68 protein-coding genes and 2 tRNA genes (2 of these 70 running past the window's edge) are annotated in these 57282 nt (G+C 42.1%); 11 read left to right on the top strand and 59 right to left on the bottom strand.

What is annotated here, in order from left to right; genetic code table 11:
* Window positions 1–760, top strand: partial view of an ammonium transporter gene (locus tag NE671_RS01750; RefSeq protein WP_173740662.1) — the end only. 965 nt of this gene lie to the left of the window's left edge; 760 of the gene's 1725 nt are visible here — the last part of the coding sequence; its start codon lies beyond the left edge, outside the window; the stop codon is at window positions 758–760.
* 110 nt (window positions 761–870) lie between these two features.
* On the opposite strand, the gene NE671_RS01745 is transcribed toward NE671_RS01750, so the two are convergent.
* The 9 genes from NE671_RS01745 to NE671_RS01705 all read right to left on the bottom strand — a co-directional run bounded on the left by NE671_RS01745 (window position 871) and on the right by NE671_RS01705 (window position 11255).
* A complete protein-coding gene (locus NE671_RS01745; RefSeq protein ID WP_022426741.1) occupies window positions 871–1521 on the bottom strand; it encodes a trimeric intracellular cation channel family protein in 651 nt (216 codons plus the stop codon).
* Between the two features lie 216 nt (window positions 1522–1737).
* Window positions 1738–2250, bottom strand: coding sequence for a transcription repressor NadR (locus NE671_RS01740; protein ID WP_021651124.1), 513 nt, complete (start codon window positions 2248–2250; stop codon window positions 1738–1740).
* Between the two features lie 188 nt (window positions 2251–2438).
* Entirely contained in the window at window positions 2439–3293 is an 855-nt protein-coding gene (gene nadC / locus NE671_RS01735) for a carboxylating nicotinate-nucleotide diphosphorylase (protein ID WP_110102045.1), read from the bottom strand.
* Between the two features lie 101 nt (window positions 3294–3394).
* A complete protein-coding gene (locus NE671_RS01730) occupies window positions 3395–4654 on the bottom strand; it encodes an FAD-binding protein (RefSeq protein ID WP_173740663.1) in 1260 nt (419 codons plus the stop codon).
* A gap of 73 nt (window positions 4655–4727) precedes the next feature.
* The gene (nadA, locus tag NE671_RS01725; protein WP_021651119.1) at window positions 4728–5633 is read right to left on the bottom strand and encodes a quinolinate synthase NadA; all 906 of its coding nucleotides are present in this window, start codon (window positions 5631–5633) and stop codon (window positions 4728–4730) included.
* A 510-nt stretch (window positions 5634–6143) separates the two neighbouring features.
* Window positions 6144–7064: a sugar phosphate isomerase/epimerase family protein gene (locus NE671_RS01720; RefSeq protein ID WP_173740664.1), complete on the bottom strand. Its 921-nt coding sequence runs from the start codon at window positions 7062–7064 to the stop codon at window positions 6144–6146.
* Entirely contained in the window at window positions 7061–9169 is a 2109-nt protein-coding gene (locus NE671_RS01715; protein WP_114001428.1) for a cytidylate kinase family protein, read from the bottom strand. The genes NE671_RS01720 and NE671_RS01715 overlap by 4 nt, the downstream gene beginning before the upstream one ends.
* Before the next feature lie 45 nt (window positions 9170–9214).
* Window positions 9215–10048 carry a sugar phosphate isomerase/epimerase family protein gene (locus NE671_RS01710; RefSeq protein WP_021651116.1) on the bottom strand — a complete coding sequence of 278 codons (834 nt, stop codon included), beginning with the start codon at window positions 10046–10048 and terminating at the stop codon, window positions 9215–9217.
* Window positions 10049–10250: 202 nt separating this feature from the next.
* A complete protein-coding gene (locus NE671_RS01705) occupies window positions 10251–11255 on the bottom strand; it encodes a Gfo/Idh/MocA family protein (protein ID WP_173740665.1) in 1005 nt (334 codons plus the stop codon).
* A 519-nt stretch (window positions 11256–11774) separates the two neighbouring features.
* Here NE671_RS01705 and NE671_RS01700 point away from each other — a divergent pair.
* Window positions 11775–13058: an O-acetylhomoserine aminocarboxypropyltransferase/cysteine synthase family protein gene (locus NE671_RS01700; RefSeq protein WP_118752456.1), complete on the top strand. Its 1284-nt coding sequence runs from the start codon at window positions 11775–11777 to the stop codon at window positions 13056–13058.
* Window positions 13059–13247: 189 nt separating this feature from the next.
* Here the strand turns inward: NE671_RS01700 and NE671_RS01695 are convergent, their stop codons facing one another.
* The 42 genes from NE671_RS01695 to NE671_RS01485 form a co-directional block, all read right to left on the bottom strand.
* Entirely contained in the window at window positions 13248–13541 is a 294-nt protein-coding gene (locus NE671_RS01695; RefSeq protein ID WP_059086307.1) for a phage holin family protein, read from the bottom strand.
* A 333-nt stretch (window positions 13542–13874) separates the two neighbouring features.
* Window positions 13875–15296 (bottom strand): N-acetylmuramoyl-L-alanine amidase, encoded by a 1422-nt coding sequence (locus NE671_RS16155; protein WP_161206380.1) that lies wholly within the window; start codon window positions 15294–15296, stop codon window positions 13875–13877.
* 35 nt (window positions 15297–15331) lie between these two features.
* Window positions 15332–15805: a phage holin family protein gene (locus tag NE671_RS01680; RefSeq protein ID WP_129975731.1), complete on the bottom strand. Its 474-nt coding sequence runs from the start codon at window positions 15803–15805 to the stop codon at window positions 15332–15334.
* A gap of 154 nt (window positions 15806–15959) precedes the next feature.
* Window positions 15960–16193, bottom strand: a complete 234-nt coding sequence (locus NE671_RS01675) for a hypothetical protein (RefSeq protein ID WP_129975729.1) — start codon at window positions 16191–16193, stop codon at window positions 15960–15962.
* 41 nt (window positions 16194–16234) lie between these two features.
* On the bottom strand, window positions 16235–16630 hold the full coding sequence (locus NE671_RS01670) for a hypothetical protein (protein ID WP_129975727.1): 396 nt from the start codon (window positions 16628–16630) through the stop codon (window positions 16235–16237).
* Between the two features lie 95 nt (window positions 16631–16725).
* A complete protein-coding gene (locus NE671_RS01665) occupies window positions 16726–18849 on the bottom strand; it encodes a hypothetical protein (RefSeq protein ID WP_173740666.1) in 2124 nt (707 codons plus the stop codon).
* Entirely contained in the window at window positions 18846–19379 is a 534-nt protein-coding gene (locus NE671_RS01660) for a putative phage tail protein (protein ID WP_129975723.1), read from the bottom strand. Before NE671_RS01660 ends, NE671_RS01665 begins: the two co-directional genes overlap by 4 nt.
* Window positions 19364–20434, bottom strand: coding sequence for a baseplate J/gp47 family protein (locus NE671_RS01655; RefSeq protein WP_129975721.1), 1071 nt, complete (start codon window positions 20432–20434; stop codon window positions 19364–19366). Before NE671_RS01655 ends, NE671_RS01660 begins: the two co-directional genes overlap by 16 nt.
* Window positions 20427–20831 carry a DUF2634 domain-containing protein gene (locus tag NE671_RS01650; RefSeq protein WP_129975719.1) on the bottom strand — a complete coding sequence of 135 codons (405 nt, stop codon included), beginning with the start codon at window positions 20829–20831 and terminating at the stop codon, window positions 20427–20429. Before NE671_RS01650 ends, NE671_RS01655 begins: the two co-directional genes overlap by 8 nt.
* Window positions 20828–21094, bottom strand: a complete 267-nt coding sequence (locus tag NE671_RS01645; RefSeq protein WP_129975717.1) for a hypothetical protein — start codon at window positions 21092–21094, stop codon at window positions 20828–20830. Before NE671_RS01645 ends, NE671_RS01650 begins: the two co-directional genes overlap by 4 nt.
* Window positions 21091–22989, bottom strand: a complete 1899-nt coding sequence (locus tag NE671_RS01640) for a CHAP domain-containing protein (RefSeq protein ID WP_129975715.1) — start codon at window positions 22987–22989, stop codon at window positions 21091–21093. Before NE671_RS01640 ends, NE671_RS01645 begins: the two co-directional genes overlap by 4 nt.
* Window positions 22986–23693 (bottom strand): LysM peptidoglycan-binding domain-containing protein, encoded by a 708-nt coding sequence (locus tag NE671_RS01635; protein WP_129975713.1) that lies wholly within the window; start codon window positions 23691–23693, stop codon window positions 22986–22988. Before NE671_RS01635 ends, NE671_RS01640 begins: the two co-directional genes overlap by 4 nt.
* A 9-nt stretch (window positions 23694–23702) precedes the next feature.
* Window positions 23703–25733: a phage tail tape measure protein gene (locus tag NE671_RS01630; RefSeq protein ID WP_129975711.1), complete on the bottom strand. Its 2031-nt coding sequence runs from the start codon at window positions 25731–25733 to the stop codon at window positions 23703–23705.
* Between the two features lie 297 nt (window positions 25734–26030).
* Window positions 26031–26429, bottom strand: coding sequence for a phage tail assembly chaperone (locus NE671_RS01625; RefSeq protein ID WP_118514836.1), 399 nt, complete (start codon window positions 26427–26429; stop codon window positions 26031–26033).
* Between the two features lie 15 nt (window positions 26430–26444).
* A complete protein-coding gene (locus NE671_RS01620) occupies window positions 26445–26846 on the bottom strand; it encodes a phage tail tube protein (protein ID WP_129975709.1) in 402 nt (133 codons plus the stop codon).
* A gap of 42 nt (window positions 26847–26888) precedes the next feature.
* A complete protein-coding gene (locus NE671_RS01615; protein ID WP_129975707.1) occupies window positions 26889–27962 on the bottom strand; it encodes a phage tail sheath subtilisin-like domain-containing protein in 1074 nt (357 codons plus the stop codon).
* The gene (locus tag NE671_RS01610; protein ID WP_129975705.1) at window positions 27962–28396 is read right to left on the bottom strand and encodes a phage tail terminator family protein; all 435 of its coding nucleotides are present in this window, start codon (window positions 28394–28396) and stop codon (window positions 27962–27964) included. The genes NE671_RS01615 and NE671_RS01610 overlap by 1 nt, the downstream gene beginning before the upstream one ends.
* Window positions 28386–28877 carry an HK97 gp10 family phage protein gene (locus NE671_RS01605; RefSeq protein WP_161206379.1) on the bottom strand — a complete coding sequence of 164 codons (492 nt, stop codon included), beginning with the start codon at window positions 28875–28877 and terminating at the stop codon, window positions 28386–28388. The genes NE671_RS01610 and NE671_RS01605 overlap by 11 nt, the downstream gene beginning before the upstream one ends.
* Window positions 28861–29205: a phage head closure protein gene (locus NE671_RS01600; protein WP_129975701.1), complete on the bottom strand. Its 345-nt coding sequence runs from the start codon at window positions 29203–29205 to the stop codon at window positions 28861–28863. The genes NE671_RS01605 and NE671_RS01600 overlap by 17 nt, the downstream gene beginning before the upstream one ends.
* Before the next feature lie 9 nt (window positions 29206–29214).
* On the bottom strand, window positions 29215–29511 hold the full coding sequence (locus tag NE671_RS01595; RefSeq protein WP_129975699.1) for a head-tail connector protein: 297 nt from the start codon (window positions 29509–29511) through the stop codon (window positions 29215–29217).
* Between the two features lie 29 nt (window positions 29512–29540).
* Window positions 29541–30758 (bottom strand): phage major capsid protein, encoded by a 1218-nt coding sequence (locus NE671_RS01590; protein WP_129975697.1) that lies wholly within the window; start codon window positions 30756–30758, stop codon window positions 29541–29543.
* Window positions 30755–31330, bottom strand: a complete 576-nt coding sequence (locus NE671_RS01585; RefSeq protein ID WP_256163595.1) for an HK97 family phage prohead protease — start codon at window positions 31328–31330, stop codon at window positions 30755–30757. Before NE671_RS01585 ends, NE671_RS01590 begins: the two co-directional genes overlap by 4 nt.
* Window positions 31331–31332: 2 nt before the next feature.
* A complete protein-coding gene (locus tag NE671_RS01580) occupies window positions 31333–32514 on the bottom strand; it encodes a phage portal protein (protein WP_129975695.1) in 1182 nt (393 codons plus the stop codon).
* A gap of 50 nt (window positions 32515–32564) precedes the next feature.
* Window positions 32565–34256, bottom strand: coding sequence for a terminase TerL endonuclease subunit (locus NE671_RS01575; protein WP_129975693.1), 1692 nt, complete (start codon window positions 34254–34256; stop codon window positions 32565–32567).
* Window positions 34253–34801, bottom strand: coding sequence for a hypothetical protein (locus tag NE671_RS01570; RefSeq protein ID WP_129975691.1), 549 nt, complete (start codon window positions 34799–34801; stop codon window positions 34253–34255). The genes NE671_RS01575 and NE671_RS01570 overlap by 4 nt, the downstream gene beginning before the upstream one ends.
* Before the next feature lie 116 nt (window positions 34802–34917).
* Window positions 34918–35301, bottom strand: coding sequence for an HNH endonuclease (locus tag NE671_RS01565; protein ID WP_129975689.1), 384 nt, complete (start codon window positions 35299–35301; stop codon window positions 34918–34920).
* A gap of 18 nt (window positions 35302–35319) precedes the next feature.
* Window positions 35320–35390 (bottom strand) — tRNA-Arg (locus NE671_RS01560).
* An 8-nt stretch (window positions 35391–35398) separates the two neighbouring features.
* Window positions 35399–35472 (bottom strand) — tRNA-Ile (locus NE671_RS01555).
* Between the two features lie 247 nt (window positions 35473–35719).
* Window positions 35720–35848, bottom strand: coding sequence for a hypothetical protein (locus NE671_RS01550; protein WP_255363765.1), 129 nt, complete (start codon window positions 35846–35848; stop codon window positions 35720–35722).
* Between the two features lie 169 nt (window positions 35849–36017).
* Window positions 36018–36569, bottom strand: a complete 552-nt coding sequence (locus NE671_RS01545) for an ImmA/IrrE family metallo-endopeptidase (protein ID WP_129975687.1) — start codon at window positions 36567–36569, stop codon at window positions 36018–36020.
* Between the two features lie 15 nt (window positions 36570–36584).
* A complete protein-coding gene (locus tag NE671_RS01540; protein ID WP_243113506.1) occupies window positions 36585–36896 on the bottom strand; it encodes a helix-turn-helix domain-containing protein in 312 nt (103 codons plus the stop codon).
* Window positions 36897–37190: 294 nt separating this feature from the next.
* A complete protein-coding gene (locus tag NE671_RS01535; protein ID WP_330641768.1) occupies window positions 37191–37535 on the bottom strand; it encodes a type II toxin-antitoxin system HicB family antitoxin in 345 nt (114 codons plus the stop codon).
* Between the two features lie 11 nt (window positions 37536–37546).
* Entirely contained in the window at window positions 37547–37969 is a 423-nt protein-coding gene (locus NE671_RS01530) for a hypothetical protein (RefSeq protein ID WP_129976021.1), read from the bottom strand.
* Window positions 37970–38276: 307 nt separating this feature from the next.
* Window positions 38277–38477 (bottom strand): hypothetical protein, encoded by a 201-nt coding sequence (locus NE671_RS01525; protein WP_129976019.1) that lies wholly within the window; start codon window positions 38475–38477, stop codon window positions 38277–38279.
* A 129-nt stretch (window positions 38478–38606) separates the two neighbouring features.
* Window positions 38607–38882, bottom strand: a complete 276-nt coding sequence (locus NE671_RS01520; protein ID WP_129976017.1) for a hypothetical protein — start codon at window positions 38880–38882, stop codon at window positions 38607–38609.
* Window positions 38879–39154 carry a hypothetical protein gene (locus tag NE671_RS01515; protein ID WP_129976015.1) on the bottom strand — a complete coding sequence of 92 codons (276 nt, stop codon included), beginning with the start codon at window positions 39152–39154 and terminating at the stop codon, window positions 38879–38881. Before NE671_RS01515 ends, NE671_RS01520 begins: the two co-directional genes overlap by 4 nt.
* A gap of 446 nt (window positions 39155–39600) precedes the next feature.
* On the bottom strand, window positions 39601–41010 hold the full coding sequence (locus NE671_RS01510; RefSeq protein WP_129976013.1) for a hypothetical protein: 1410 nt from the start codon (window positions 41008–41010) through the stop codon (window positions 39601–39603).
* Window positions 41011–41019: 9 nt separating this feature from the next.
* Entirely contained in the window at window positions 41020–41340 is a 321-nt protein-coding gene (locus NE671_RS01505) for a hypothetical protein (RefSeq protein ID WP_129976011.1), read from the bottom strand.
* Window positions 41334–41738 (bottom strand): hypothetical protein, encoded by a 405-nt coding sequence (locus NE671_RS01500; protein WP_129976009.1) that lies wholly within the window; start codon window positions 41736–41738, stop codon window positions 41334–41336. The genes NE671_RS01505 and NE671_RS01500 overlap by 7 nt, the downstream gene beginning before the upstream one ends.
* Window positions 41739–41851: 113 nt before the next feature.
* A complete protein-coding gene (locus NE671_RS01495; protein ID WP_129976007.1) occupies window positions 41852–42736 on the bottom strand; it encodes a DUF4373 domain-containing protein in 885 nt (294 codons plus the stop codon).
* 154 nt (window positions 42737–42890) lie between these two features.
* The gene (locus tag NE671_RS01490; RefSeq protein ID WP_161206395.1) at window positions 42891–43049 is read right to left on the bottom strand and encodes a hypothetical protein; all 159 of its coding nucleotides are present in this window, start codon (window positions 43047–43049) and stop codon (window positions 42891–42893) included.
* On the bottom strand, window positions 43046–43264 hold the full coding sequence (locus NE671_RS01485) for a hypothetical protein (RefSeq protein WP_118514880.1): 219 nt from the start codon (window positions 43262–43264) through the stop codon (window positions 43046–43048). Before NE671_RS01485 ends, NE671_RS01490 begins: the two co-directional genes overlap by 4 nt.
* 133 nt (window positions 43265–43397) lie before the next feature.
* On the opposite strand from NE671_RS01485, the gene NE671_RS01480 reads away from it, so the two are divergent.
* From NE671_RS01480 to NE671_RS01470, 3 genes are all read left to right on the top strand, one after another.
* Window positions 43398–43568 (top strand): hypothetical protein, encoded by a 171-nt coding sequence (locus NE671_RS01480; RefSeq protein ID WP_161206394.1) that lies wholly within the window; start codon window positions 43398–43400, stop codon window positions 43566–43568.
* A 251-nt stretch (window positions 43569–43819) separates the two neighbouring features.
* A complete protein-coding gene (locus NE671_RS01475) occupies window positions 43820–44356 on the top strand; it encodes a hypothetical protein (RefSeq protein WP_129976005.1) in 537 nt (178 codons plus the stop codon).
* Between the two features lie 302 nt (window positions 44357–44658).
* Complete coding sequence (locus NE671_RS01470; protein WP_256163579.1) at window positions 44659–45492, top strand: hypothetical protein; 834 nt, start codon at window positions 44659–44661, stop codon at window positions 45490–45492.
* 131 nt (window positions 45493–45623) lie between these two features.
* Here the strand turns inward: NE671_RS01470 and NE671_RS01465 are convergent, their stop codons facing one another.
* The gene (locus NE671_RS01465) at window positions 45624–45830 is read right to left on the bottom strand and encodes an XRE family transcriptional regulator (protein ID WP_129976001.1); all 207 of its coding nucleotides are present in this window, start codon (window positions 45828–45830) and stop codon (window positions 45624–45626) included.
* A 165-nt stretch (window positions 45831–45995) separates the two neighbouring features.
* Between NE671_RS01465 and NE671_RS01460 the strand changes: the two genes are divergently transcribed.
* From NE671_RS01460 to NE671_RS01440, 5 genes are all read left to right on the top strand, one after another.
* Window positions 45996–46304, top strand: coding sequence for a helix-turn-helix domain-containing protein (locus NE671_RS01460; protein WP_129975999.1), 309 nt, complete (start codon window positions 45996–45998; stop codon window positions 46302–46304).
* 394 nt (window positions 46305–46698) lie between these two features.
* Window positions 46699–47175, top strand: coding sequence for a hypothetical protein (locus tag NE671_RS01455; protein ID WP_129975997.1), 477 nt, complete (start codon window positions 46699–46701; stop codon window positions 47173–47175).
* Between the two features lie 70 nt (window positions 47176–47245).
* Window positions 47246–47716: a hypothetical protein gene (locus NE671_RS01450; protein ID WP_129975995.1), complete on the top strand. Its 471-nt coding sequence runs from the start codon at window positions 47246–47248 to the stop codon at window positions 47714–47716.
* Window positions 47717–47733: 17 nt separating this feature from the next.
* Window positions 47734–48723: an exonuclease domain-containing protein gene (locus NE671_RS01445; RefSeq protein ID WP_129975993.1), complete on the top strand. Its 990-nt coding sequence runs from the start codon at window positions 47734–47736 to the stop codon at window positions 48721–48723.
* A gap of 165 nt (window positions 48724–48888) precedes the next feature.
* Window positions 48889–49971, top strand: coding sequence for a tyrosine-type recombinase/integrase (locus tag NE671_RS01440; protein ID WP_129975991.1), 1083 nt, complete (start codon window positions 48889–48891; stop codon window positions 49969–49971).
* A 160-nt stretch (window positions 49972–50131) separates the two neighbouring features.
* Here NE671_RS01440 and NE671_RS01435 read toward each other — a convergent pair whose 3' ends face one another.
* Together NE671_RS01435 and NE671_RS01430 are read right to left on the bottom strand one after the other, a co-directional pair.
* Entirely contained in the window at window positions 50132–51142 is a 1011-nt protein-coding gene (locus NE671_RS01435; protein WP_015525727.1) for a GGGtGRT protein, read from the bottom strand.
* 40 nt (window positions 51143–51182) lie between these two features.
* Entirely contained in the window at window positions 51183–51875 is a 693-nt protein-coding gene (locus tag NE671_RS01430) for an iron-sulfur cluster assembly scaffold protein (RefSeq protein ID WP_015525726.1), read from the bottom strand.
* Window positions 51876–52121: 246 nt separating this feature from the next.
* Between NE671_RS01430 and NE671_RS01425 the strand changes: the two genes are divergently transcribed.
* Window positions 52122–52859 carry a TraX family protein gene (locus NE671_RS01425; protein WP_129975989.1) on the top strand — a complete coding sequence of 246 codons (738 nt, stop codon included), beginning with the start codon at window positions 52122–52124 and terminating at the stop codon, window positions 52857–52859.
* Between the two features lie 124 nt (window positions 52860–52983).
* Here NE671_RS01425 and NE671_RS01420 read toward each other — a convergent pair whose 3' ends face one another.
* The 5 genes from NE671_RS01420 to asd form a co-directional block, all read right to left on the bottom strand.
* Complete coding sequence (locus NE671_RS01420) at window positions 52984–53652, bottom strand: transferase (protein WP_021651109.1); 669 nt, start codon at window positions 53650–53652, stop codon at window positions 52984–52986.
* Window positions 53649–55700, bottom strand: coding sequence for a DNA topoisomerase (locus tag NE671_RS01415; protein WP_129975987.1), 2052 nt, complete (start codon window positions 55698–55700; stop codon window positions 53649–53651). The genes NE671_RS01420 and NE671_RS01415 overlap by 4 nt, the downstream gene beginning before the upstream one ends.
* Before the next feature lies 1 nt (window position 55701).
* The gene (locus NE671_RS01410) at window positions 55702–56457 is read right to left on the bottom strand and encodes a formate/nitrite transporter family protein (protein ID WP_256163578.1); all 756 of its coding nucleotides are present in this window, start codon (window positions 56455–56457) and stop codon (window positions 55702–55704) included.
* Window positions 56458–56638: 181 nt separating this feature from the next.
* Window positions 56639–56875, bottom strand: a complete 237-nt coding sequence (locus NE671_RS01405; RefSeq protein WP_118752461.1) for a DUF3343 domain-containing protein — start codon at window positions 56873–56875, stop codon at window positions 56639–56641.
* A gap of 99 nt (window positions 56876–56974) precedes the next feature.
* A protein-coding gene (gene asd, locus NE671_RS01400; RefSeq protein ID WP_015525720.1) for an aspartate-semialdehyde dehydrogenase crosses the window boundary here: on the bottom strand, window positions 56975–57282 show its final stretch. 778 nt of this gene lie beyond the right edge of the window; the window shows 308 of its 1086 coding nt (coding positions 779–1086); its start codon lies beyond the right edge, outside the window — the gene reads right to left on this strand; it ends in the stop codon at window positions 56975–56977.

The raw sequence follows: 57282 nt of genomic DNA, 5'->3' as shown, positions 1-57282 counted from the left end.
CGTTCACGGTCTTAACGGTGCTTTCGGAACTCTTGCTGTCGGTCTTTTCTCCGACGGTGCAGGTACCGAGTGGAAAGGTCTTCTTACAGGCGGTGGTTTCCATGGCTTCGGTATTCAGTTTATTGGTATGGCTATCACCATCGCATGGGTTACTGTTACTATGACAATTATCTTCCAGGTGATCAAACACACCATCGGACTTCGTGTTTCCGCTGAGGAAGAGATCGCAGGTCTGGATATGAAAGAGCATGGCCTCGCAAGTGCATACGATGGATTCTTTGTACAGGATACCATGACAAAGGCTCCGACTCCAATGGGAACTTCCGTAAAAGCCCCTGTTGTAAAACATGCTCCTTCTGCTCCTGCTGAATCTGTTCCTGAAATTCCTGCAGACGGCGTACACAAACTGACAAAGGTTGTTATCATCACACGTCAGAACAAGCTGGATGAGTTTATGCAGGCTATGAACGAGATCGGCGTAACCGGTATCACTATCACAAACGTTATGGGCTGTGGTGTTCAGAAGGGTGCTCCAACCTACTATCGTGGTGTTGAGGTTGACATGAACCTCCGTCCGAAGGTTAAGATCGAAATCGTTGTAAGTCTTGTACCGGTTCAGAAGGTTATTGATACTGCAAAAGAAGTTCTTCATACCGGTCAGATCGGTGATGGTAAGGTCTTCGTTTACGATATCGAAAATGTTGTCAAGATCCGTACCGGCGAGGAAGGCTTCCTGGCTCTGCAGGATACAGACGCATGATTCTCTTATGAGAGGAACAGATAAAATCTTCTACGCAATATAAACCAAATAAAAGCCAAAAAGCTCCGGAACATTATTCCTTAAATGTTCCGGAGCTTTTCATATCTTTTTTATTCTCTTCTCAGTCTCGGCAGATTCCACCGGTAATGTGCCGCCAGGTACCGGATCAGGATCACTACTACCGTTCCGATCACCATGGCCGGCACTCCGCCCCACAGCCTGTATATCCAAACACAGGCAATGGCCCCTACAATAGACGCACAGGCATAAATATGGCGCACAAAAATATATGGCGGTACTCCTGCCATCATATCACGGATCAGGCCGCCTCCAACTCCTGTGACAGTCCCAAGAAATACAAGAAAAAATGTTCTTTCCATATACCCCTGGGAAATCCCCTTATCAACCCCCATGACAGTAAACACACCAAGGCCAACCGTATCCATCACCAGCATCACCTTATCATAGACCAGCCGGTTCCCGCCTTCCAAAAGCTCCTGCTTCCAGTACATTACTGCAAATACAATACAGGACGTCACGGTTGCCACAATGGTATACAGCGGATCCTGAAACATTCCCGGCGGCACGATTCCCAGGATAATATCCCTGGTAGCTCCTCCGCCCACTGCAGTCACCACTCCAAGAACGCAGACCCCGAAAATATCCATTCCTCTCTGCGCCCCCACCATAGCTCCGGAAGCAGCAAACGCAATAGTTCCTGCCATCTCCAGCATAAATGTAAACATACTCTGATAATCCATTTCCCCCTCCATGCATATCAAGCCGTATTTTTTCTCACCCTCATATCTGCATCCTGTTTTCCCTGTCTGCACATTTCCACAAGGTGCACATTTCCGCAGGGTGCAAGAAGGAACCCTGCCATGCAGGATTCCTTCTCTTATCTTCGTGATCACTATATTTCATATTAACAGAATTTTCTCATTCTGTATATCTTTTCTTTTTATATCTGACTTCTGCTATTCTGCTTCGATCAGAAATCCTCGCCGTTTCAGCATATCCTGGATCATATCCAGGATTTCCTCGGATTCTGCTTCTACTTTATGATAATGATAATCCGATGTGATATTCTTCAGAGGACTGGACTTGCCGCTTCGGATATCCTCCATAAAATTCTCAACCTGGCGCCTGGAGCTGATATTCAGTTCTGCCTCGATATGTCCGTAAACTCTGTGATTCACCATTACGTTGATCACTTTTCCGCCAAGATCCACAATCCCGCAGAGCTCGTTTTCCAAATCCGCATCTGTATGATGCACCTTGAATATCCGGCTCACAGTATGGGGAGCAGTAAAAATATATCCTCTATTGGTGGAGATCACGTCATTCCCCTCCGCGCGTATCAGCGCAATATCCTGCACGATCACCTGTCTGCTGACCTGAAATGTTCTGGCCAGAGCACTTCCTGAGACCGGCCGTTCACTGTTTTTAATTTGATCCATGATCGCTGTCCTGCGTTCTGAACCAGTCATTTAAGTTCCCCTTTCCTGGCTGTGCCTGTACTTTTTGTTCCGATACCGCTCTCCTTCATTCTCGCGATCTCTCCAACCCGGCCCGACATCATCTGCTATGCCTCTGCTTCCGGCAATTCACGCTTCTTTTCTGATATTCGGGGTATTTCCTGTCACAGCACTCGGTATTCTGTAAAATCCTGCATTTTTCAGGAAAGCGGATGAAGATTCTTAAGCGAAATATCAAGGATCGGTGCAGAATGCGTTAATGCACCACTTGATACATAGTCTACACCAACAGCCCTGATCTTTGCAATGTTTTCTTTTGTAACATTTCCAGAACATTCAGTTTTTGCTCTTCCATCGATCAGCTGCACCGCCTCTTTCATCATCTCCGGAGTCATGTTATCAAGCATGATGATATCTGCGCCGGCCTCAACAGCTTCTTTTACCTGATCAAGAGTTTCTACCTCAACTTCGATCTTGCGGACAAAAGGAGCGTACTCCTGCGCCATTTTTACAGCATTCGCAACGCTTCCTGCTGCTCCGATGTGATTGTCTTTCAAAAGAACTCCATCTGAAAGATTATATCTGTGGTTCTGTCCGCCGCCTACACGAACAGCATATTTCTCAAAAATACGCATATTCGGCGTCGTTTTTCTGGTATCCAGCAATGTGATCCCTGTTCCTTCAAGAAGTGATGCAACCGAATGTGTATAGGTTGCGATCCCGCTCATTCTCTGAAGATAATTCAGCGCCACACGCTCGCCGGAAAGAAGCACCCGGATATCTCCTGTAACTTTTCCCATTTTCTGACCTTTTTTTACTTCATCGCCATCCTTGCAGAACAGCTCCACTTTTGTGTCAGCATCCAGAAGCGTAAATACACGGCTGAAGATTTCCAGTCCCGCAATGATTCCATCCTCTTTACAGATCAGATCTACCTCTCCCGGAACTGCTTCTTTCATAACAGAGTTTGTGGTAACGTCTTCGCTTGAAATATCTTCCTTTAAAGCCTCCAGGATCAGGTGATCTACCTGAAGTGTCATTGTGATCTTATTCATTTTACAATACCTGCTCTTTCTTAATTATCACAGCAGCCCTGTTCTCCAAAGCAAGGCTGCTCCTGTCTTTCATAATACGGATATTTATATTCCGGCTGCATTTATGCCGCACCTGCAGCACTTTTCTTTTCTGCTGAGATTGCTTTGGCTGCACGTTTTGCAAATACAAGGCTCTCCAGCAGGGAATTACTTGCCAGTCTGTTCGCGCCATGTACACCGTTGCAGCTGGTTTCTCCCACTGCATAAAGCTGGTCCATGCTGGTCTTGCTGTCAGAATCCACCCAGATACCGCCCATGAAATAATGCTGAGCAGGAACAACAGGGATGCATTCTTTTGTCACATCATAGCCTTCTTCCAGACACCTCTGATAAATATTCGGAAAATGATTCAGGATCGTATCTTTATCAATATTTTCCATGGAAAGCCATACATGGTCTGTTCCTTCTTTTTTCATTTCTTCCCGGATCGCATTTGTTACTACATCTCTTGGAAGAAGTTCATTGACAAAACGCTCTTTTTTGCTGTTATAAAGTACTGCACCTTCTCCTCGAACCGATTCTGAGATCAGGAATCTGCGGCCCGGTCTCTTGGAATACAGCGTTGTCGGATGGATCTGCACATAATCCAGATGTTCCAGACGCACATTATGTTTTTTCGCAATATCAAGGGCGTCACCTGTGAGATGTGGATAGTTAGTGGAATGCTCATATCTTCCTCCGATCCCGCCGCTGGCCAGGATCGTATCCTGTGCATAAATCTCTACCGGGATCTCTCCGCCCGGCTGGATCTCTTCCTGGGTCTTCACCGCTTCTTCGGCTTCCATAGCTTCAAGACGTGCCCTGTTCGCTTCTGCGGAAACTGCCTTCAGACCTGTACATTTGCCGTTTTCCACAAGAATATCCTGCATGGTAGTATATTCCAGAATTGTTACATTTTCAAGCTTCAGGACTTGCTGGAGCAGTTTTTCGGAAATTTCTTTTCCTGTGATATCCTCATGATAAAGGATCCTCGGTCTGGAATGTGCACCTTCTCTTGTATAGGCAAAATCATCTCCATCCATCTTGAAATCCACGCCATATCCGACAAGGTCATTAATGATGTCTCTGGAGCCTCGGATCATAATGTCTACCGACTCTTTTCTGTTTTCGTAATGTCCTGCCTTCATGGTGTCTTCAAAATAGCTGTCGTAATCGTTTTCATCACGAAGCACACAGATCCCGCCCTGCGCCAGGAAAGAATCACTGCTCCTCATATCCTCTTTTGTGATGATCACGATCTTTTTGTCCCGCGGAAGCTTCAAGGCACTGAACATACCTGCAACACCTGTTCCCACGATCACTACGTCTGTTTTAATTCTCATTGCTTTTCGCCTCTCTGTCTTGATTTCTCTTTTCAGCCAACTCAGACAAATCTTTTATACAAATGTGTTTTATTTATTTTGCCAGTTCCAGCATCCGCTCCAGCGGTCTCTTCGCGTTTTCACGTGTCTCGTCTGTTACATGAACCTCATTCTCCCCGGTTTTCAGAACGTGGAGAACTTTTTCCAGAAATACTTTTTTCATGTTTTTGCAGACCGGTACGGTTTCTGTGAAGTAGAATTTTTTATCCGGGCATGTAGTTTCCAGCTTGTACTGAACGCCACATTCTGTGCAGATGATAAACTCTTTATTGTCACTTTCCTGTGCATATTTGATGATTCCAGATGTGCTTCCGATGTAATCAGCCTGTTTCAGAACTGTCTGAGGACATTCCGGATGTGCCAGAACCAGTGCATCCGGGTGCGCTTCTTTTGCTGCTTTTACTTCTTCCGGATCCATAAATTCATGGACAATACAGAAACCTTCGTTATAAATAAAGTTCTTCTCAGGAACCTGTTCTGCAATAAAATGTGCAAGATTTCTGTCCGGGATAAAAAAGATGTTTTTGTTCGGAAGCGCTTTTACGATCTTTACTGCATTTGCGGAAGTAACACATACATCAGAAAGCTCCTTCAATGCTGCTGTGGAATTAATGTAACAGACAACTGCCACATCGTCATATTCCTCTCGCACCTTGCGGATGCCTTCTTCTGTTGCCATATGAGCCATCGGACAGTCTGCATCCATGGCAGGCATCAGAACAGTTTTATCCGGACTTAAGATCTTGGCGCTCTCTCCCATAAATCCTACTCCACAGAACACGATCGTCTTCTCTTTCGCGCTGGCTGCGATCTTGCTGAGATAAAAGGAATCTCCTATATAGTCAGCTACATCCTGCACTTCGGGACGCACGTAGTAGTGTGCAAGGATGATGGCATCTTTTTCTTTTTTTAATTTCTGGATTTCTTCTGCAACTGTCATTATCTTTCACCTTTCCTGCAGGATTTCTTTTTTGAGTTCCTGCTTTTGCTTTCTAGTACAGCGAATATTAAGTAACCGCCATATTGACTTGTCTGATTTTTCATCTGCTGCGTTGTCGTCAATCGTCGTAGCCACCGCTACGCCTCATTCCTCCGCCTTGCAGATGAAGAAATCATCCTGCGTCAATATAGCAGAAACTTAATTTTCGCTGTACTAGTCTTTATTATGCAGATGCTTCTGATCTGCTTTTTTTATTATCATGTAACTTTTTTCAAAACATCTTACACATAATACCACAGTCCTTTACATGTGACAAGACAGTTGTTTGATATATGTAAAGTTTTTTTGTAAAGAAAGACATCAAAAAACACGGTTTCCACAATGAAACTTTCATCCTAGAAACCGTGCTTCTGCACACATTCATTATTTTATCAGTCTTATTCACCGTTCTGCGTACTGTCAGCTGCTCATTTATTGCAGTTTTCTTTCTGATCTGCCGCGATCACCCGATCATTTCCCCAGCAGTTCTCTCTCAATCCGCTCTCTTGCTTCCGGTGCCTGCTTATCCATCTTTTCCGGAAAACCAAACATGGAAACGCAGGCAATGTTATCGCCGCCGGCTTTCGGTGCATCCGGTTTCAGCTGCTTGCTGGCAAAATCCATTTCTCTCAATGTTTCAAAAATACCATCAAAATCCACATCACCCTCACCCATTGCAAGATGCTGATGCACCGTCACATCCGCTTTTCCACGGCCATTCAGCCACGGCGGATTTAAAATGTATCTGCAGTCCATGGTCTGGTTAAAGGTATCCGCAAAAAGTACATGGGTCAGTTCATCTCCCGCATATTTCAGCATGGACCGCACATCTCCTTTGCCCTCATCGTAGAAGAAGCCGTGAGGAGAAGAATACACATAACCAAGGTTTGGAGAACGGAAGGATTTCACCATATCACTGGTCTCATTATTCAGCTCACAGAAATCATAAGGATGAGACTGGATCTCCACACGGATACCCTCACGCTCGATCAGCGGAAGCAATTCTTCCATGGATCTAAACCACATTCCATTGCAGATCTCCTGCTGGTTCGGATCACCCGAAAGCTCTGTATTGATAACCTTCACTCCCATATCTCCGGCGATCTGGATCATCCGTTTCCAGTTTGCAACTGCAAACTGTCTCTGTTCCTCCGTCGGACCAGACCAGCGATACACCACGATAAAGGACGAAATCTCAACGCCAGTCTCTTTAAGAGCCTGTCTGTATTCCTGTTCACATTCTTTTGAAAACAACGGATGCTTATAGAACGGATTGATCCTCGGATGCGGAGACTGTTCAATATATTTATATCCCCAGTCCGCCACCTGATGGACCATACGGTTGATATCCATCTGTTTCGCAAGAACATCTACATCAAATGCAATCTTCATGATGCATTCCCTCCTTTTTCCTCTTCTTTATTCCGGATATAATCCAGGATCAGGCTGGCCGCTCCGGCTACACCTGTTTTGGATACATTGATCACCATATCGTAATAATGGGGATCGTCTCTGCGGATTCCGGTAAACTTCTCATAGTATTCATTTCGGATCTGATCACGTTTCTTCAGTTCTCCAAGAGACTGGCCTTTATAATATTCCTGGCCCTCTTTTTCCCGGTAAGCATCATCTGCATAAACGAAAAAGCTGTATGTATGCGGCTCTCCACGAAGCACATAGTTGGCACATCTTCCCAGGAATACACCTGGTCTTCTCTCAGAAAGCTCACGGATGATCCGGCTCTGCACCTCAAACATCTGAACACCTGTATAATCTGCTGCCGCACCTGCCGATGAATGTCCATACGGGGAAAATGTAAGCTCAGAATCCTCATAATTGTAGGAATCCAGATACTGCCTTACACTTTCCAGATCTGCTTTTTCCATACCGAACTTTTCTGCCATAAGACAGATGATCTGGCGATCATAAACCTTGCAGTCCAGTGCTTTTGCAACACCCTCGGCAATCTTTCTTCCACTGCTGCCATACAGTCTTCCAATTGCCACGTTGATCCGGTTTCCGGAAGCTTCCGGTAACGGCATGGCCTGGATCTCGCCCGGCACAGAGACGCTTTCCTCTCCCGATTCTCTCTGGATCAGTTCACGCATCATTTTGTCATAAACTTTGTCCAGCTGGTAGCATGCTGCGATCACAAACATCACTACCCAGATCGCTATCGGAACATACAGATAAAATCCCTTGATCACGCGGATTGCCTCTGCGGACTGCTCTGCCGCTGTCGCCTTTGTTCCGTCAAAGTATGCCGCCGAAAGAATTCCTCCCATAATAGCAGAAGTCAGTCCGGAACCGGCTTTCTGACCCATGCTCATAGATGAGAACATCAGACCCTCCACACGCTTGCCTGTTTTCCACTGGCCATACTCAATAGCATCGCTTGGAAGAGAATACTGCACACCATAGAATGGGGCGATTCCGATACCTCTCATGATACAGGTTACAACACCAAGCGAAACACTGGTAATATTCATCAGGAACAGAAGCTGTCCTGCAACGCCCAGGATGCAGCCGACACAGATGAGATTTCTTTTTCCATAGCGGGGAAGCACCTTCGGCAAAAGGGCAATTCCTGCCACAGTTGCCAGTTTCTCAGCTGCGGAAAGAGGCATGACGAGGTCTACATTTCCGAGTACATACTGGCAGTAATAGGTAAGGTCCGTTCCGATAATGATCTGATATGCGGTATAAAAGATCATCAGCCCCAGAGCGATAAGGAAATACCGGTTGGTAACGGTTGCTTTAAATGCTTCCACAAAAGGAATATCTTCCTTTTCCTGTTTTGCTGCAGAAACACGCTCTGTACAGACCATATAAGTATTCACAAGTACACCGACAGAAATGATCGCATAGCCGGCAGTTACCAGGATCCAGGCCATCTGCTGATTGCCGGTAATATTCGCTACGATATTGATCAGCGGCAGTGTGAACGCAGTAATGATCATACTTGCTGTGATCGACAATACCATGCGGATGTTACAGATCACATCACGTTCACGACGGTCACGGCTCATCAGAGATCCCAGTGCATGGAATGGCTGGCTGATAGCAGTGTATACAACCGTATTCATGATATTATAGGTAACAAAAGCATAGATGATCTTTCCCATATTTCCCATTGGCGGCATGGTGAACAAAAGCACCGCTGCCAGCGCATAAGGAACCGCAAGTCTTAAGATCCAGATCCTGGCTTTTCCATACTTGGAATGAGTCCGGTCGATAATAGTTCCCATCAGCACATCGGAAAATCCATCAAAAACACGGGACAAAAGCATGATCATTCCTACCGCACCTGCTGATATTCCAACAACGTTGGTATAAAAATAGATCAGCAGAGTTGTAGTCATGGTATACATCAAGGTCAGTGCCGGATCACCAAAACAGTATGCCAGCTTTTCCGACAACGGAACCTTGATGAATTCATTCAAGTCTTTCCCCTTCTGCTTGTAATTCAACAATTCAGGGATTCCCTTACCAGCCATAGTATCTACCTCCTATCGGTTTAAGGTCGGACCTTTCTGAATGAATTATCCGAAATATTTCTGCACAAAGTCTCTGGTAACTTCCGCAGCCTTTTTCACGTTGTCCTCATGGCTCATTGCATAGTACTCCGGACGGAACTCTTCGATGGTGCAAACGCCATCAAAACCAATCTCCTTCAGTGCAGCTGCGATTCCTGCATGATCTACAACACCCTCACCCGGCCACAGTCTCTTGTCGTCTCCGCAGGAGCCAAGCGGAAGATCCTCACAGTCATTTAAATGGTATGCAAAAATCTTCTTGCCATCAGCAGCTCTCAGGTCCTCAAGGCGGGAGCACATCTCATGGAAATGGAAGGTATCCACGGTAACGCCTACATTATCTCTGTCTACTGCTTTTACCACATCATAGGCTGTTCCAAACTGGTTGATGGAGCAGTTCGGTGCACCACAGAACTCCAAGGAGATCTTCATATCCGCGCCAACCTTATCGGAAAGATAACGAAGACGTGCAACTGCTTCTTCTTTGATCTCACTGACAGATTTGTCTTTTACATCAAAGCTTGGAACGGTGATCAGCATTTTCATTCCGATTGCTTTGGAAACCTTCAGGATAAAATCAACTTCTTCGTCAATCTCTTTTTCCCCTGCCTCATCTCTCTGGTTAAAGAAGATCAGAGTGTTGTATGCCCATGGTTTCAGATGATGATTCTTAAACCAGTCTGCAAGTTCTTCCAGTGTATGCTCTTTGAGATAGTCCTTTACGCAGTCAAAGCGGATCTCAATATAATCAAAACCATATTTCTCGCACATCTCCAGGTCTGCCATAAGAGACTGTCCTTTACATTCCAGTGCAGTTGCTTCATTAAATCCTAATTTCATCTTCAATACCCTCCATATGTTTTTACTTTTCAGCCAATTTTTCCGGTTAATCTCACCGGCAGGTTTTCCACTGCAGTTTCAACAAAGCCGAAGCGGAATCGGATCCTGCCGGTAACTGCCGCCGCAGACTCATTGGGGAAGTCTGTAGCAATAAGTTGGTATGATAACTCACACTTGATGAGGTGGAGCTCGTAAAATATATTTATTTATAAAATTCCGGCTTCTCAACTGCTGAAACGATTTTCTCGATCTGTCCGGTTTCCTGCGCTTTTACAAGAGCATCTGCTGTGATCGCTGCCAGGTATCCATCCCATGCATTCGGTCCTGTGATCACTCCTGCCTCTGCGTTATCAACCCAGTCCTGAACCTCTTTATCATAAGCGTCTTTAAATCTTACGAAGCAGTCTGTGTCAATAGCAGTGGACACTGCCGCATTCTTGCGGATAGACGGATAAGCCGGCTGTGCCATTTTCAGTGCACCGTCCTCACATACAACTTCACAGTTGATGTCATATCCAAACTTGCAGTTTACAAATACTTCTACATCAATGCATACACCTTTTTTAGTACGGAGCATCATGATCTGCGGATCCTTCAGCTCAGAGTGGGAATATTTCGTCACTCTTGGTATTACTACCTGTGCTGATTCATACTCATCATCTACAAGCCAGTGAAGGACATCGATCTCATGGATTGCGGTATCGTGCACAGCCATTGGTGTGTTGTAATTGGTACCTACCTCCGGATTTCTGTGTGTACAGTGAAGAATCAGCGGCTCGCCGTATTCTCCGGTTGCAAGCGCTTCCTTGATCTGCTGATATCCCTTGTCATAGCGTCTCATAAATCCAAGCTGGATGAGATGTTTGCCGGCTGCCTCCTCTGCCTTTACTACTTTCAGGCAGTCCTCAGCAGTTGTACATAATGGTTTCTCACAGAAAATCCTCTTGCCGGCCTCGATTGCCTGAAGAAGAGAATCTACATGTGCGAAGCCCGGAGATACGATAAATACTGCATCTACGTTCTCTGCATTGATGAGCTCCTTACTGTCTGCATAGACTTTTGCTCCGCAGATCTCGGCTGCTTTCCTGGCACTTTCCTCAAATACATCGGAAACAGCTACTACTTCTGCTCCCTGGATCTTCTCTGTCAGTCTTCTGATATGATCTCTTCCCATTCCGCCGCATCCGATAACTCCTACTCTTAACATTTTAAATTCCTCCGTTCATTTTTTATTGTTTATTGTTTTCTGTTTTTGTGTTCTTTTTGATGATGTTATATTATCATCTTGTGCACGTGAACGCAATATCTTTTTTGTACAAAATATCCATTTTGTTTTTATGCGATTTTCACTATTTGTTACTTTATTCACATATTTTGTTTGTTTTACAGTATTTTTCCGACCTTCGCTCAAATTTCCGCATATATAAAATGACTTACTATGCTTATTACGAACGTTGATCATGTAGCATTTTATTATGTGCACCAGAACGCAACATTTCATTTCCCTTATACCACAGTGGAGTTTATGTAGAATATTGTTGTATTTCAACACATAAAGAGTTATACTTATATGTAGTTTTATTTAAAATACACAAATGCATTTTTCATACTTTATTTAGCCGAACTGCAAGGATCAAAGATTCTCTCAGAAATCCCTGAAACGCAGGCAGGCTTCCCTGATTCGGTTAAATTCATACGAAAAACACAGCAGAAAGGACTTATCCCTATGAGCGACTATAATTTAGAAACTAAATGTATCCACTCCGGCTATACCCCATCCAAGGGCGAGCCCTGTGCACTTCCTGTCTATCAGAGCACTACTTACAAATATGACACCACTGACGAAATGGGCCAGTTATTTGATCTGAAGGCAGACGGATATTTTTACACCCGTCTCCAGAACCCGACCAACGATGCCGTAGCTGCAAAGATTGCAGATCTGGAAGGCGGTGTTGCTGCGATCCTGACTTCTTCCGGACAGGCAGCCAACTTCTACGCAGTATTTAATATCTGTGAGGCAGGCGATCACGTTGTTGCCGCTTCTACCATTTACGGAGGAACCTTCAACCTTCTTGCCGTCACCTTCAAGAAGCTTGGCATTGACTGCACCTTTGTTGATACCGATGCAACAGAAGAAGAGATTGCTGCCGCATTTAAACCGAACACAAAGGTTCTCTTTGCAGAAACCATCGCCAATCCAGCTCTGGTCGTCTTGGACATCGAGAAATTTGCACACGTTGCACACCAGAACGGCGTGCCTCTTATTGTGGATAATACCTTTGCCACACCGGTAAACTGCCGTCCCTTCGAGTGGGGTGCAGATATCGTTACCCACTCCACCACCAAATATATGGACGGGCATGCCGTTCAGGTAGGTGGCGCCATTGTCGACAGCGGTAACTTCGACTGGGATGCCTATGGCCATAAATATCACGGCCTGACAGAGCCGGATGAATCCTATCACGGTGTTGTCTATACAAAGCAGTTCGGAAAAAAAGCTTACATCACTAAGGCTACTTCCCAGCTGATGCGTGATCTGGGCTCTATTCCGTCTCCGATGAACTGCTTCCTTCTGAACCTCGGCCTGGAAACGCTTCCACTGCGTGTTGAACGCCATTGCTCCAATGCCCAGAAGATCGCAGAATACCTAAACGCACACGAAAAGGTTTCTCATGTAAATTATGCAGGACTTCCGGAGGATAAATATCACGCACTGGCTCAGAAATATATGAAGGATGGCCGTACCTGCGGCGTTATCTCCTTTGAACTGACCGGTGGCCGTGATGCAGCAGTCCGTTTTATGGACAGTCTGAAGCTTGCCACCATCGCAACTCATGTTGCTGCTTCCATCACTATGGTCCTTCACCCAGCCAGCCATACCCACCGTCAGATGAACGACGAGCAGCTGGTTGAAGCAGGAGTTTCTCCCGGAATGATCCGTCTTTCCATTGGTATCGAAAATGTAGATGATATTATCAAAGATCTGGATCAGGCACTGAAAAATGCATAAATAACCAATTCAAAAAGGAAGGATACATCTGCTCATGCATGATGTATCCTTCCTTTTTATGATATATTTTCTCCTACTCTCAATTATGGCATTTCCGCCAATTACCTGCATCCTGTTCTGAACGGCTTTCTTCTGGCACATAAATTCCTGCAGCTGCTGCAAGTATCTGAAACTACCTTACAAAATCCATTATTCATCTTTTTCCAGCTGTTTGATCAGCTGGTTCACATATGTAGAAAGCCCCGCCACCAGGACTCCCTGTGTCGTGGATGTAAATACTGCCATTGCAATATCCTGTGCATTTTTACAGGAACAGGTAGCAAAAACATAAATTCCGCATATAAGGATCCCTGCACACCCCAGTATCAGCGGAATATATTTGTCCTTCACAGCCTGAGCCTCCTTCAGTGCGATCCCCATAAAATACAAAGCGATCGCTGTGATCAGCAATTCTGGTTTAATATAATCCACAAGCGCTTCCATAAATATTCTCAGTATCTCCCCTGCCGCTTTGATTTATTTTATGAATTTCTCCAAAAAATATTTCATAAATTCCCCAAAAATGTTAGCTACGTGTTCGCTATTGCTGTTTTTTCGCACTTTTTGAGAATATTTTTTTCTATTGCAGAGCAAAAAGAAAAAGGCCATAAACCCTAAGGTTTACAGCCTTTCTCACTATTTTTCGTTATCTGAAATCAGAATTTGCCAGCGTCAGCAGCTTCCTGTACGGAAACAGCTGTTCCTTTATTTTCATGCTTTTTCCGCATGATGTTAGCTATTTGTTAGCTATCGTTTCATTCTTACCTGTTCTTATACTTATTTTGTGTTGGCCTTCATGTGCTCAAACACCTTTGTCCAGGTGTCTGTTCCGCATGAGCCATCTGCAGTAATAGCAACGTTTTTCTGGAATACTTTCAAAGATGTTTCTGTATCGTTTCCGAAAGAACCGTCTACTTCAACACCAAGCACGGCCTGCAGGGAAGATACTGCTGCTCCGGAACTGCCTTTTTTAATAACCGGAAGCTGAACTTTAATTTCTTTTGTCAGTGTTATTGCACTTGTCTTTTCCACCGGATACACCGCTTTTCCGTTCCAGTCGTAGATGGTGTAGCCTTCTTTCCATTCTTTCTTTGCATTTTCAAGACTCTTATATGCTCCGATCTGGCTCTTACTGTCAGCCCAGGATTTTCTTGTGCGGTAGTATTTATCTACTGTTGCCGTGGTGGTCTTGGCTCCGATCAGCTGCTTGAAACGATTCCAGTCACCCTTGGCCCGGATTGCTGACGGGCAGTTCTTGGCGCATACATCATAATGCTGTACAACTCTGTCTGACGGGATTCCCAGCTGTTTCATGATCTGTTTGCATACCTGGACTGTATTCTGGAATGCTTTCTCGTAATTGTAGCCCTCCTGGACGCACATCTCGATTCCTACCGCATTTCTGTTGTTGACTGTCCCGAACAAACGGCCGCCATAATTAACTCCTACATGCCACGCGCCACGATCATACGGAAGTGCCTGGTATGCTTCTGTATCATCAACGAATACATGCGCGGAATAGCCTTTAAAATTTCCATCATGCTGGGCCTTTGCGTGTGCTTTTGCATTTGCTCCCTTTGCATAGTTATCTGTGTTGTGAATAACAATATACACCGGTGTCTGACCTGCATAGCTGTTGTTATTGCTGATAAAACTTGTATTGATATTCATAATATCATTCTCCTTCTCTGTCTTAATTGATAATATGCTGTTCAGAATGTTAATGATCTTCTGGCCGTAGTTCTGTCCGGATGCCCAGCCCTGGCTCTTCGGGTTTTCATGCGTGCCGAGATGCTCGACATATTCCGCACAACCTCTGTTGACGTATGTGTAACGCGGATCTACACAACGATTCTGCAGTTTGTCTGTAGAGGCATAAGCCTGCAGATGCTGGATCTGTGCCCGAATTCCTTCCGCTGGTGTCTTGAAACTGTTGCCTTTCATGCCCGTTTTGGTTACACCCAGGCCACAAAAATTGTTCTGATTGAATGTCACCGCAGAATTAAAAAAGGTAAAGTCTCCGGTTTCCAAGCAGGACTGGGCAAAAGCAATATCACCGCGAACTCCTTCGACTGTTCCTTCGGCAATGTATAAAGGAATCATCTTTACTACGGAATCCGGTACCTGCGGATTAACCTCCTTAATATAGGTTCTCATCTGTTCAATGCTTGCCTGGGATTTACCCATGATTTTTAGCATATTGTTTCTCCTTTACTGATAAGAAAAGAGGACGATCACTCGCCCTCTGAATCCTCTTTTTCTGTATCGATATTTACTTTATCTTCCACCTGAGATTTTACATGTGTTACAAGTGGAATCAGGAATGCCGGGATTGTTACTCCCATATCTTTGATATTCTCCAGAATGCTGATGATCTCGTTGCAGATAATCCAGATTGCTACAATACAGGCTACCAGGAATGTAAATGGTAATGTGATACCTGCAGTCTGGGACGCATATAAAAGAAGCTGGTCAATGATTGCTCCCACGATTACCAAAAGCCACATACACACCTTTTTCATAATTCCACGGATGCTTTTATATGAGTTGATGTCCTCAGATCTGTATGTGGATGCCATAAGGCCGGTGGCATAGTCAAGGACGTTGCAGGCCACCATCAGGAGAACTGGCACTGTCAAAACTCCCAAAATGGAGCTGATCAGTGCAAAGATTGCTGTAAATAATGCTTTAATGTAATTTTCTTTCATTGTTTTTTCCTTTCTCCGGTGTTGCGCCGACACAATTCTTAAAATTTAGTATAAAAATAAGAGCCTCCCGGCTCTGCTTTAATTCTTATGTTTCACCTGTCTTTCTAAAAAATGTCAATCACCCAAACGGTAATTGACATTTTTGAATATAAATTTATTTCATTTTAAAATTATCTGTTTCTATTTTAATGTCATCATACAAACATTCTCCATCATTTCCCCACAAAATATTTTTTACACACCCGGTATCTTCAAGCTCTTTCAATGCTGCATAAAACACATTTTCTGACATATTCAGTAATTTTGGTGTAACCTCCATAAAATCAACAATTTCACCATGTGCCTCATTAATAAACGCCTTTAGAATTAACTCTGCTTCTTTACTCATTATATACTCCTTTCATATCACTGAATAATCTATCATTTTACTCAAAATAAATACATTTTGCTCGAGGAAAAGTTTAAAATTTCATAGGCTGTATTTATGAAATTCATTTTTTCGAATAAATTTAATTCCTTATATTTTTCGAAAACATCTTTTGGGGATATTGGAGTAATATTTTCTTCTATTACCTTCTGCACTCCGGCACCAACTTGAACTGTAATATCATATATAAACCAACCATTTTCATTATAGCATATCACTATATCGTTATCTTCATCTGTTCCTTCACTTCTAACTACTCTACTTGTGCTTTTAATTGTAGCAAAAGGAACCAATGCTCTATCTGATAATCCATAATGTTCGGTTTTATTCTTGTCATAATTGATCTCAAGTTCTTTTGAAACAGCATATATGATTTTTTGTATTTCATCATTATTCATTAGTACATCTCTCTTCATAAATATTACAAAAATTATAACAGATTTTTAATCACTATTCAATCGTTACTAATTAACTATCGCCCCCTTTAGTTAAGTTATCTGATTTCGTTGTTCCACTGAGTAACATTTATATTCATGTTACTACCTCCAGTTTCATGTCCAATCAGAACACTTCTTCCCATAGAACAGTTTGTGATTTCACACTCCGTAATTTCGGTACTCTCTCCGTATGAATTAATTCTGAAATATCCCAATGCTTTAAGATATGTGTTTTTAATACTTATGTGGTTTTTAGCATTAGCACCAGCAGAATTATGATATGAAACGACACATATGTGGCCTGTCTTTGTAGTATCAATAGATTCGAACACACCACCATTTATATCAATATATCCATCAATACCTAATCCTCCACCGATACATTGCGCTGTCCTACCAGGTGTATCATTGTCACTATTATCAAATTTGAAATGACAATTAATATATCTATTAATATATGAATCAGTATCTGAATCTCTTTCATCATGTATAATGTATCTAATATTGCTTGCTTCAATTGTTATATTTTCAAGTGTGAATCCGTATATATCTGAATTAAATACAGAAAACCATTTCTTTATAACAGCATTATCCCCTGTATAATTGCAAATAATTTTTGATTTACTGCTACCTATAATATGGATTCTATTTTTTAATAATAAGCCCCTAACCGGCGACCGTGGTGCGCCCCCACCTGTTGCATTATTAAAGAAATCAGAGCCAAACTCTTCAATCAAATCCCATGTTCCATCACCTAGATATACAACAGAATCCATATACTTTGTAGCAGTAACAATCGCATCAGATAACTTTACAAAATCACCACTTTCGTCTTTTTCAACATAGTATGTTTTTGGTAAATAATCCATAATTTTTCTTACTTCATCACTTGCTTTTTCGCTAAATGATAAATAAGATTCATAAATCTTATTTTCATACATTTCTTTACTTGACGTGAATAACGTATTCTTAGAACTTGAGCTACGTACGCCTGTAATAGCAACTACACCATTTTGCGTTGGTTTAAAAATTCCACTCACGAAACCTGTAGTTGTATTTTCAATTCTTGAATAACTACCATCATCATATTTAACACAAGAGAAACTAGAAAAAATATCTATAAAATAATAATTTTCATTAGCGTTAATATTAAATAACTCAAATCTACCAAAATCAGAATTTTCTGATACATTATGACTTTCATAAGTATAAAATTCTCCTGGATAAAATTGTAAATTTTCCAATAGGTTAACATGTTTTTTTGCGATACCCTCTAAATCTTCCTTTAGCGAAGCAGCAGCCTCTCTATTTGCATCAATCTGCTTCACCAGGCCTGTGTCGTCCATATCATATTCGAGTTTATATTCCAGGGCGAGGGAATATGGAGCTACGGGTTCTATGCTTCCGGCAGAGCCAAAGCCCCGGAATTCCAGGGTTTTGTTCGCCTGATCGTAGAGCATGTAGGGCACATGGTTGCTTTCGCTTGTGTATGCAGTGGCGGTGCTGTCTACGGCAAGGTATTGGCCTTTTTCTACGGGGATCCAGCAGCGTGCGTTGCCGTTTGCTTCAAATATTATTTTCGTTGTGCTTACTATTTTTATGGTCTCAGCACTGGGCATGTATACGGTTCCTGGATTTTTTTCAAATTCTACAATATAAGCCGAACATTCTCTGTCCAAATTTAATGTACTTTCATTCTGTGCAAAAGTACCTCTGCTTATTTTGGCAACCACGCCTGCTGCCGTAAAGCGTTCATTTAAAATACAAATTCCTTTGGTTTCCGCAACATATTTCGTGGATTCTGATTTCGCCTTTGACCAGATGGAAGCACCGGCACCAAAGAGAGCTTTATGTATATCCGAAGCCTGTTCCCTTACCGCTTCTCCGGCGTTTCCATATTCTTTTCCATCATAGGCAACACGTATATCCTTCAGCTCTGCATCTCCGGTTGTTGAACCATCTCTTAATGCCGTAAAAGCATTCATTCTTTTCTGGATATTGTCCATCTGGGCTTTTGTCTGATTATATAAATGTTCAGCATCGCTACTTATCTGAGCTCCTGAATCTGATAATTTCTTCATGAGATTGTCAACGGAAACCATCATATCCTGAAAATCTTCAACATTGAAATAATCATCCTGTTCCGGATAAGGCATTGCGTAATTCTTTGTTTTCTTCACTGTATTACCTCCGTTCGAAGCTGATCGTATGTTTTTACCTTAAGTTCTTTATAGGTAAAGGGCTTGTATGCACGGTATGTATTATAAATAATGATAACGTCTATAATCTGGTCCAGCGGTACGATTCCTTCCAGCATTTCCCATATTACTTTTCTGTTTTTATAGTGTTTCAACTGCAACGTAACGGATACTGTTTTCTGCTGTATGTTCACTTCCAGGTTGTATCCATCCCCAAGCATACTCTGCAGTCTTTTCTGAAGAATCCTTTCCGTATACATAGTCGAGATACACCATCTTGCAATCACGGCAATTTTTCGTGTTTCCAAATCACTGCTGCTTGAAGGCTGGATATTTAATATCCGCTCTCTTCTTTCAATTCCACTTTTCCTGGATTCTTTTACCGTGATATTATCATCCAGTTCCTGGATATGATTCTCCAGTTTTTCTCCAATAATATCCCCAGCTTTAACAGAACACTTGATTTCCCTGATCTGCATCACGGCATCCGGATAGTTTACTTTGACGTGCATGTCAGTTCCCCCTTCACAGGAAGCTTGTTTTTCCCAACTGTATAGTTTTTGGCTGCTCCGTTCAGGGTTGTTCCTGCAACATCCTCTACCCCTGTCACATCCACGATTGCTCTCTCAACCTGCAGAATCCTTACAACCAGATTATCATTCTTCTCCCATTTTTCCCTTACTTCAAGGAAATACTCTTCAACGGCCTGATTGATATATTCCTTAATGTCTTCATAGGCGTATCCGGATTCAAATGTAATTTCTGTATTGATATTTACGGTCTCTTCCTCTGCACCAACCACTTTTACCCTGTGTCCGATTGGAGCAATTCCATCGCCTTCTCCGCTTGTCACCACCGGATCAACGGTATTCTGCACTTCTTTCACAACGTCCTCATCAGGAGTCCGGAAAGAATCTCCTGCAATCATTACCTTGATCTGATCATCTGGTTTTGAAACTCTTTCCAACTTACAGGCCTTTACACCAGGCATTTCATTGATCCTACCTTTGTAATACTCCCTGTTTCCGGCAAAACCTCGATAATTGTAGCTGTTCAGCACTCTTGACCGATACAGTTCGGTATCCTCCTGGTCTTTTCCCTGCAGCCTGCATTTCAGTATCTTTCCCCACTCAAACCCTTCCACAAAAGTTATCGGGTCCAGATCAGATAAAAGGGTATTCGGGCCGCTTCCAGATGTATCACATCCGAGCCTGTATATATGCTTGTTTTCATCAATCACATTGAACACTGTATAGTTGTACTCATCGCAATTCCACCTGCTGCCGGCCGGAACTGCACAATTGAACTGTGCTTCAAATTCTGCATAGGTAGCTTCATTTATGAAACATCCGATGTCATTTCCAATCCGGATAAGGTGTTCCAGATCCGCCGTATCTGCAAACATGTTCTTTTCTATCCCGGCCATAAACATATATGTCTCTTCCAGCTGGACCGCCTGTTTTGCACAGGCATTATACAGAAGACTTCCCTCTGATGTATCGATATCGTCCGGCATCTCCTTCATCATGGCTTCCATGATATTTTCAAATGTCATATCCTCAAACATAGATCTCCGCCTCCTGTTCTCCCAGTGTTGTTATAAGTTTGAATGACAGCATGATCTTTTCATCCTTTTTCACACATTCAAAATCTGTGATCCCTTCTATATATGGATTTACACATAAACACTCCTCCGTCATTCTTTCCAGCTCTGAATTCGTATATCCTTCAGAATACTGTTTTCCGATCAGGTCCTCAAACTCCTGTCCATATTCATCTGAATATATATAATATCTGTACCTTGGCGTATGTAATGCGATCCAGCACCATACCATGAGAGCATCTACGCCCTCCACGATCTTCCCGGACAACTGTCCTGTTTTGAAATCAATTCCATATTCTTTCGGAACGTATTCCTCTTCTGTAATATCATCGGATTCCGTATCTGCAAACGGAAACATCATACCGGGTCCACCACCTTTGCAATCAGTACAAATTCCTCAGTATCATTCATCTTCATCAATAAGACTTTATCACCTTCTTCCAGATGATTGATTCCGTCTTCAACAGCCAGGTTGCTGCTTACTGAATAGTCACTTTTATTTATTATTCCCGATCCTATTTTTACTCTCCCGTCATGGCCCATTATGCCAAATTCCGGCACCTGAGGGTTGTAAAAACGTCCCGCCTTTCTCATCTGCTCAATTAACTCTTCATAAGGAGTCATAGCCCGCTGTACCTCCCTCCGTTAATGATCGCCGTCACTTTCTTTCCGGCCCATTGCCCGATATTAAGCTGCGCTCCATTATTTGTCTCGGAATTTCCCAGGCTTTCAAACTCCACGATCGACACAGCACCGGAATACACATGGCCCCATTGGTTTCCGGCATCATCACCTTTTTCATCTGCTATGATCGCATTGAAGCGTGCTCCGTCTTCCAGAACCACGCTTACAACATCACCTGCGGAACCAAACACCGGACGGAGAGCTATCAGGTAATAGCCATTGATGGTTGCAATACCATTCTTCCCTTGCTTTCCATTATTTTCCCACAGATCTGCTATTATCTTCTGGGTGCTGCCACTGTTCCATCTTCCAAAGAAATAGGAATAGTTTGTGTAGTCTTTTATGATCCCTGTCTGTGCTACAGATCCCGGAACCGCTACGGTTGTTCCGCTTATCACCTCATCGCTTCCTTCGGCCGATTTTGTAACCGGATAATCTATGTAACAGAATCCAAGGACATTCTGATGGGAATCTCTTCTTTTCACATCATCGCCATAGTTGCCTTCAATGCTTGTGTATCCACCAGCACTATTGACACTTTCAACAATTCCAATATGTCCCTGACCACCATAAATTACTAAAGCTCCTTTTTTCGGGGTACTGCCCCATTTTCCGCGAGCCTGGTAGTAATCCCGGACATTAAAACAATAAGCTTCTTTTGCTCCTCCCATGAACAGATCTGCATGTCCACTCTTATTGAAACAGGCCCAGATAAACATGCAGCACCAGGCAGCATCCATTCCATACAAAACCGTAATCTCGTTATGATTGCTTCCAGGCGGATTTTCCCCAATCCCGATCCAGGATCTTGCCTGGTTCAGAACATCTTCCAAAGCAGAACTCTCTGATAAATCAGACAAGCTTGAGGATGTCTGTTCTTCATCCTCTTCCTGCGTGTCCATGATATTCTTAAATTCCAGATCAAGCTTCATCGTATAGGATCCATTTTTCCATTCATGGGAATCACTCTCAATCCAAAATCTCCCTTTCAGTCCTGTCCTGGAATCTTCTATGATCACCCCAAGACCGGAAACACACCGGTAATCCCCTGTTGATGTCAGGCTTGCATTTTTACTGATTCCTTTCAGCTCGTTCATTGCTTCCTGCTTGCCATTACCGGAATCCACAGTGATCGCGCTCTGGAATATTCCATACATGTTCGCCCAGCGTGTGTTGGTAAGGATCCCGATCTTCTTATTTGAAGAATTATATACATACACCCGGTTTACCATATCATCCATATTCTCGCTGTAAGACGATTCAAGGATCCGTTCACCCTGCTTAATGTGAAATCCCGGGATCGTCTTCCCCTTTTCGATCACTTCCAGGGTATCCCCATTCATCTGGGCAATGTACGGCTTTTTATTCTTCCTGTACACTTTTGTGTATGCAGCCATAATAATTTCATAATATGGCCTTTCCTGGAAAAACATCTTATTTAACACCAGTCCAGTCTTTGCAAGGTTTCTGACGTTTATACCGATATCCTTACATACCATTTCCGTAATCTTTTCCGGCGTTTTGTTCCGGAACCGGTATGTCCCGTTGGATCTTAGCAGATGGATCATATGATCCTTTGCCGTATACTGCAGCTCTCCGGCATCTGAACTCCTGTTTCTTTCCGTAACTGCCCCGAAAAAATGCACTTTCTGATTGCTATCCGGATAAAATACGATCTTATCTCCCAGCTTGATATCCAGTGTCTCTACACTTTTATCATTCGGACTGTATGCTACAGAAAACGCAACGGTCCGGGCTGCCTGACGTGCACTTCCGGACCAGGTAACGCTTGTGACATATTTTGTTATATCATTCTCTTTCCACTTTAATCTCATGGTATCACAAGCCTTTCTCCATCAAAGATCCACCATCCGTTCACACCCTTATTGGCACTGCTGCGGAATCCATGTTTTACTGCAGTCCGCTCGATAATGGTCTTGTTTGCTTCGTAGATCTTGTTCGCATATGATCCAGTTCCGTAATATTTCTTGGAAATACTCCACAAGGTATCGTTTCCGGAAACAATATGCACCTTTGCTTTCGTTTTGGACGTTTCCCGTTTCGTTCCCTGCTTTATATTCTTTTTCGTTGTGGAAGCTGCAGTCTTTGATGTCTTTTTCTTTTTTGGTTTTGTGTACTTAGGTGCCCGGTATTCCATCAAAGACAGCTTATATTTGATATCTCCAGTTCCATCTTCCTCCCCGTATGAGAAGGAGCTGATCACCACCTGCATATTGATCTTGGTTTTGGTAACAACCAGACGGAGTGTTTTTTCCTGCCAGGAAAGTATTTTCTTCACATATTCCCATGGACTCTGCTTTTTCTTATATGCTGCAAAGGAATAATCCTTATTTGGAAAAAAGGACTCCAGTTCTATGGAACTGAGTCCTCTTTTTCCAAGGATTGTGACATCTCCAAGGTTCTGGACGTTCACGGTTTCATGTCCGGCATCCCTTGTAACGTTATAGGATGCTGGCAGTATCGGAAGCTGTATGGAATCTTTTCCGCATTTCAGCCATATTTCCATCTTACTAATCATTTACGCCTCCTATACTACCGCTGTCTGCGGAAGATTATCATTGGTTTCTTTTATTTTCTTTACAATTCTTTCCGCGATCCGGTCAATGTCTGCTTCTTCACGAACAATAATGCTGTCTGCCAGTTTCGCTATGGTAATTACTGTACCTTTATTCTCGGAACGTGCCATTCGGACAGATTCATCATGTGGATATACCCTTGTACCTCTTGGCAGGTCAACGATCTCTCCGCCCTTCTCACTGATCTGTACAATACCGCCCTGCCAGTTATCGGTTCCTTTTGACAGAGCTGGAATCTGCGGAATGTTAAGCCCTTTCCAGCTTTTACCACCAATTCCAAGTACCCAATCCGGAACTGTGAAATGGATAGAATTAATCCTGCTGATCGCACCATTTACAATGGAAATGACTGCATTCATCGGGGTTTTTACAAGGGCTTCCAGCATTCCGAAAGAATTGGAAACAATATCCCTTAAGCCTTTCCATGCTTTTTCCCAGTTTCCAGTGAACACTCCATTCATAAATGTTGTAACTCCCTCAAGAACGCCAAGAAAACCGTCTATATACTGGCTTGCACCTTCAAAGAATATTACAATCACATCCGATCCTTCTGAGAATACAAATTGTACAGCTTTTATAAATCCGCTCTCCAGATAAGAGCCTATTTCTGTACATAGTCCTAAAAACGGCTGGAGCTGTGGCTGTACGGTATTCCAGAACGATTCAAACCGTGCAGCTGTTTTTCCGAGCAGAGGACTGATTCTGTCCCAGTTTTTATAGATTAGAAACGCTCCTGCTGCCACAGCTGCTATGCCAATTCCAACCGGCCCTTTCATAATTACTCCAAGAGCTTTAAAACCAGTTTTTCCATCCGTAAGTCGTTCAATTGCTCCACTCAATTTTGCAGAGTCTTTTATCACTCCACCAATTCCAGATGATACCTTTCCGGCTCCTAGCAATACCGGACCGGTTGCTGCAGCCACGGCTGCAAACTTCACAATGGTTTTCTGTGTAGCCGGGTCCAGCTCGTTCCAGTGATCTACCAGGGAATCAATCACAGTGATTCCCTTCTCCACATACGGGATCAGCATCGTTCCTACCGGCTGCAGGACATCAACCTGGATCGTCCTCCACAACCCTCCCAGTGCTCCTGTGAGTGTGTCATATCTGGTGTTGACCAATTCCTCCATCGTCTCTTTAGTTTCGTCGATGGCACCATTGGTTGTTGAAAGCGTTGTAATAACCTGCGGACCTAAATCTTCCCACATGGTTCCAAAAAGATTAACCCCTGCCGCACTCTGGGCAACCGGATCTTCCATTCCGGCCAGTCCCTGGATTACCTCGTTAAAGGCCGCTTTCGCATCCTGGCCTCCGGCCGCAAATCTTTTTGCCATCTTATCGGCATTCATTCCGATGGCTTCAAATCCCTGTTTTGTTGTATCTGATCCATCGATCGCACGGATGGAAAATTCTTTTACCGCATCACCGATCTTATCCAGGTTGAATGCTCCATTTTCCGCTCCATTTGCGAAAATCGAAAACATGTCCTCCGCATCCAAGCCAAGCTTTTGGAACTGTACGGAATATTCATCAATGTTATCAAACAATTCTCCTGAAAAATCCAGGCCATTCTGAGCCCCCTGTGCCATAAGATTGAATGCTTCTCTTGCGGAAACGCCGAAATTCTTGATCAGGCTGTCTGCTGCTCTGGTACTTTCCCCGATATCAACATCAAAGGTATCTGCCAGCGTATAAGCGTACTCCGTACATCTCTGCAGTGCAGAATCATCCAGATAGGACATGTTCTGGTCAACTTTTGCCATTGCATCCGCCACATCTCCTATGGATTCTCCAAAGTTGTCCTTGTAGACATTGTTGATCATATCCTGGTATTTGCCCAGGTTTTCGGTTGCTGTCCCAGTTGCGGCCGCAAACTGTTTGTAGGCATCCTGTGATTCAGAAGCGAACTTTATTGCAGCTGTTCCAGCCGCTGCCATTGGCACAGAAACCGATTTTGTAAGGCTTTCTCCGGCTCCTTCCAAAAACTGCCCTGCATTTTCAAATACACTTCCAAGATTGCCAATTCTTTTTTCCAGATTTTTTGACTGTCTTGCTACTGTCCGCGATGGATCTGAAAATTCATCGATCAGCTTTACTACCGCTGCTACTGTTTTATTTGCCCCGTTCCCTCGCCTCCTCTTTTATGTCTTCGATCTCCTGCATCAAAAAAGCACGGGTGATCAGACGTTCACCCGCACCCATATTGTAATAATCCGAAATTTTCCACTTTTTCAAACGGAACAGTGCATAAGCAATGCTTGCTTCCCTGTCCGTCCTGATCAGTTTTTTATTTCCTTCTCCTCAGTCTTAAGCCCAGATAAAGCAATAATCTCATCTGCAATGGTTCCGGCTTCTGCCTGAAACAGAATTGCGGCAAGATCTTTTGGAGTCGCAGCATTAAAATGCTCCAGCAAAGCCGGATCTTTTAAATCCGGTTCAACAATTCCATTCACACAGAACATCAGGTTTGTGTCGTAAGCTGCTGAAATATTTCTTTTTCCTTTCTCATCAAACATCATCTGCATGATATCATTGTGCTTCCGACCCGAAACTTCCTGAATCGTGATCTCTGTTTCCTCTCCCAGAAGCTTTGTCAGCCTTGCAGATCGGATCTTCTTTGTTTCCTTTTTCTCTACTGTCTCTTTATCAACTCTGATCAGCTTTTCAATCAGATTCATGTTCTTTTCCTCCTGTCAAATAGCATCCAATACATCAAAATCCGAAAAATTAAACGGAATGGACTCTTCGCCCAGCTTTCCGGCTTCCCAGTCTGCAATTGGGATTTCTGTAAAAATACAATCCTTAAGCCGTACACGTTCGCCGCCAAAGGCTTCCGGGTCATCCAGATTGGAGATGATCGTGCCTCTGATTGCTTTTCCTTCCTTGATCGCCTGTGCTGCTCTTTTCAGCCAGTATGATGTCACTTTATTAAGTTTTACAGTTCCTGATCCGCTGATTCCCGTTACTTTATACCCCTTTTTTAAGGTCCTTGCCTGTGTCACTTCTGCGGTATCAAATTTCATTTTTGCCTGAAGTGCAGTGGTTTCTGCCATATATTCAGCATCAATCCACAGCTCTCCAAACGTTCCATTAATAACCCTGTCCGGTGTATAACCTTTCCTCGTTAATCCCTCCTTTTATGCCGTGATATCCAGATAGATGTCTTCCATGACATCTGAAATTGTCACAGTTGCTTTGAAATATACTTTTTCATCGGTATACTGTTTCTGCATTTCCTCATCTGACATGGCTTCTGCATCTTCTTTTTTGATCTTTTCATTTTCGATCACATATTTTCGAATTTTCTCCACGTCAAACTCAATGCTGTAATCTTCGATCAGGCCATTTACAAGGATTTCGTCCATGTAGGTTTTGATCGCAGATAACAGAAGACACTTATTGCTGTATGTATTCTGATATTTTCCGATGTAGTTATCCTCGGCCAGCTCAACAATATCGTTGTTGATCATGTCCATAGTCTCTACAACACGGATTTTTTTCCATGGGCTCTGCTTTCCGGTTAAAGTGGTTAACGATGTCACGCCTCTTCCAACCTTGATTTTTTCTCCGTCATCAAACAAAACAAACTTTCCTGCATCAATGGCTGCTTCAACCGATTTACGGTCCAGATCTTCACAGGCTGTTACATCGTCCAGAACAGCAAAGGTCACGGACTGATCACTTCCTGTTCCTGCGATCAGACCGGCAATCCTAGAACAGAACGTTTCTGCTGTATAGCTCTTTCCATCTGCAGTTACTGTCTTCGTTGCATAATTTACAATTCCCTCTGTATCTGCTTCTGTTTCCGGTAACACAGCTTTCACTCTGTTATGAGCTTCCCTCTGAGCTTTCACCCAGTCTGTGATCTTCTGTGTCTGGGAATCTTTTTTTGCACTTGGGAAACACATCCAGTCTACTTTCTTCCGCTCAAAATATTTGAAGGCTTTATTGTAATCTGTCTCTGCAGTAGCAAGAACATATACCACAACTTTTTGCGGTGCCGTGTCATTTCCACGGAGTGCCAGGGCAATCTGGTTTTTATTATCTGTCCCCAGCTCCTCCGGGATATCTTCACTTGAAAAAATTGTTATCGGATTCCCACTTGGAACCTTTGCATCTTTGAGCACCATTCCAACAGATCCGCGGTCCAGCCTTTTTGCCGAATTCTGCGCCCGTACCACGAATGTGATGTTCATTGCTGGTAATCCCATCAGTTTCCTACCTCCTGTCTCATTTCCATGTTTTTCATAATTTCACTGTTATCCTCCTTTTTCACCTCATCCCAGAATTCCACTTCAAATGTCACTACAGGGATATTGTTGTTTTCCCCCTCAAACATACAGTTTATGTTATCGGTATTCAGTTTCCTGCTGCCAACCTCAAGTTTATAGCCAAAAACAAATTCCATTTTTTCAAAGAATTCCATTGCCGCAAGTTCGTCAGACCGTTTCTGGATAAGGTCAATTTCGATCTCAACATTTTTATGGACCGCATTTTTCGTTCTCTCTGAAAACGTCTGTGTCACATAAACAAAAAAAGAAGGTCTGGTATAACCCTCTATTGTGTCTGGTCCGTATATTTTTGTACCGGGATAGGATTCCTTTAATGTGAGGTTCACAGCCTGCTTAATATCTTTAAGAGTCAAATCCTGCATCCTCCAGTATTGAATTTAGAAGCTCCTGGCCGATTGCTTCGGAATATTCTGAACGTCGTGCCATATATTTTCCAACAGTCTTTTTAGCGTATACCTTACCAACTTTTCTTCCAGTTCCCGGTTTTCCTTTTCCCCAACGGTTTTTCCGGTTATGAGTAACCAAGTCGTGTCCTTCTTCATAAAGATGATAATGTGGAGCTTTCGTTGTAACAGCAACCGTGTAGTTAGTTCCTGATCGGATCACTTTTCCCTGCCGGAAGCTTTCTGCTAATCTAACTGGTTCTTCCTCTGAATCTTTAGCTTTCCAATGATGCCCTTTTGCTTCTGCATTTACCCTTGTTCCAAGATCCTCAGCAATATTCCTTGCTTCTTTCCTCAAAACCTTTTCCGCAGAAGCAGGAAACTGCTTCATAGCCTTTTCCATAGCCTCAGCAAATTCTCCATCTCCAGTTATATCAAACTTGATACTCATTTCCTTCAAACACCTCCCTGCACTGTATCTCAAGAAGTTCATGTCTTTCATCAATGTCCAGCGGCGGACCTTCTATTGTAAAGATCCTGCCGTGATATTTGATCCTCATATCTGCAGTAATATCATTCCGGAACCGCACATATATCCTGTGAGATACCTCTGGTTTAAGCTTTCCCATAAAGTTATATTCCGAAGATTTGTATGGTTTTACGCTCCCCCAGACGGTCTTATAATCCTGCCAGGATGACTTATCCTGTCCCATCTCGTCTTCTTTGGCTTCAAGGCGTTGGAAAGTGAGCCGCCGGTTTAATTTTCCTGTATAAATCATTTCGCCACCTCACAGAAAATTGATACAGTACATTCCCAGAATAGTTTCTGCTGTTTTATTCATAACATTTTTATCAACCTGCAGCTGGCGGTTATCATACATATCCGCAATGAGCATAAGGACGGCAATCGTAATGTCCTCATGCTCGTCCAGCTGCTCCTCAGTCAGCCCCGTATATCCTTTACAAAATTCTACGGCGGCTTTTTTCATAACCAGAATCTCCGTATTGTCTTCTGTCTCCATATCTTCCGGAGATTCCCTGATATGCCGCCATATATCTGCAGCAGTTATTTCACTGATCTTCATATTTCCTCTCCTTTTGCGCCGGCGCAACTTTAAGCGGATGCCATTGTCAATTTTGCGATTTTCTGGGAATCCTCCACTTTTGTATCAATTTCCATCCATGCAACTACGCCTACTGCATGCTGCGTTGCATATTTCTCTCTCAGTACTTCGATATTTGCGTCCTCTGCCACTTTTACCGCTAATCCGGAAAAGTCTCCATAATATACTGCTGTAGCTTTTGCTGCCATCTTTGGCATTGCATCGGAACAATACACATCTTTTCCAAGAAGCGTATATCCCCACCGTGCTGATACATCCCTGTTCAAAAGATAATTGCCATCACTATCTTTTAACTTTCGGATTGCGGTTCTGGTGGCTTTATTCATGATCCATACAGCACCGCTCTGATAAATATCCGGAATGGACTCCTGTACATCGATCAACTCGTCAGCTTTAACTTTATCTGCTGCCGCTGCTGTAATACCCCGTGTAACGTTCGTAAGTCCTTCAGCTTTTCCAGTTGTTCCGATCAGACACTCATGTTCAATAAATACAGAAATCGCTTTCGCCATATACTGGATAATCTTATTCAGTACATCAAAATTACTGTTATTGATCAGTTTCTTTGAAATCAGCGTCAGTGCTCCTGCAAGGAATCCACCAAGCGAAATACTCTTGAATGTTCCAGATGTACTGGTAAGTTCTGTAAACTCATCCGCATAAGCCATTTTAATGGAACTGGTTTCTTCGTCATAATATGGGATATTGATTGTTCCACCAATGTTATACCGGTCAGCCATACTGTAGATTGGGCAGATTTCTACTACCTTTTCAATGATTTTATTGACAATAGAAGACGGAATCACTGCACCATTGTCCGCATAAGTAAGGTTCGCAGCTCTTTCGTTTGTAAGTGTTCCTCTCACATAATCCACAAATGCCCGTTCCTCAACGGTCAGATCATCATTTTCCCCGTCTTCTTTTTTCTTTCCTCCGGGATTTCCCAGATTTCTGGCTCTTTCTTTTGCTTCGATCGTCTTGTCAATGGCATTGATTTCTTTCTCAATTTCATCAAAACGGGCCTGCTCTGATTCTTCAAAGGCACGTTCTTCTTCCTGGGCCTTATTTAAAATCCCTTCCATTTCTTCTACAAGGGCAGCTCTTTTTTCCTCCAGGTTCTTTAATTCCTCTGCCCTTACCTGCAGGTATCGTCTGGCAGCTACTCGGAATGCCTTTTTATTTGTAATTCTTCCTCTATGACTTTTCATGATTTTCCCCCTAATCTTCTGATGGTAGCTTCATATTTCGAATAATCCACTTTTTCTTTCTGTTCACTTGAGATTACTTTTGTTTCCAGAGTTCTTACCTCCAGTACTTCATTCCCGTCTGCGCGCATCTCGATGGAAGTGCTTGCATAACAGGGAATTTTCCTGTTATCAATAATGGATACTTCTTTCAGATCCATATCCTCAACAAATCTGCGTTTCAGTCCGGAATCGGTATCTTCCTCTTTTGCGGCCCTTTCTATAAATCCAAAGGACCAGCCTCTCAGTTCTCCTTTTTTTGCTTTTTCGATCACTTCCGCGTCTGTAATTTCTGCAATTGCACGAAGCCCGATATTGTCTTCAAACAACTGCAGATTTGTTTTGGTACTTCCAAGTTCCCTGCTGTAATCATGATTCAACAGGATCTTTATTTCATCTGCGCGTGAAATGGCTCTCTCAAATGCTCCCGGAACAATCTGCTCAATAAACTGTTCCCCGCTTCTGTCCCGGATCGGTCTGCTGTCTCTGGCAACAGCATTTACATAGCCATCAATCGTAACTGACTGCTCTCTGATCTCTATTCTCCTGGGTCATCGCCCCCTTCTTTTATTTTTGTCAAATCTAATGTTTTACTGGTGTTAAGTACAATCACTTTATTGCTTTCCGGATCATACAATCCGTCCTGGAGCCCCAGTTTGATAAATTTCATACCAAGAGGTGGCATATTTTCTTTTTTTCGGACCTCATCTGTCTGAAGAAATCCTTTTTCAATTCCAACACTGTATGCGTTATACCGCTTGTCAATATCACCTTTGATCAGTTCTGAAATATCAAAATCAAAAAAATACATCTGTTTTTCAGATTCCAGCAGCATTGCCCGGTTTAATGCAGTCCGAAACTCTGCCAGCAGGTTTGAAAGCTCATATTTAATGAAATTTTTTTCATCCTGTTCTCCGGCATTGCCACTTAACAGCGATGGCGGGATCCCAATTACTTTACAGATCTCATCCCCATTCGTCTTTTTATTTTCATTCAGCTGCATTTCTACAGATGTATTGGACGCTTCCTGAAAATCAAGGCCTTCATTCAGGATCACCACACTCTCTGTATTGTTTGAATAAAGATTTCTCCATGCTTCTTTCAAAGAATTGATTGCCTGCTGCGACAGTCTTCTCGGAGACTTAATAAAGCCCTTCTTATTACCGCCTGTTGCAACAAGGGTTTCCTCAAATTTCATGGAGTTATACGCCACACTAAGAAGCTGCTTGTTTTCTTCAATAAGGCTTTTCCCCTGTGCCCCATCCTCCGTATTTCTCAGAAGGCGTACAAACTGATATGGCCTGTACGTGTTTCCCTGTACTAAAATGTCATAATCTTTAAATATCACATCCGGATTCTGGTTAAAACTTATGTTTTTTTCTGCCACATACCTGAGAGAACGTACTTCGTTCCTGACTTTATCTATGTAAATATAACCGCCTCTCCCAAGAAAATAATCCAGAACAACTGCCCGTTTCATCTGATAAGCATCTAGCGTATCCCCTGTTTCAGAATTCAGTAATATCGTTCGCCTGTCATCCGTCACTTCTGTGATCCTGTCATCTTCCCGTTTATACAGCTTTATTGGAACTGCTGCCATTGTCCCTGCGATCTTATTCAGGCATCCGGCCAGGGACGGAATATTCATTGCTCCTTCCCTTCCAATACTTTCTCCTGATAACCAGGCTCTTAAAATAGCGGCATCTACTTCCGGTTCCACATCCGGATCCGCACGTTTTTTCCGTTTCCAAATTCCCCTTGCTATCCCTCCTATGCTGTCTGGGCAACAAAATTGTCACCGTTCAGTAAATATTGCTGTAAAAGATACATCGCATTGATCAATGCAACTACCTCATCTACCTTACCGGTGGATTTCTTTTTGTTGACATATTTGTTTAAGTTTGTGTCTTCTGTACATCTCGCATTCTGAAAATTGATTTCCAGAAGCCGGTTCTCTTCATATCGGAATGCCTGCTGCAGGATCAGCTCTTTTAACCATTTTGTTGGCTGATGCAGGACGGAACTATGCTGTTTGATTTCCACACACTCCAGCCCTTCTGCTTCCATTTTCTGGACACTTGAAATTGCATTGTAGCGGTCATATCCAACCTGTTCCACAATTACTCCGTATTCTTCTTCCAGCAGATGTATCACATAATTTTCCACTACACTGTAATCAATTACTTCCTCACCACATGCAATACACTCCCCTTTACTGATCATTCTCTGATAATCCACATGTTCTTTCTGGGTTTTTATGTTAATTTTCTCTTTTGGAATAAATCCCATTACCCTAGCGTAAATATATCCGTTATCTTCTGTCACCATCGCCACCGCAGTATTATCATCCGTCTGGGAAAGATCTACTCCAACCCATACCTGACGGCCATTCCACCACTGTGGATCTGGTTGGATCCTGCACAGTTTCACTTTCTGAATATCTATATAACCTTCCACACCAAGTCCCTTATAGAGAATATTGTTATGCTTGCAAAGATAATTTTCTCTTTTATTCTCATAAAGGACTGCTAAGGTACGTTTCTTTTTTATCTCATCAAAAATATATTGATGGGATACTGCAACCGGATTGCTCTGATAAATCGCACGATCATCAGTCTGCCAGGCTTCTCCCTGCTTCAGATCATCATCTGGTTCGTAAAGCAAAGCAAAATATCGCCGATCATCCAGCAGACCGTCCAAAGTCTTTTTCGCAATGTCAATTTCATCGATCATCACGTTATTATCGTTGGGATACTGTGTACTGATGATAATTCCAAGTTTATTAAACAAAGTAATCTGTGAAGATCTCATTGCTTCTACCGGATAATCATCCAATGCTCCTGCTTCATCTGCCAGATACGCATTTGCCAGTTTTCCATCCATTCCATCCTGGCTATATGCAAGTGGCGTATACTCATTTTCATTGAGCAGACATATGATCTGGCTCCTCAAGACCTTAAATGCAGGTTCATCCTCATCGTATAATGCTGGCGAAACTTTTATAATTTTTCGGATAGCATTTTTCAGTTCCGATGATAACTGCAGATCCGGCGCAACAGAAAAGAACCGGGAAAAATCCGGTTCTGTAAGCATCAGCAGGATAAATATCACTGCCGAATTGAATGTTTTAAAATTTTTTCGTGCGATTTCAAGAAGAATCGTTACATAAAACCGGCTTCTTTGTTCTGAATTCCGGCAATATGTGCATAGCCCGGCTACGATCATAAACCACGCATAATCCTCCAGGCCATCATAAATACTACATCTAAGATCCGGGTGGACCATTAATTTTAGTAATTTGCATATTTTTTCATACTCCTGTTCATCTACATAAGCGTCCTCATCATTTCCATCCGCAATATGTAACCAGCTTTCTGCCTGTTTTTTAACATATTCCGGGACTTTTCCTTCCTGCTCCGTGGAACACCATACGGCATATTTGTATGCTTTTCCTTCTTTCATCCGCCCAACGCTTCTTTCAGTGGATTGGTTTTCTTTTCCGGTTTCTTCGGAACAGATCTGAGGGATGCTGCGATCGTCATAACGTTTTCTTTCTCAATCTCTGCCAGCATTCTTCTTTTTGCCTGGATCTGCCGATCCATAGATACCAGACTTTTCTGCATGGAAGCTTCAATGCCGTAATATTCTTTCCGTGTCAGTTCTCTGTTGATAAGCATATCGTCTTTTTCATTTTGAAACTCACATAACTGTTTATAAAACTGATCTCTTTTTTCCTCAAATTCCTTCGTTTCTGCATATAAAATACAGTATCTGTTTATCACAGCTCCATACATATCATCGAATTTATTGATCTTTTCAAGGAGCTTTTTCAGTCGAAGAAATTCCTTATGTGCAATCTCATTGTCTTTCACTTCCTGCCGTTCTTTCAGCGGAATCCCTGTAAGCAGAGCCTTTTCTGCCTGTTCACGCTGCCGGAGTTCTTTCTTGGTTCTGTGTGATTTTCCTTCCATCCGAATAATATCTGCAGACTTTGGTGTTGTTGGCATTGTGCTCCCTCCTTCCGTCAAGAATAAAAACGCTGATGTGGGAATTTATTATAAATCTGTGGGCATATGTGGTCGTAAAAAAGTCAAAATTTTCAGATTTTTTTAGGCGGGGGGGATTACATTTCATCCTCCTGCTGCCTGGCAATCTCTTTCAGTTCCGCCTGCGATATCTTCCCGGCTTCGGCCATCTCATGATGCCTACCACATAATGAAATAAGATTGTCATTGTCAAGCCTTCCGTCCCAGTCTTCTGCTATTGGTACAATATGATGTACTTCTATTTCCCGGTTGTTATATTGCTGTGTGGTTCCGTACAGCTTTCGCATACAGATCTGGCACAGATATTTGTCCCGCTCTCTGATCTCCAGGCTCTTTCGCTTCCATGCCTCAGTGCTTCGAAAACTATTCTGCTTTGTCCGTATCTTCCTGCGTACCGGCCTGCTGCTGCATTGATATTTACTATCATGAATCCGGCCACAGTATTTGCAACTTCTTAACATATCTTATCCTTTCATAAATAGCGGGAGATGGATTTGAACCATCATTTCAGACTTAGGAGATCTGCAAGTTTCCATTACTTCATCCCGCGTTATTTTATGGACATTCTGGGACTCGAATCCAGAACCGACCGGTTATGAGCCGATTGCTCTGACCTGCTGAGCTAAATGTCCGCAATTAGAAAAAGCGTGTAGAAAAATGATTTCTCATTTCCCACACGCCCTTTACAATATTAATTCGGTGTTGAACGTCTATGTTCTTTAACTTTTACACCATCACTTCTCGTATACGGTTTTACAACCACAATCTTTTTATTCTGAGTTCCTCTAACACTAGATTTTGTTTTGGCCATCTTCTTCTACCTATACCTTTCTTTTGGGTAGAAGCGTCCAACTGGTAAATACGCCTCTTCGTTAACTATTACTGATTCTTCTTTTTATCTGGTTCCGGTCCAGGACCTACCCAGAATCTGAAGGCTTTTTTACCATGATCCTTGGCATAATCTTTCGTGCCATCTTTCCTGGTAATCCACGTTCTAAAAATCCACATGGATATCCCCTCCTTTCGCAATTAACTCTTGCAAAAGGATAAATACAGTGTTACAATTCAGTTGTCGAGACGGAATTGTAACCAGTTGAACAACTGTATTTACATTTTCACAAGAGCCAAGCACCATATTTATGTTGCTTGGTTTTTTGTATGTATAAAGCCTTTCGACTTATACAGCTTTAAATAAATCAAGCATTTTTTCCTCGTAGTCTGTATAATGCCCTATTCCATTATATAGCCAACTTCGATAATACCAATATGCATATTTGGCAGCCTGATTACTAAGGTCAAAAGTAGTCCTTATTGCATCCGGGGTAACATTCTCTATGAAATTGTCAATCAGTGGTGGTGGCGCAAGTGCATATTTTGCAAAAAAATTTGCCTCTGCTTCTTCCTCTTCTCCATCTTTAATATGTCCCATAGCATAATGACCAATTTCATGCATTATAGTTTGGTTGATTCTCCCATAACTTTCACACGAATCATTATAAAAAATAATCCATTCTTGACTCTGAGAACTGCCAATTGAAAATCCATCTTTGCTTTCACGCATTGCTGCAATTCTCTTTTCCTCATTTAAAGCAGAATATGGAACAATCTTAATTCCCATTTTCGTAGCCATTTCAAATGCACTAATTGGAATACATCTGATTCCATATAGAGAAAAGGTATCTATTGCCACCCTCTTAATCTCTTCATACTGTTCATTTTCCAGACGCATATACTCTCCTGTTTGTTACATTAAAAGTTTAATAAGTTCCATTTTTTGTTCCTTTGTCATTTTTGAAGCATTCCGTGCTAAGATCACCCGTGCATCATCAAAATCTTTTTGTGAACCACTTTTTTCATCTTGGCTCAACAAATAATCTGTTGTTGTGTTGAGTGCTTTTGCAATTTTAATCAGAGTGGCGCCTCTTGGTATACGATCTCCCTTTAAATAATGGGAAATGGCAGATTCTGTCACTCCTGATAAAGATGCCAGATCCTTTTGCGTCATTTTACGGTCAGAAATTATTTCTGCCATACGCTCTGCTATGCCCCTTGCCATTTCGTCTTCCTCCTTATTAGCAATCGATTGCTACACTCATACTATATCATTAAATTATCACTTTGTCAAGTTATTATAATTTTTTATTATGTCTATTACCATTTTATATATAAAAAGCACCCGGCTGATGACGCCAGATGCCTTCTTGTGACCTATCATATAAATGTAGACTCCTAAAGCCGCCGACCTTTATGCCTTTGGCTTCTATTGTATTGTACAACGAACTTTCCGAATAATCCGAACTTTTTTTATTTTCACTCAAAAAATGGCGATCCCGCAAGGACCGCCGTTCTGTTACCTGTTCATCCCTAATTTTACCATCAATGCTTCCTGCAAGATCTGAGAAAAGTTAATGTTCTCACGGATTGCAGCTTCATTAAGACATTCTGGAATGCTCAATGTTTTCTTCACTGCACGGGAGCAATTCTTTCTGCGATACTCCGCCATATCAAACTCTATGATCACTAGAGTTCCATCTTCCGGATCTACGGCATCAAGAGCTGAAGCTTCCGGTATTGGTTCCTTTTCATTTTCTCTTGCAGTCAACGCCAGGCCAAGGGCATCCACAGCCATTTCATATGCTTCCTGCATATCTTCACCCTGTGTCATGCATTCTGGTATATCCGGATACGTATTTATACGTATGTCAACTATTTTATTTGTTCCCTCATTAAGTATTTATCTCTGATCATAAGCCTTGGATAATCAGGATTCTGTGAATATCCTGTCTTTCCTGCTATCTTCTCCCAGGTCAATCCCTGCTGATAAAACGCTTTGAACACATATCTGGTCTGGCCATCTTCAATGTTCTGAATCCAGTTGTCTACTGCTGCCACCTGCTCATTTTTATGCTCATAGGTTCTCTTTCTTCTGTCATATCGCTCCTGATCAAACCCAACTACGCTCTGAGGCCGTGCAAAACCTGTACTGTAATCAAATATTGTGCTGTTCCCTAGCCCAGCCTCCCCATTCATCATTTCATCCAATTCCAAACCAAGGACCGGTATTTCCCTCTTTAATTTTCTGTAATTATCAAGAAGTTTCCTGGTGATCTTGATCTCGCCCACTGGCATCCTCCCCTTTCTACTACAATATATTTATGGTTAATATCCCTTACAGCCAGTAAGGAATTATCCATCTTGTTGCTTAAGCTGTTAGAATGTAGGTAGCAATCGGATATCGTCCCCTTTCTTGGACTTCGCGTCCGTTAATTAGACTGATAACCAGCTCCTCATTCACAGCGTTCGTTTTATGCAGGTTGAATCACCATTTATGTTATTTTAGTCATTCACAACCCGTTTTCTATCTTGTAGTCACCTTTTTTCTCTAAAAAACAAAAAAATACCAACCACCAATATTGATGGCTGGTAAAAGGACTGTTCAATCTTTCTGAATACCCGTTCCATTACAATGTTCGCACTTTACTAAGTCGTACCCCACTTCTTTTAAAGCTCGTTTTCTGCACTCTCCCATTGTTAGCGTTCCAGGCGCATCGTATCTATCAAACAACTCCGAATACTTCTTTTCATCCCTTGGTTTTTTAAACTTGCCTGTTCCTTCACACCAAAAACATTTTCCCATATGACAATTCCTCCTATCATATCTATAATACAGAAATTATATCATTCCAACCGTTAATATTCAATTATCAATGTGCTATTATTTGTTATAATTCAGGAATTATTTCTGTACTAATCTGTTGCTCTTCCTCTATTTCGTTAAGCACCTTATGCTGTCCCAGTTGATTAAAAATCCGCAATTCGGACAAAAATTAAGGCCTACATCCATGCGGAATCCGCAGTTTCCACAAGTGTAATAACAGTTATATCGCTTCATCTGGTGATATTTAGGCTTCTTGCCATCCAGTTTTGCAAATTCATATATTATTCGGTTAACTGCTGATTCAAAATGCTCTGGCTCTTCTTCCGGAAATTCCTCAGTCATTTTCTCTAACAGCTGTAAACATTCTTTTTTGCCTATCATCATGATTCATTTTTTCCTCCTGCTGTCTGCAGGATTTTTTTTCGTACCCGATCCCATTCTAGGAGTAATGTAATATCCAGATTCCTGCTTAACTTAATATCTTCCGGAATGATCCGATACTTCTTGTCCACAAGTGCAAAGTTTGCTGCTGCCTGGCAGACATTATCTCTTGCAATACCAAGCTTCTCTGTAACCTGTTTGGCTGTTAATAAATCCTCAAAGACTGCTTTCCCGTTCTGGTCTACTACCTTGTACAGGTTTACTCTTCTTTTCATTGATTTCCCCTATCTCTACCTGATCAAGATAATTCCGGCCGAATATCTTCATGAACTCCTTGTGGCTGTGCTGCCTTTCAAATTCTCTCTGGGCCATACGCTGTACTTCATGGCGGATCCGGGCATTGTTGTGAATAGCTTCCGGGCCATAAACGTGATGATCTCGACACAGGTATATTTTCAGGCCATTCTCTTCTGAATTTGTCCTATTAGGACCACTAAATACATGGTGTTCCTGAAGAGTGCTATGTTCAGACCAGTTATCATGAAGCATAATACACAGATAACACGTCCTGCTCTTCTTATCATGTAAAATACTTGGTGGATGATGTTTTTTTCTTTTTCTTACTTTTCGGTTTTGGAAATAACAATTTCTGCCCCTTTCCGGGGAGGTCAAGGCCTCCCCTTATGTATTTGTGATATATTTGGATTTTCGATAACACCCCTTATTTCTGTAATTCCTTCAGGAATTCAACCAGCTCTGTTTCTGAGTTTGGGAATTTATAATACCGTGCATGATATGTCCATTTCGGTATGCCGCCCTTGCACTCTGGTTCAGGTCCTCCAACAAGATGTAAGAATGCCGTTTCATGTTCTGGCATCCATTCTGTTCCTGGAAGAATATATTCTTCTGCAATCAAGCATGCGCCATTCTCAAAATCATACTTGTAGTATTTAACACCGATGTTTTTATCTTCGTACCACAAGCCCCAATCCTTGTAGTTTCTCAGCCATTCTTTTCTCTGATCATTATTTTTCATGACTGGCAATGCAGTGGCTTCGCCGGGATGGTCTGCGATTTTGTTGTAGACACCACAATCATGCTGCTTTTCGTCCGGTGTTTCTGCTACCAGTTGGCAGCGTTCTTCCAGCCATCCGCAGCGACTGTTACAATCATCCGGACACTGAGCACAGCATTTGTATTCCGTATCACAATAGGCTGCTGCACCGCATTTTCCCGAACCGCTCTTTCCAGTGATACATTTTGCCGGCCCCGGCATTTTGTTATCTTTCTTCTCCGGTGCGTCTATAGACACCATCTTGACCGGTTTCCGTTTCTTCCCGAACCTTTTTATCAGCTCGTGGGCCAGCTCATTCCAGGTGAAAGCGCATTCCATGTAACTTCCAGGATTGAACATGATCCCGGTTGAATTTGCCTGATAATTGAATTTACCATTCCTGATCCGGACATCCTGATACCGGACTTCAAGCAGATAGGTCGTTGCGTTGATATCACATGTAAGAACACGTTCTTTATCTCCTTTGTTCAGGGCTTCGAAAAAGCCTTCTATCTGCAGTTCCGGTGTGATTGGGATCTCGTTCTCCGGCGGCCGGTTCTGTCCGGTTGCTGTTTCAATCGTCATTTTTCCTGGCATGTATTCTGGATGCTGTTCAATGCTGTCTTGGCCGGGGATCTGATCATCTATCTGTTGCGCCGGCGCAATAACTTCTACTTCCGGAGGTTTCCTGATTGCACGAATTTCCTTTGCACTCATTTCCGGCTCAGCTTCTTCCATCTGTTCATCTGTCAGATACAACATTTCCTGCAGCTGGCTTTTGTTAAAATCCTTGTATTTATCATCCAGGATAGGGCTGTTTCCATCTTTGGAAAACTTGTCATTCATTGCCATCCAGCGACTGGCTGCTGACTTTTTGATTCCATACTGATCTTCCGCAAACTCCCAGATACTGTTATATCCACCATCCCGGAATAATTCCCGGTCCCGGATATACTTCATGTAATATCCGGCAGCAATAAAGCTTCTGGACATGGTTTTGATATTCGCTGAAAGAAGTTTCTTTACATCATTCAGTGGCATGTCCATTTCGTACCATTTACTTTCTACTACATCCATGATTTCTCCTTATTCCTCTACGTCACTTTCATTTGGCATCTGGAAAACAGCTTTCTTCAGGATCCCGGCTCGGGCAGACAGTAGTTGATCTCTTGTCATATTTTTAAATTCGTTTTCCTGTAAAGCAAGTGTGTATTCTACGACTTTTTCATCTTCATACGCTTCCTGGATCATATCCAGCACTTTAAAAGCTTTTTGGGCACTTGAGTATTCGCCTAATACAACTCTTATCTTTCCTGCACGAAATGTAAGCGTTCCGTCCCCTTCAGCGGATACTACACCATTTTCAATATTTACAATGTGCATTTTGTTCTTACTTCTGATTAACATTTTTCTTCTCCTCTACTGCAACCATCATAGTCTTCTAATGTACCTAAAAGGCTGGTTGCTTTCCTGCAGCGATAACAATCATCTCGTAATTTTGCTCTGTGTCTGCAATCTTTGCATAAGATGATCTTGCGATACTTCTTCATGATCTGATACGTTGAACTCTGATCAAAAGCATTGATCTTCTCATATTCTTCACGGATCTTGTCTGTGTACTGCTGTAATTTACAACGGCAGCAGTGCTGATCCATTTCTTCCTGTGTTACAGCACCTCTGTGGCAGCAGATCTCATCACAGACATAAGCCTTTAAGACTTCAAGAATACCGTCTATTCCTTCTTCTCCTGGCTTCATCTGCTCTCTGCATCCATTCAGGTTTTCCTTCGACTGGTTCACTGTCAAACCATATCCCTCCATTCTCATCCTGGTAATACGTAAATCGGATACCGGATTTAATAATCGTACCAACATATTTCATGTTGGCTGTGTTCTGGCCAGGTCTAAGGCTCCAGGCCTTACCCCATAATTCTTTTACGTCCAGCTTCATCACCTCCAGCGCCCTGCTTCAATAAACGCCTTTCGTAATCAGCAAAGTCATAGTCCCGCTGGTGGAAATTATTAAACCGGTTCTTGGAGGTCTCTTTCTTCTTTTGCTTATTCACCGGGTAAAATCCTTTCCAGCCATTCATGATAGATTTTTTGACCATGGCGATCCTTTCCTCCGGATCACTGGATAAGGAAAGGACTTCTTCTGCCAACAGTTGGATCTGCTCATCTGTCAGCTGATCGCCTTTATTCTGTCTTGATTTCAAAAACAGCAGGAAAATATCATTCAAAGAAGGATCTTCAAAGTATGTACCCGGCGGAGCCGTATATATATACTCTTCTTTCTTTTCCTTTCCTTTTGTGTCATTTTTCCTGGAATTATCATCTTTTTTCCTGGAATTATCGGGATTATTCTCGGAATTATTTAAAGAAGGGTGCACTTTAATAAAGGTCTCTGTTTCCTCCTCTGGAAGGAGCCAAAACCTTTCTACAGTGATCGGAGTTTTCAGTGCCCTGGCTTTTACCATTGCCTGATATCTCCTCTGTATTCCGGCAGAGGTCAAAACCTTGTCCGACTGGAAAAGTGTGTTATCAAACAGTGACCGTTCCAATAAGAAGTTCAAGACCTGCTTCACCTTGTTGCTTTCCATGTTCAGATCATCTGAAACAATGTACTCAAAATCTCTATCAATCTTTAAATAATATCCTGTCTTGTATATCTCACACAGGAGATACAAGTATAAGGTGATCCCGTCTGCTCCATACCGGGCTTTCAGGATCTTTACCTTTCTATCTGAGAAAAAATCCACATCCAGGCGAAAAAAGAGGTTTCCTTCCTGCCTTCGCCTTGCCATATGATTGTTCCTCCAGTTCTTCTATAGAGATTGCGTTGATACTGATATTTCACTTGTTTTTCTTTTTATTTCTCTATATAATAAGAACGTAATATTCGTGTATTACTACGTCCATCGGATCCCGCCGGAGCTGCACTCCCGGGATCCTTTCTTACTACCTTTTCTGATACTCTGTTCCAACTACAAACACAAATGCCACCTGCCAGAACAGTCCTGCCATTAAAAGCATTTCTGCCGAACTTCTCCACTGCCAGAATGGAAGGTTTGCAGCAGGAAGTGCGATAAAAAGTGATATGATTGCATCTCGTCTCATTTACTTCCACCTCTTATCTTCTCCAGCTCAGCTCTTATATTTTTTCCGCTGTACTCAGCCAGAAGCTTCTCCGATATGTTATATGTCCAGATCGAGGACATCTTAATTGCAGTCCCGATTGGAAGCTTTTCCTGCTGCATTGCAACCCTTACAAACTGTGGGGATGCATGCAGTATGGCTGCTGCTTCAACAGGTAATATCTTGCCTACTTCCATACTTCATTTTCCTTTCTTTATAAGATTTTCATAACTTTGTCGAACGCTTTTCCTTGCAGTTATGCCAAGATTCTCCTATCCTGTATATACAGGGTACTGAGAATACCCGAGTACATACAGAAAGGAGAACTATATGAAATTTGAATTTAATTCTGATGGCTTTGACGGTCTGTTGGATGATTTGAAAACATTTGAGCTTAACTGTCCTGAATGCAATCATTCCATTGAAGTATCACTTGACGATATTGGCAGTATCATCAAGTGCCCTCAATGTGGTATAGACATCAAACTAGAGTCAGAATAACTTTCCTTTCAGCTCAGCAAGCTCCTCAACAGTTTTGCTGAGCTGTTTCATTTCTTTTCTTAATTTCTTCACTCTTTTCAGAGTTTTCTTATATCCTGTCACTTTTACTTTAACAGTACGTGTCTCTGATTCTTTTATTTATCTCACCTCTTATCCAGTCTTACTGGCCTGCACTTGACTTTTCTTAGTTTCTTTCCTATTCTTGTATCACAGGTACTGGCATACCTAAATCTATAGAAAGGAGACGTTTTATGTTTCAACAAGAAAAAGAATATTTAGAAGATGCCTACTCTTATTACCAAAAAACCGGTGAACGTTCAATGCAGTATGAATTTTCAAAGGATAACCGTGAAAAACAACTTACCATCCGTTGTTTAGATGCTTTGTGTGATGACGGATATATTCAATACGAATATCGAGCAACTGGTTTTTGTGGAATTAAGCTCACTCCTAAAGGTATTCACTTCGTAGAAAACGGCTTTCAAGATGATACTGTCCCTTCTATTTCAGGAAATAACAATATTTTTGTTACTGGTTCAGGAAACACAATATCCAACAACTACAATCAACTCATTGCTGATGTACAGAATTCAGAACTTGATCCCGAAATAAAAGAAGTATTGGAAACTCTTTTATATGAACTCAAAAATCCTGCTTTATCTGAAAAAAAGAAAGAATCAAAAATAAAAGATTTTTTATCAGAAATTTCTTCCGATGCTTTATCTGACACTGCTTCATCCACCTTATCTACTTTACTTATGTTTCTTTTTAAGAAAATAATTTTTTAATCTAATCAGCCAGTATTCCAATGTTTCTTTAACGGTACTGGCTGTTATCTTATAAGTAATTGGTGTACTGAAATTGCCATGATCACTTTCTTTCTGCTTTGTAACATATACACGCCATTTTCCAGATAACCGTTTTTGAATGGAAACAAAATATCTGTTTTCATTATCTGTAAACTGAATTTTGGTTTCTTTTATCTCCGATCACCTCCTCCCTTCAAATAAATGATTACTTGACTTTTCCCCATTTCTTTCCTATTCTTGTATCACAGGTACTGGCATACCTGTTGAATAAGGAGGTTTCAATGAAAAACAATCAAAAAAATACACTTTTTTTAAGCTCAGCACTTCAAGATTCTTTAAATAGAATTTCGCATATGTATGATGGTTACTTACAAACTATTTTTTCTTCTGACTCTATAACATCTCAAATTGGCCAGCTTCAAGAAGAAATGGTTAAATCCTATAAGCACTTTTTTCAGTTATATACACCGAGTATAATTTCTTCACTTACTAATTCGCTTTCCATAATGTCAGAAGCTATGACAGCGGCTGTCCGAGATAATATAACAACCAATATGTACAACAATTTAAGTGAATCTCTGAAAACTATGATTTCGCTTCAAAGTCTTCAGCAACAGCTTATTGATATTGCCCCTGAACCATCTTTTGACCGCCCAGACAATCTCAATAATTTACCTGAAAATGATTTTGTAATTGTTGATGAATCCGCTGTTAAAATATACGAATTTCCCGATTGCATATATATTCCCATTGGAAACAGTAGAATAAAAATGCCTACTTCTATTTTGCTGACTCTTATAAACCTAATTATTTCGACAATCCTCACAATCTCTATTGCTGTTGTTCAGTTCAATTCATCACAAGAAGATCAGATTAAACAAACGCAAATTGAAGAAACCCAAATTGAGCTCCAACGTGCCCAAAATGAAATACTGCAACAACTCCTTCACAACATAGATACTTCTTCTTCCAGTGAAGCCGAAGCGATCAAAGAGTTGCAAAAAACTGTTGAAGAGCAGAATAAACAGTATTCACAGAATCAAGACACATGCTTATCTGTTGAAGAAGATAATGATAATTCCAAATTGACCAAAGACACTGATACCCCAAAATAAGCAGCAATGCAATCATCAATACCTGCGTAAACATTAAACTAATTTTTAACCTGTTTATCTGCTTACGCAGGTTTACAATTTCTTCTTTTGATGTATCCATCACTTCTCACCTCCTCCCTTCAAATGAATGATTACTTGTCGTTTTCAGTTGCAAATAAGTAATCCAATGTCTTATCTGGGAAAGCTTTTCTCTTAATTGCCATCATTTCACTCAGCTTAAATTCTGTAACACCTCTGAGTTTCAATTTTAAAGATTCATAGTTTATAGCCGTAATCTCAGATAACTTCTTAATGGTTAATTTGGCTCTTCCCATTTCGGCATTTAAGTTAAAAAACATTTTCTCCTCCTTTCTGTTACCCTGTAAGGTAACTTTGATTATAGATTATACGTTGTAGGGTAGTTTGTCAACCCATAAAATACATTTTTTTACTTTGCAGGGTATTTTTTTACTTTACAAAGTTATTTTTATATGTATAATAGAATTTAACAGGAGGTATTAGATATGTCATTCACTGATAAGTTAGATGAATTAATGGCTGAAAAGGGAATCAATAAGTCTATCCTTTCAAAAGAAGCCGGTATTCCATATACTACAATCGCCGGTTTTTATACAAAAGGAACTGATAATATAAAACTTTCTACATTAAAAAAACTTTCTGCATATCTTGGCTGTACCATTGACTATCTGGCAGATGATTCTCATGGACAACCTACTACTCTCGCTGCTCACTTCGATAGCGAGGAATATACAGAAGATGAATTGAATGAAATCCGTCAGTTCGCAGAATTTGTAAAAGGTAAAAGAAAATAATATCTGTGCTTTACAGTACTGTGAGTAAAAAATGAAACGGGAATAATTGGCAGATCTGCCAGATATGTTTTGACAATATAATATACTTACCCAGGCAACTGGAAGGATGCGGTACCACTCCGTTTCTGAGTCTTGCAGAAAGGAGTGGGGCTTATGAGTACATATGAAGAATTTATGATTATCCTAAATGTAGGACTTTTAATCGTAGCCATTCTGAATCTGAACAATAAGAAATAGCATCCCCGCTCTGGTAAAGTAGGATGCTATTTCTATAACTCTTATAACGCCAGAAACGGATAGGTTTCAGCTATCGTTCCAGCTGTCTTGTTAAGTATATTATAAGTCACTTAAAAATATTTGTCAATTTCAATATACACGAGCGGGAGGTTTTGAATTGAATACATACGAAAAATTACTAGATACCGCCTGCAGGGACGGTATAGATGTTATAGATTATCCATTTGAAACTGAAAGAATAAAGGGGTTATATTGTGATGGAACTGTAGCTATCAGAAAAGGAATTAAAACTCAGGCAGAAAAGTCCTGTATTCTGGCTGAGGAACTTGGCCACCACTATACTACCACAGGTAATATTCTGGATCAGTCAACTGATGTCATGAACCGAAAGCAGGAATACCGGGCCAGACTTTATGGCTATAATCTTCGAGTAGGGCTGATCGGGATCATCAATGCTTATGAATCTCGCTGCCGGAGTCTTCATGAGATGGCAGAATATCTGGATGTACCGGAGAATTATCTTACCGAAGTAATAGACTGTTACCGTTCCAAGTACGGACAGTATGTTGCTATGGACAATTATATAATCTATTTTATTCCGCAGTTGGCTGTAATAAAAATTAATACTTTATAATCTGAACAAGGGATTTTCCATAATGAATATCGTATTATTTATGGATATTATATTTTAAAGGGAGGATATTATGAAAAAGAAGTTTTTAGCAATTTTGCTTACCACTATTTTTGTTTTTTCTCCGTCCGTAGCTGTTTTTGCAGATACAAAAGACGACAAAATCGCTGCCTTGCAGAAGCAGGTTGATGATTTACAAAAGCAAGTCGATGACCTTACTTCCAAATTAAAAAAATATCAGTCTGATGATACTAAGAATAATAATATGGAAGACTATTTACTTAAAAAGAATGTTCTTTCTGGCAAACGTATTGAAATGGCCGCTGATATGGTTGGTGCCATATCTGGTTTTAAATATGGTGATGCTGAAATTTACGAATACGATATGTCTTCTACCCAATATAAAGAATTAGTTTCTGGAGATGCCATTTCAGTTGAAGGCATTGATGGTTATACAATAAATGCTTTAGCTATAAACGGAAAATACGTTCTGATGGGTGAAGCTTCTGAAGATCTTATACAAGCTTTTAATGATTATAAATAAAGTAAAAGGAGTCACATATGACAATCGGATTTGATATTTTAACTGGAGAAAAAATAAGTTTTACTCATGATCGACAGTACAAGGGAAAAAATGTTATCTCTTTTCCAGATGATTACTGTGTCATTGATATCGAAACAACAGGACTTTCGCCTGATTGGGATAGTATTATTGAAATCGCTGCTGCAAAATTTCATAAAGGAAATCTTGTCGATACTTTCACTTCTCTTATAAAACCAGATGATTTTACCACCGATGAATCTTTTTTGGATGACTTTATCGTTAATCTTACCGGAATAACTGATGAAATGTTATCAAAAGCAGATTCTACCGCATTGGTACTATCAAAATTTTATTCCTTTATTGGAAATTCCATTCTTGTAGGACATAACGTTAATTTTGATATTAATTTTCTATATGACAATTGTGAACACGTTATCCACAAGTATTTATCTAATGACTTCATCGACACTATGAGACTTTCTAGACGTATACATAAGGAACTTAACCATCATAAATTATCTGATTTAGTTCAATACTATAATCTCAGTTATGAAAATGCACATAGAGCCTTAAGTGATGTAGAAATAACTTCTAAATGCTATATATGTCTCGTTAATGAAATTATAGAAAAATATGAATCATTAGAAGCATTTAGCAAAGCATGTAGACGTTCCAGAAGTGGTGTTAGAGCAGATGACATCAGCACTTCTAAAACTGATTTTGATACATCTAATTTGTTATATGGAAAAGTATGCGTATTTACCGGAACACTTGAAAAAATGGTACGCAAGGAAGCAATGCAAATCGTTGCTGATCTTGGTGGAAAAAATGCCGACAGCGTAACCAAAAAAACTAATTATCTCATTTTAGGTAATAATGATTATTGTAAATCCATCAAAGACGGAAAAAGCTCCAAACAGAAAAAAGCTGAAAAGTTAAAGCTTGATGGATATGATATAGAGATTATTCCCGAAAATGTTTTTTATGATATAATTTCCGAAAATTAATATTAAAAACCGCCCCAGTACGCCAATACCGGGACGGTGGTGGATCTCCGAAGAGATACCTCATTTTGCAAAATTATTGTATCATCTTCGGAGCAGCCTTGCAAGCGAAACACTCGTTCGCTGGCTGTTATTTTTGTACCCATTTTTACAAGGAGGATGATATTTATGAAGTTACCAAATGGTTTCGGATCTGTTTATAAACTTCCCGGAAAGAGACGTAAACCCTGGGCAGCCAGTAAAACAACCGGATGGGAAATCGACACCAAAACCAATCAGGCAAAACAAGTCAAAAAAGCTATTGGATACTTTAGCACCAGAAAAGAAGCTTTGGAAGCTCTTACCCGATATAACGAAAATCCCTACGATTTATTTGCCAAAGAACCCACTTTTAGTGATGTGTACGAAGCATGGTCTGATGTACATTTCCCTACCCTGGGTGGTCCTTCCAGTGTCCGTACTATTACTTCTGCATATAAGCACTGTGCTCCACTATACAATATCAAAATGAAAGATATCCGGGTCGAGCATCTGGAAAAAACTATTCGTAATGCTCAGGTCGGTGACAGCACAAAAGCACGAATGAAAAGCCTATTCAATCTTATGTACCGATATGCCATGAAACATGAAATTGTAACTAAAGACTATGCCCAGCTCTGTGATGGTGTGCAGCAGCCTAAGCCTAAAATCATCCGTGTTCCTTTTTCTGATCAGGAAATATTGTCTCTCTGGTCCCATCTTGAAATTCCTTTTGCAGATATGGTTCTGATCGGAATATATTCTGGCTGGCGGCCGCAGGAACTGGCTGTCCTGAAAATTGCAGATATTGACTTTGAAAATATGACTTTTATCGGTGGACTGAAAACAGATGCCGGAAAGAATCGTACCGTTCCTATTCACCCACAGATCATGGATCTGGTTCGCCGCAATTACAATCAGGCCACTTCTATGCACAGCGAATATCTTTTCAATGATCCGGATGGGCAGCAGGGAACTCATCTTACATATGACAAATACAGAAACCGTTTCAAAAAGGTTATGTCACGCCTGAATATGACCCACAAGCCTCACGACACCCGGCACACCTTTATTACCAAGGCAAAGGAATCCAACATAAACGAATATGTCCTAAAGTTAATCGTTGGTCATGAAATCCAGGATATCACAGAAAAAGTATACACTCACAGGACCATCGAAGACCTGCGTACAGCTATGAATATGATCACCTGGCCAGAGATCCCCAGCGAATAATTTGTAAGCTACCGTTGTTAGCTACGTGTAAGCTACTTGTTAGCTACCCGTCAAATTTATCGTTTTTTCAGAGTGTTTTGTTCTAATTTTCAGGCAAACGTAAAAAAGCCGCAAACCCTTGAGTTTACGGCTTTTTCGCTATTTTAAGCTATGCTTATATTTAGAACTTGCCAGCGTCAGCAGCTTCCTGTACGGAAACAGCTACAGCAACTGTCATACCAACCATCGGGTTGTTTCCGGCGCCGATAAGACCCATCATCTCTACGTGAGCCGGTACGGAAGAAGATCCTGCGAACTGAGCGTCAGAATGCATACGTCCAAGTGTATCAGTCATACCGTAGGAAGCAGGACCTGCTGCCATGTTGTCCGGATGAAGTGTACGTCCTGTACCACCGCCGGAAGCAACGGAGAAGTATTTTTTGCCTTTCTCGTTGCACTCTTTTTTGTATGTTCCTGCTACCGGATGCTGGAAACGAGTCGGGTTCGTGGAGTTTCCTGTGATGGAAACGTCAACGCCCTCTTTCCACATGATCGCAACACCTTCCGGAACGCTGTTAGCGCCGTAGCAGTTAACCTTTGCACGAAGTCCCTCTGAATAGGATTTACGGAATACTTCCTTAACCTCGTTCTTATATGGATCATACTCTGTCTCTACATATGTAAAGCCGTTGATACGGGAGATGATCTGAGCAGCGTCTTTTCCAAGACCGTTCAGGATAACACGAAGAGGTTTTTTACGAACCTTGTTTGCTTTCTCTGCGATACCGATAGCACCCTCAGCTGCTGCGAAAGACTCATGTCCTGCAAGGAAGCAGAAGCAGTCTGTCTCTTCCTCAAGGAGCATCTTTCCAAGGTTTCCATGTCCAAGACCTACTTTACGTGTGTCTGCAACGGATCCCGGGATACAGAAAGCCTGAAGGCCTTCTCCGATAGCTGCTGCTGCGTCAGCGGCTCTTCTGCAGCCTTTTTTGATCGCGATAGCTGCACCTACTGTGTAAGCCCAGCAAGCGTTCTCGAAGCAGATCGGCTGAATGCCTTTGATCTGATCGTAAACGTTCAGTCCTGCGTCTTTAGTGATTTTCTCAGCTTCTTCGATAGAAGCGATTCCATAGCTGTTTAAAACAGAATTGATCTTGTCAATTCGTCTCTCATATGATTCAAATAAAGCCATTTCCTGTAACCTCCTGATATTTTCACCTTACGAAGTGTAATTACTCTTTTCTTGGGTCGATGATCTTAACAGCATCTGCAACACGGCCGTACTGACCTTTTGCTTTCTCCCATGCTGTGTTCGGGTCATCACCTTTCTTAATGAAGTCAGTCATTTTTCCAAGGCTTACGAACTGATATCCGATGATCTCATCGTTCTCGTCAAGAGCGATACCTGTAACATAACCCTCAGCCATCTCAAGGTAACGAGGTCCTTTTTTCAGAGTTCCATACATTGTACCAACCTGAGAACGAAGTCCTTTTCCAAGGTCCTCAAGACCAGCGCCTACTGCAAGTCCGTCCTCGGAGAATGCAGACTGGGAACGTCCGTAAACGATCTGAAGGAAAAGCTCTCTCATAGCTGTATTGATTGCATCACATACAAGGTCTGTGTTCAGTGCCTCCATAACGGTAAGTCCTGGAAGGATCTCAGAAGCCATAGCTGCAGAGTGAGTCATTCCTGAACATCCGATTGTCTCAACAAGTGCCTCCTGGATGATTCCCTCTTTAACGTTAAGGGAAAGCTTACAAGCACCCTGCTGCGGAGCACACCAGCCAACACCGTGTGTAAATCCGGAGATATCCTTTACTTCTTTTGCCTGAACCCATTTTGCTTCTTCCGGGATCGGAGCGGCACCATGATGTACGCCCTGTGCCACTGGACACATTTCTTCTACTTCGCGTGAATAAATCATTTTAAAACTCCTTTCAAGTATAGATTGACCGATGTTATTGAGAAAAAAAGTTCGATAACACCCTATGGCTATTTTCTCACAAAACCTTTGTTTCGTCCAGTCATATTTGATAAAATTTTGCCATAAAACGCATAATATTGGTAGTTATTCCGGCAGTATTGCATGCCTAACTGTCAAATATTTCTGGCAACTGCTGTATGTATGTGATAATATATTAGCAAGTTTAACCCTGGAGGTATATTTTTCATGAATGCATCTGTGGATTCTGTTTTTCCAGAAAAATACCGCATTCTCAGCGGAAGCGCTCTGAAGATGATCGCGGTCATCACCATGCTGATCGATCATATCGGAGCTGTGCTACTCAGTATGTATCAGCCCGCACAGAAAATCCTGTTTACACTTTTCGGCAGAGAATATACTGTATATCTTATTTTCCGCGATATCGGAAGAGCTGCTTTTCCCATCTTCTGTTTTCTCCTGCTGGAAGGCTTCCGGCATACACGGAGCCGGTTCCTCTATGGAAGAAATCTCCTTCTTTTTGCGCTGCTTTCAGAAATTCCGTGGAATCTGATGTTTACAAATACGCTGCGTTACGAAAGACAAAATGTGTTTTTCACGCTTTTCCTCGGATATCTGGCCTTTTGTGCCATCGAATATTTCCAGACCAGACCTTCGATGCAGTTTCTCTGCATCCTGGGACTGCTTGTTGTTTCCATTTTTCTGAAAGCAGACTATGGATGGCGGGGGTATATCTTCCTGCTGATCATGTACTATATGCGAAACGATAAGCCAGGCCAGGCAATCCTCGGAAGCTGCTGGCTTTACTATGAATGGAGAGCCTCCTTTGCCTTTCTGTCCATTAACCTGTACAATGGAAAAAGAGGCTTCATCCGCGGAAAATCAGCAAAATATTTCTTTTACTGGTTTTACCCAGTCCATATTATAGGACTGGTCATACTTCGACAGCTTTTGTTTTTATCTTAATCCCGCCCGCTCCCGGTCGGTTCATCCTTCCACGACCAATACTGTTGCATCCATCACCCCATCAAAAAAAAGCTGCACTTTCTCAAAAGTGCAGCTTAAATGCGTGTCCAGAAGAATCTGTTTCTTATTTTTTCTTTACGATCTCTTTTGCATTTTTATAAATGGAATCCGCCGGAACACATCCACGTACCGGTGACAGCGGGTAAATATTGGAATTCCGTCCGATCACAGTACCGGGATTCAGCACAGAACCGCATCCGACTTCAACATGATCCCCGAGCATCGCTCCGAATTTCTTAAGACCGGTTTCGATCTTTTCATCCCCGTCTTTTACGACAACCAGCTTCTTGTCTGATTTTACGTTGGAACAGATCGATCCGGCACCCATGTGGGACTTATATCCCAGCACAGCATCTCCAACATAATTATAATGAGGAACCTGAACCTTGTTAAACAGCACTGCATTCTTAAGCTCTGTGGAATTTCCCACAACTGCGCCCTCACCAACGATAGCCTTGCCGCGGATAAATGCACAGTGGCGCACCTCGGCGTCTCTGCCAATGATAGCCGGTCCGGTGATACTTGCAGTCGGCGCAACTGTAGCGGATCTTGCGATCCATACATTTTCGCCCTTCTCCTCATATTCAGAAGGATCCAGTGTTTTTCCAAGCTTAATAATGAAATCTCCGATCTCCGGAAGAACCTCCCACGGATAGGTTTTTCCCTCAAAAAGCTCTGCTGCAATGGTCTCATTCAGATCCAGCATATTGCTGATAGTAAAATCTTTCATCATGATGATCTCTTTCCTCCCTGTCTGGAAGCTCGCTCCGGCTTCCTGTAGTTTACAGCGGCCACATCAAAAAACTGCCGCAGGTTATACTGATAATTGCTTGCCTCCACCTGCCGGGTACGTACCCGCACAAAATGCTCCAGCTTGTCCATATATTCCTGTTCCGTGATGCTGCCCTCTGCCACATAGGTGAGCCCCTTTTCCCAGCTTGCCGTAAGCTCCGGGTTCAGAAGCTGCCGGATAGAACAATTTACCACATCAAAGATCATTTCCCCAAGCAGCGTTGGAGTGATCACCTGGGTCTTTTTGTTCAGTGCCAGATATTTGATGTTAAAAAGCTTCTTCAGGATCTCGGCACGGGTAGCACTGGTGCCGATCCCGCTTCCCTTGATCTGGGCTCGAAGCTCCTCATCCTCGATCAGCTGTCCTGCATTTTCCATGGCAAGGATCATGGAACCGGAATTGTATCGTTTGGGCGGTGAAGTCTCACCCTCCTTGATACTCAAACCGTTCACAGGAAGTATATCACCCTTTTTCAGCTTCTGCAACGCCTCCAGGAGCACAGTATCACAGGAAACCTCGTCTTCCTCTCCATTTCCGTTTTTCTCACTGTCTGAAGCCCTTTTCCGCGAAAAAGAATTGGTGGCGATCTTCAGATAGCCTTCTTCTTTGAGAACCTTAAAGGATGAAAAGAATGCCTCGCCGTCCAGCTTCGTCACAAGACTCACCTTCTGATAAACGGCCGGCGGATAAAAAATACACAAAAATCTCCGTACAATAGTCTCGTACACACGCTGCGCAGTAAGAGACACGCTTCCCAGCGCATTCAATCCCTGACCGGTAGGAATGATCGCATAATGGTCTGTGATCTGCTTGTCATTCACATATCTGGTCTTTGCAATGCTTTTCCAGGATTCCATCCCCAAAACCTCTGCCGCCGCAGCACCGGCCTGCTGATAATTTCGAAGACCGGATATATTCTTGTATATCTCCTTGGCCACTGCCGTGGAAAGAACTCTGGCATCCGTTCTCGGATAAGTCACCAGCTTCTTCTCATAAAGCTCCTGTACGATCCGGAGTGTCTCGTCCGGACTGATCTTAAACAGCTTTGAGCACACATTCTGAAGCTCCGCCAGGTTAAAAAGAAGCGGCGGATTTTTGTTTTCTTTTTTTCGTTCCACCTTTTCCACAATACAGGAAAGGGGCTGGTTCACCATCAGCTGATCGATCAGCATCTGTGCATGCTCTTTTTTCCTGAAGCCGTTTTCTTTATAAAGATACGGGGACTGGAAATACCGGCTGCCTTCCACAGCTCTCCATTCACCGTCAAAATTTTCGCCTGCAAGTCCAATGCTGCCAAGGACACGGTAAAACGGTGTCTTCACAAAGACACGGATCTCCCGTTCTCTCCGCACCACCATGCCAAGAACACAGGTCATCACACGCCCAACTGCAATGGCCTGATATTTGGAATGGAGATAATTGGTGACACTGCTTCCGTAGCGCAAGGTCAGAACTCTGGAAAAATTGATTCCCATAAGATAATCTTCCTTTGCGCGGAGATACGCAGATGCTGCCAGATTATCATACTCCGAGATATCCTTCGCTTCACGGATCCCTCTTAAGATCTCTTCCTCTGTCTGGGAATCGATCCACACACGTTTCTGGACTTTCCCCTTTACTCCTGCCATCTGGGCTACCAGACGGTAGATATATTCACCCTCACGTCCGGAGTCGGTACACACATAAATGGTATCCACATCCGGCCGGTTCAGCAGTCCTTTTACGATCTCGAACTGCTTTTTGACCCCGGGGATCACTTCATATTTAAATTCGCGCGGCAAAAAAGGCAGGGTATCAAAACTCCACCTTTTAAACTTGATATCATATTTTTCGGGATAGCTCATGGTAACCAGGTGTCCTACACACCAGGTTACCACAGAATCATCAGATTCCAGATATCCGTCTTTTCTCTGACCGTTGATCTTCAAAGCCTTCGCAAATTCCTGTGCCACGCTGGGCTTCTCCGCTATGTATAAAGCCTTTGCCATACTATTTATCTGCACTCATCTTTCTAAGCGGCCATGCCAGAAGCACAGCTCCGCCAACTATATTTCCCAGTGTTACGATCACCATGCTTTTAAGCATAGCGCCGACAGACAATCCTGGCACCATACAGAATGCAACTGTAAAAATACCCATATTTGCAATACAATGCTCAAATCCGCTGACAACGAAACCTGAAATACAGATCACGATCATCAGGAACTTGCCTGACTCACTCTTCAGCTTAATGCCGCAGAGAACAGCAAGACAGACGAAGAAATTGCAAAGTACCGCACGGAAAAACATCTGTCCTGCCGGAATACTCAGTTTTCCGTTTATAAATCCGGCAAAATAATCTGCTGTACCGGACGCTCCGGCACCTGCAAAGATCAGCGCCAGGATCAGGCATCCCACAAAATTGCCGATGTAACTGATTCCCCAGACCTTTCCAACGTCTTTCCATGATACGCTCTTGTCATACGCACCAAAAGCCATTACCAGATTGTTACCGGTAAACAGCTCTCCTCCTACCATTACGATCAGCAGGACCGCAATAGAGAACACGATGGCTCCAAGGAATTTCCCCCATTCCGGGAATGTCTTGGAAAATACATTTCCAACAACGTTACAGTAGATCATCGCCACATCAATAAAAAATCCGGCCATGATCGCCCGCATAAAGTATTTTCCGAAATTGCTGTTCAGTAAGTTTATCTTACCCGTCGCAGCGGTTGACAGTTTCTCTACATCCTCCCTGTTCATAAATAGCACCTCCACATATTTTTAGCAAGCGTGGCACTTTGTTGCTGCTTCTTTGTTCACAGCAACACGCTTTCCGGAAATCTGCTTGTTATATTGTAACACTTTACTAATTATTTAACAATAAAAATGCGAAAATTTTCAAAAATTTCCGTTTTGTTACATACAACAAACAATATCCGTTTTATACCAGAACACGATAGATGCCATCCCAGGCCAGTTCCTTTTTTTTCAGGAAATTTTCTGTTTCCTCCTCTGATTGCTCCACGCATTTCCATGCCAGTCCGCACTGGGCACTGATCTCTGAAGGGATCGGGATCAGCCTTCCCGGAAATTCAGATTCCCTGGCCGTTTTTTCCATTTTCATGGCAGCCGTGGTTGTGGAAAATGTCACAACTGTAGTAATTACTTTTCTGCGCATATCTCCTTTGTTCCTTCCACATACGCAAAAACAGGACACCGAAAAAACCGATATCCCGTTTCTGATAATTTTCTTTATTTCCTGTAAAGGATCCAGTTCTTATTTAGCCTGGATATATCCTTTCGCTTTCAGAGTTTCTGCACAGAGAACTGCTCCGCCTGCGGCACCTCTTACTGTGTTATGGGAAAGTCCGATGAACTTGTAATCATAAACAGTATCCTCACGAAGACGTCCTACAGATACTCCCATTCCATTCTCATAGTTTACATCCATCTGTACCTGCGGACGGTTGTCCTCCTCAAGATACTGGATGAACTGCTTCGGAGCGCTTGGAAGCTCAAGTTCCTGCGGAAGTCCTTTAAACTCAACCAGCTTCTGGATCAGCTGCTCTTTGGTAGGTTTCTTGC

It is taken from the genome of Blautia sp. DFI.9.10 (genome assembly GCF_024461705.1).
GTDB lineage: Bacteria > Bacillota > Clostridia > Lachnospirales > Lachnospiraceae > Blautia_A > Blautia_A fusiformis.
This window is presented reverse-complemented; position numbering and strand designations above follow the sequence as displayed.

Bases quoted from the DNA above. Each gene is read 5' to 3' on its own strand.
- NE671_RS01745 (WP_022426741.1), bottom strand. From the start codon at position 1,521: ATGGATTATCAGAGTATGTTTACATTTATGCTGGAGATGGCAGGAACT.
- NE671_RS01740 (WP_021651124.1), bottom strand. From the start codon at position 2,250: ATGACTGGTTCAGAACGCAGGACAGCGATCATGGATCAAATTAAAAAC.
- nadC (WP_110102045.1), bottom strand. From the start codon at position 3,293: ATGAATAAGATCACAATGACACTTCAGGTAGATCACCTGATCCTGGAG.
- NE671_RS01730 (WP_173740663.1), bottom strand. From the start codon at position 4,654: ATGAGAATTAAAACAGACGTAGTGATCGTGGGAACAGGTGTTGCAGGT.
- nadA (WP_021651119.1), bottom strand. From the start codon at position 5,633: ATGACAGTTGCAGAAGAAATCCAGAAATTAAAAAAAGAAAAAGATGCC.
- NE671_RS01720 (WP_173740664.1), bottom strand. From the start codon at position 7,064: ATGAAGATTGCATTTGATGTAGATGTTCTTGCGAAACAGATGGATATC.
- NE671_RS01715 (WP_114001428.1), bottom strand. From the start codon at position 9,169: ATGGCTGGTAAGGGAATCCCTGAATTGTTGAATTACAAGCAGAAGGGG.
- NE671_RS01710 (WP_021651116.1), bottom strand. From the start codon at position 10,048: ATGAAATTAGGATTTAATGAAGCAACTGCACTGGAATGTAAAGGACAG.
- NE671_RS01705 (WP_173740665.1), bottom strand. From the start codon at position 11,255: ATGTTAAGAGTAGGAGTTATCGGATGCGGCGGAATGGGAAGAGATCAT.
- NE671_RS01700 (WP_118752456.1), top strand. From the start codon at position 11,775: ATGAGCGACTATAATTTAGAAACTAAATGTATCCACTCCGGCTATACC.
- NE671_RS01695 (WP_059086307.1), bottom strand. From the start codon at position 13,541: ATGGAAGCGCTTGTGGATTATATTAAACCAGAATTGCTGATCACAGCG.
- NE671_RS16155 (WP_161206380.1), bottom strand. From the start codon at position 15,296: ATGCTAAAAATCATGGGTAAATCCCAGGCAAGCATTGAACAGATGAGA.
- NE671_RS01680 (WP_129975731.1), bottom strand. From the start codon at position 15,805: ATGAAAGAAAATTACATTAAAGCATTATTTACAGCAATCTTTGCACTG.
- NE671_RS01675 (WP_129975729.1), bottom strand. From the start codon at position 16,193: ATGAGTAAAGAAGCAGAGTTAATTCTAAAGGCGTTTATTAATGAGGCA.
- NE671_RS01670 (WP_129975727.1), bottom strand. From the start codon at position 16,630: ATGAATAATGATGAAATACAAAAAATCATATATGCTGTTTCAAAAGAA.
- NE671_RS01660 (WP_129975723.1), bottom strand. From the start codon at position 19,379: ATGCACGTCAAAGTAAACTATCCGGATGCCGTGATGCAGATCAGGGAA.
- NE671_RS01655 (WP_129975721.1), bottom strand. From the start codon at position 20,434: ATGTTTGAGGATATGACATTTGAAAATATCATGGAAGCCATGATGAAG.
- NE671_RS01650 (WP_129975719.1), bottom strand. From the start codon at position 20,831: ATGATGTTTCCGTTTGCAGATACGGAATCCGATGATATTACAGAAGAG.
- NE671_RS01645 (WP_129975717.1), bottom strand. From the start codon at position 21,094: ATGACTCCTTATGAAGAGTTAATTGAGCAGATGAGAAAGGCGGGACGT.
- NE671_RS01640 (WP_129975715.1), bottom strand. From the start codon at position 22,989: ATGAGATTAAAGTGGAAAGAGAATGATATAACAAAATATGTCACAAGC.
- NE671_RS01635 (WP_129975713.1), bottom strand. From the start codon at position 23,693: ATGATTAGTAAGATGGAAATATGGCTGAAATGCGGAAAAGATTCCATA.
- NE671_RS01625 (WP_118514836.1), bottom strand. From the start codon at position 26,429: ATGAATCTGATTGAAAAGCTGATCAGAGTTGATAAAGAGACAGTAGAG.
- NE671_RS01615 (WP_129975707.1), bottom strand. From the start codon at position 27,962: ATGGGATTACCAGCAATGAACATCACATTCGTGGTACGGGCGCAGAAT.
- NE671_RS01605 (WP_161206379.1), bottom strand. From the start codon at position 28,877: ATGAGTATCAAGTTTGATATAACTGGAGATGGAGAATTTGCTGAGGCT.
- NE671_RS01600 (WP_129975701.1), bottom strand. From the start codon at position 29,205: ATGATTTATACAGGAAAATTAAACCGGCGGCTCACTTTCCAACGCCTT.
- NE671_RS01595 (WP_129975699.1), bottom strand. From the start codon at position 29,511: ATGAAGATCAGTGAAATAACTGCTGCAGATATATGGCGGCATATCAGG.
- NE671_RS01590 (WP_129975697.1), bottom strand. From the start codon at position 30,758: ATGAAAAGTCATAGAGGAAGAATTACAAATAAAAAGGCATTCCGAGTA.
- NE671_RS01575 (WP_129975693.1), bottom strand. From the start codon at position 34,256: ATGAAAGAAGGAAAAGCATACAAATATGCCGTATGGTGTTCCACGGAG.
- NE671_RS01570 (WP_129975691.1), bottom strand. From the start codon at position 34,801: ATGCCAACAACACCAAAGTCTGCAGATATTATTCGGATGGAAGGAAAA.
- NE671_RS01565 (WP_129975689.1), bottom strand. From the start codon at position 35,301: ATGTTAAGAAGTTGCAAATACTGTGGCCGGATTCATGATAGTAAATAT.
- NE671_RS01550 (WP_255363765.1), bottom strand. From the start codon at position 35,848: ATGTGGATTTTTAGAACGTGGATTACCAGGAAAGATGGCACGAAAGAT.
- NE671_RS01545 (WP_129975687.1), bottom strand. From the start codon at position 36,569: ATGCGTCTGGAAAATGAACAGTATGAAGAGATTAAGAGGGTGGCAATA.
- NE671_RS01540 (WP_243113506.1), bottom strand. From the start codon at position 36,896: ATGGCAAGGGGCATAGCAGAGCGTATGGCAGAAATAATTTCTGACCGT.
- NE671_RS01530 (WP_129976021.1), bottom strand. From the start codon at position 37,969: ATGCCAGTGGGCGAGATCAAGATCACCAGGAAACTTCTTGATAATTAC.
- NE671_RS01525 (WP_129976019.1), bottom strand. From the start codon at position 38,477: ATGGGAAAATGTTTTTGGTGTGAAGGAACAGGCAAGTTTAAAAAACCA.
- NE671_RS01520 (WP_129976017.1), bottom strand. From the start codon at position 38,882: ATGATGATAGGCAAAAAAGAATGTTTACAGCTGTTAGAGAAAATGACT.
- NE671_RS01515 (WP_129976015.1), bottom strand. From the start codon at position 39,154: ATGAAAAGAAGAGTAAACCTGTACAAGGTAGTAGACCAGAACGGGAAA.
- NE671_RS01510 (WP_129976013.1), bottom strand. From the start codon at position 41,010: ATGGATGTAGTAGAAAGTAAATGGTACGAAATGGACATGCCACTGAAT.
- NE671_RS01505 (WP_129976011.1), bottom strand. From the start codon at position 41,340: ATGTTAATCAGAAGTAAGAACAAAATGCACATTGTAAATATTGAAAAT.
- NE671_RS01495 (WP_129976007.1), bottom strand. From the start codon at position 42,736: ATGGCAAGGCGAAGGCAGGAAGGAAACCTCTTTTTTCGCCTGGATGTG.
- NE671_RS01490 (WP_161206395.1), bottom strand. From the start codon at position 43,049: ATGAGACGAGATGCAATCATATCACTTTTTATCGCACTTCCTGCTGCA.
- NE671_RS01485 (WP_118514880.1), bottom strand. From the start codon at position 43,264: ATGGAAGTAGGCAAGATATTACCTGTTGAAGCAGCAGCCATACTGCAT.
- NE671_RS01480 (WP_161206394.1), top strand. From the start codon at position 43,398: ATGAAATTTGAATTTAATTCTGATGGCTTTGACGGTCTGTTGGATGAT.
- NE671_RS01475 (WP_129976005.1), top strand. From the start codon at position 43,820: ATGTTTCAACAAGAAAAAGAATATTTAGAAGATGCCTACTCTTATTAC.
- NE671_RS01470 (WP_256163579.1), top strand. From the start codon at position 44,659: ATGAAAAACAATCAAAAAAATACACTTTTTTTAAGCTCAGCACTTCAA.
- NE671_RS01465 (WP_129976001.1), bottom strand. From the start codon at position 45,830: ATGTTTTTTAACTTAAATGCCGAAATGGGAAGAGCCAAATTAACCATT.
- NE671_RS01460 (WP_129975999.1), top strand. From the start codon at position 45,996: ATGTCATTCACTGATAAGTTAGATGAATTAATGGCTGAAAAGGGAATC.
- NE671_RS01450 (WP_129975995.1), top strand. From the start codon at position 47,246: ATGAAAAAGAAGTTTTTAGCAATTTTGCTTACCACTATTTTTGTTTTT.
- NE671_RS01445 (WP_129975993.1), top strand. From the start codon at position 47,734: ATGACAATCGGATTTGATATTTTAACTGGAGAAAAAATAAGTTTTACT.
- NE671_RS01440 (WP_129975991.1), top strand. From the start codon at position 48,889: ATGAAGTTACCAAATGGTTTCGGATCTGTTTATAAACTTCCCGGAAAG.
- NE671_RS01435 (WP_015525727.1), bottom strand. From the start codon at position 51,142: ATGGCTTTATTTGAATCATATGAGAGACGAATTGACAAGATCAATTCT.
- NE671_RS01430 (WP_015525726.1), bottom strand. From the start codon at position 51,875: ATGATTTATTCACGCGAAGTAGAAGAAATGTGTCCAGTGGCACAGGGC.
- NE671_RS01425 (WP_129975989.1), top strand. From the start codon at position 52,122: ATGAATGCATCTGTGGATTCTGTTTTTCCAGAAAAATACCGCATTCTC.
- NE671_RS01420 (WP_021651109.1), bottom strand. From the start codon at position 53,652: ATGATGAAAGATTTTACTATCAGCAATATGCTGGATCTGAATGAGACC.
- NE671_RS01415 (WP_129975987.1), bottom strand. From the start codon at position 55,700: ATGGCAAAGGCTTTATACATAGCGGAGAAGCCCAGCGTGGCACAGGAA.
- NE671_RS01410 (WP_256163578.1), bottom strand. From the start codon at position 56,457: ATGAACAGGGAGGATGTAGAGAAACTGTCAACCGCTGCGACGGGTAAG.
- NE671_RS01405 (WP_118752461.1), bottom strand. From the start codon at position 56,875: ATGCGCAGAAAAGTAATTACTACAGTTGTGACATTTTCCACAACCACG.